The organism is Arenibacter sp. F20364, assembly GCF_023015905.1.
GTDB lineage: Bacteria > Bacteroidota > Bacteroidia > Flavobacteriales > Flavobacteriaceae > Arenibacter.
In genome coordinates this window covers 57,672-115,342 of sequence record NZ_JALKBD010000014.1, presented here as the reverse complement: position 1 = coordinate 115,342, position 57,671 = coordinate 57,672, and the positions used below count along the sequence as shown (strand labels likewise).

Sequence of the window (57,671 nt, the reverse complement as noted above, 5' to 3'; positions counted from 1 at the left end):
GGTACCCATGAAAAAAATCCCGATGTCGGGATCCGGGTTTCCAGAATGGTGGATGGTAAATGGACCTGGCCGAAAGAAGTTGTAAATGGGGTGCAAAACGACACTTTGCGTTACCCCCTATGGAATCCGGTGCTATTTCAGCCTAAGGAAGGACCACTCTTGTTGTTTTATAAGGAGGGACCGGACCCAAGGACTTGGTGGGGCATGTTAATGACCTCGTCAGATGACGGAAAAACGTGGTCCAAACCGGAAAAAATGGGAATGGACGAAAAAATTGGTCATTTGTTGGGCCCCGTCAAGAACAAGCCTATTCAATTGGAAGACGGCACTATCATTAGCCCTTCTAGTACAGAGATTAAATTGGAAGATGGCGATGTGGATTGGATGGTACATTTTGAAATAAGCAAGGACAATGGTAAAACCTGGGAAGTAGTAGGACCTATTAATGACGGGAAGGAGTTTGATGCAATTCAGCCCAGTATACTTACCTATCCCAATGGGAAAATGCAGGTATTGTGCAGAACAAGGCAAAATGTAATTTCCCAAAGCTGGTCAGAGGATCAAGGCAAGACCTGGAGCAAAATGACGGCTACCGAACTTCCCAATCCCAATTCGGGAACCGATGCCGTAACCCTGACAGATAACAGGCAATTACTTATATACAATCACACCACAAAGGAAGGGGAAGAGCCCAAAGGCAGAAATATGATAAATCTGGCCATTTCCGATGATGGCATCAATTGGGAACCCGTTATGACCTTGGAAAATGTACCGGCAGAGTCTGGCTATTCCTATCCGGCCATTATACAGACTTCGGATGGCTTGGTGCACATCACCTACACCTACCTAAGACAGTCCGTAAAACATGTGGTCATAGACCCTAAGCAGTTGTAGTTAGTAAAAGATAAAAAGAAGAATGGATAGTACGGGAACGCTTTTTATAACCAAGAAATGAAGATGAAAAATTTGAAGGGTTTAGTAAAATTGTATTTCACTACTGCTCTAATGCTGTTGTTTACAATTTCCATCATGTTCTTTGGTTGTAAAGGGAGTAAAACCATAGATTATCCAGATCCGGTTACCAATCCAAGTTCCAAACTGATGCTAGAAGGAGATTGGCTAAAGGACCCCCATCAAATTTATTTTGATGAACTTCCCAAGATCCCTCTGCAGCATGCTGTGGTAAGCGATGTTACCCCAGAGGGAGTTAACCAACACAATTATCTGGCCTACTATGACAATCGTTATTGGCTTATGTGGAGCGATGGCCCAGGGGTTGAGGACAGGGTGGGACAAGTTGTAAAATACTCCACCAGCACGGATGGCCTAAACTGGGAAAAACCAAAATTCCTTACCTCCTATCCTGAAGGTTCAGAGCCAGGATCTCCCCATTACAATACAAGAACGGATGAGGGCCTAAGGTGGATTTCAAGAGGATTTTGGGAATACAAGGGCGATTTTTTGGCCTTGGCCTCCTTGGACGAGGCCGCAGGTTTTTTTGGTCCCTCCCTAAGTCTACATGCCTTTAAGTGGAACAAAGAAAGCCAGAGCTGGGAACCCCATGGATTAGTTATGGAAAATGCAATCAATAATTTTCCGCCCAAGAAATTGCCATCGGGCGAGTGGCTAATGTCGCGCAGATCTTTTGATTATGTGGAAAGAGGGGTCGATTTTATGGTAGGGGCAGAAGAGCGTTTTAATCAGTGGGAAGTCTACCCAGTTTTTGGAACAAGTACACATCTGGAAGCGGAAGAACCTTACTGGTGGATCTTGCCCGACAATAAAAACCTAATGGCGCTTTTTAGGGACAATCGCAAAAGCGGGTACTTGTATCGCTCCTTTTCAACCGACAATGGCCGTACTTGGAGCTCACCTGTACAAACCAACTTTCCGGACGCAAGGTCCAAATTCCACGGCCTGCGGTTACAGGATGGGAGATATGTTCTTGTTTCCAATTCCAACTATAAAAAAAGGGACCCTTTAACCTTGGCCATCAGCGAAGATGGCATGGTATTTACAAAAATGGGGTATTTGGTTGGAGGAAGACACATAGATTACCCCCATGTGTTGGAACACAATGGATATCTATTGATAGCCTTTGCCGGAGATGCCAAACAGAAAATAGAAGTGGTAAAAGTGAAGGTCTCGGATTTGGATACGATCAAAATGAAATAGGTATTATAGTTGGCCTCCAAACTATGGGCCCATTTAAAATTAAAAATACCTTACCAAATAACATTATAAGCTTATTTATCATGAGGCACATTTTAAAAACAATTTCAGGTTCTCTGCTTATTCTATTTATCACCGCTCAGGCTTTGGCCCAAACGGAAACCGAAAAATTAAATGTGGTATTTATACTTGGGGACGACCTAGGTTGGTCAGACCTGAGTGGATACGGTAGCGATCTACATGAAACTCCTAATTTGGATCGTTTGGCCAAGCAGGGAATGAAATTTACAAATGCCTATGCCGCGGCTCCTATTTGCACTCCCAGCCGGGCATCCATAATGACGGGAAAATTTCCCGCGAGACTCCATATGACCACCTGGCATGAGAATTCAGGAACCCCAACCCCCAACAACAGGGATAAATTAGTACCTCCGGTTACCGTTGGTAATTTACCATTGGAAGAAACCACTATTGCCGAAGTCTTTCAAGAGGCCGGCTATTTCACGGCCCATGTTGGAAAGTGGCATTTAGGAGACGCCGCCCATTATCCACAAACACATGGATTTGAAGTTAATATTGGCGGAACAATGTGGGGAGCCCCGGACACCTATTGGTCGCCCTTTAGAGGGCAAAAATTTCAAAATGAGTATAGGTATATCCCAGATGTAGGGTCAGCGTCCACTGATGAAAAAAATAAGGCCCCCGCTTACCTCACCGATGCACTTACGGATAAGGCGGTACAGATCATAAAAGAAAACAGTAATACCCCATTTTTTCTAAACCTATGGTACCACACCGTGCATACCCCTATAGAGGGAAAGCCTAAATTGGTAGAGTACTATAAAAAAAAGGTTAAACCGGGCATGAAAGATCAGAATTATGAATATGCCGCCATGGTCTCCAGTTTGGATGAAAATGTCGGCCGGGTACTTAAAGCCATTACCGATGCCGGAATTGGTAATAATACTATTATTATCTTCTTTTCGGACAATGGTGGAAGAATTGGCAAATACAAGGACTGGGAGACAGTTGCCAACAACTCTCCTTTACGTTCAGGAAAAGGATCCTTATATGAAGGAGGAATACGGGAACCCCTAATTATAAAATGGCCAGGGATTACCAAGGCCGGAAGCCGCTGTGATTCCCCTGTAATTTCGAACGATTTCTTTCCCACTTTAATGGAAATTCCGGCATTGAAAAAGGCAAAAATAAAGCCCGACCAGAACGATGGAGTCTCGCTATTGCCCCTTTTGAAAAATCCAAAATCGCGCCTGGAAAGGCAGGCACTTTTTTGGCATTCTCCCCATTATTACACCACTACCTCCCCAGTTAGTGCCATTCGTGAACAGAATTGGAAACTGATACATTTCTTTGAGGACGACCATTTGGAACTTTTTGACCTGAACAAGGACTTGGGCGAAAAAAATAACCTTGCAGATACCTATCCTGAAAAGGCAAAAAAATTATATGAGGAGCTAAAAACCTGGCGTAAAGACATAGATGCCCAATTACCCAGTTTTAATCCTTTATATGTGCCAGGGAATTGGTAGGGCGAGGCTTAGCAGAAAATAATAATTTCAGATTTCGATAATTTCAAGATATAGCATCAAATAAAACCCTTTCCTGCTAGGGAATATGAAGATTGTTAAATTTAAACCACAATCAATAGGCTTCTTTCAAAATAAACCTACTTTCTTTTGAAATCAGGAAATAATTAATTATCATTGCTTAATCGATAAAGCAAAAATTAACAGTCTGAAAATCCATTTTTTTAATACGATTCATTAATCCTCTGTTTTGACATTATAGCAAATTGAGGAATTTACAATTAACCAACACTAAAGTAGCGCGAATATCCTACTTTTAAAGCTTATACCATATAAACCTAATTAGCCAACACCAATGAACAGTTTAGATTTAATCGTATTCTTCATTTACATAGGGGGCATAGCTCTTTTCGGAGGCTCATTTTTCAAAAAGAGCAGAACTTCCTCTTCCTACACCATGGGCAACAACGACATCCCGGGATGGGTTGTGACCATGTCCATTTTTGCCACCTTTGTAAGTAGCATAAGTTACCTTGCACTACCGGGAAACGCCTATCAATCCAATTGGAATGCTTTGGCATTTAGCCTGTCGCTTCCCATTGCCTCCTTGATTGCCGTAAAATATTTCGTTCCCCTATATAGAAAGATCAACAGTCCCTCAGCCTACACCTATATGGAGCAACGCTTTGGGGCTTGGGCCCGAATCTATGTATCCTTGTGCTATCTATTGACCCAATTGATGAGGATAGGAACCATTTTGTACCTATTGGCCCTTACCCTGAATGCAATTGTAGGTTGGGATATGGTTACCATAATTATTTTTACCGGCCTGGTTGTATCCATTTACTCCATGTTGGGCGGAATTACGGCCGTATTATGGACCGATGCCATCCAAGGTATTATTTTAATAGTTGGTGCTCTGGTCTGTGTTGGTTTTATTCTCTTTAATATGCCGGAAGGTCCAGGACAGGTATTTAGCATAGCAGCTGAAAACGATAAGTTAGGACTGGGAAGTTTCAGTCTTAGCCTCACCGAACCCACTTTCTGGGTGGTACTCGTTTACGGTGTATTCATCAATTTACAAAATTATGGTATAGATCAGAATTATGTGCAGCGCTATATGGCCTCGAAATCGGATAAGGAAGCCCAAAAATCGGCACTGATAGGCGGTCTGATCTATCTGCCCATTTCCGCTGTATTCCTTTTTATAGGAACCTCGCTTTTTGCCTACTACCACTCTGCCGCCACTTTGCCACTAGAGTTGCAGGATATCAATAAAAGCGACAGTGTATTTCCTTATTTCATAGTAAATGCCTTGCCTGCTGGTATAACGGGCTTAATGATCGCCTCCATCTTTGCGGCAGGAATGAGTACCATATCAACAAGTTTTAATAGTTCGGCAACCGTTTTTCTAACGGATTATTACAATAAATACTTTAAGAAGACCGCATCGGACAAGGAAGGAATGCGAGTACTCTATATTTCATCAGCTATCATTAGCGTTATCGGGATTGTTATCGCCATAGCCATGATCAACGTAAAAAGTGCCTTGGATGCCTGGTGGAAACTCTCTTCCATTTTCAGTGGGGGCATGCTGGGGCTACTTCTGCTAGGCCTTTTTTCAAAAACGAAAAATGTAAAGGGAGCCCTTATAGGGGTATTGGCAGGTATAATGGTTATTATCTGGATGAGTCTTTCCGGCACCCTTTTTGGCGAGGATTCACTGGGAGCCTCCTTCCACACCTATTTAACCATAGTATTTGGGACAGCGGCCATCTTTATAGTAGGCTTCATAATATCTATAATCAACAAGAATACCGATGAAATCTATGAGAATTAAATAAGTAAGTAGTTATATGGGATTGAAAGGGCGCGACAATACGAATATGTAAACAAGTACCAAATAAGGTCGATTATCTCTATTCAGTATGAATTTCGTAATTTTAACATCTTAAAGATATTTAGCCCCAAACTTATAACTCACGTATTAACAACATATTACACAAAGAATTGGCGTCAACCCGCCAGTTTGAACCTAAGACGAAGATGAAACCTAAAACATCATTAAAGGATATCGCAAAAATTGTGGGTGTTTCCATACCCTTGGTTTCGTATGTTCTTAGCAATAAGGGGAAGGAAAATAGGGTATCCGAAAAGACCGCCAAAAGGATAAGACAGGTGGCCAAGGAACTGAACTATCATCCCAACTGGAATGCACGGAGCCTTAAAACCAATAAAACCAGGTCTATTGGAGTTATTGTGGCCGATATTTCCAACCCGTTTTTCTCCCATTTGGCCCGAACTATAGAGGACGAAGCATTTTCACAAGACTATACGGTGATATTTGGCTCATCGGACGAAAAGGTGGAAAAATTCAACAAGGTTTTGGATTTTCTTAAAATGAGGCAGGTCGATGGCTTTATCATCGCGGCCCCCGAGGGATCCAAAGATATTATTTCCGATTTGGCAAAAGCAGGGATTCCCTTTGTGCTTATAGATAGATTCTTCAATGACCTTAACACCAATTATGTCACCGTAGACAATTATAAGGCCTCTATGCAGGCCACCAATTATTTGCTTGGAAAGGGAAACAAGAAAATTGGAGCTGTACTTTATGACTCCACCTTGCACCACTACCAAGAAAGACATCAGGGCTACGCAGAAGCTCTTAAACAGGCTGGATTGCCCGTGGATACCGAATTGATAAAAAAAATTAATCACGGGTCCTTAAAAGCCGATATGAAAAATGTTGTAAAAGAATTGATACAGGATGCCGGAGTGGATGCCATCTATTTTCACACCAATACCTTGGCAGAGGAAGGACTGACCCAAATGCTGGGCTTGGACAGAAAGATACTTAAGAAGGTGGATGTGGTGGTATTCGACCAAAATTCGTCCTACAATTTCTTGGAAGACCCTATCCCATATCTTCATCAACCCATAAAGGAAATAGGGCAAAAAGCATTGCGTATCCTCATAGAACAGATCAAGGAGCCTACCCAAGAGCTACAACAGATATCTTTTGATACCAGATTGGAAAGTAGTAGTTCATTGGAACCCAAAAAGAATTAGGGTCCCAACGCCTACTAACCCATTAATCTCCTCAAAGAAAAGAACTCCTAAATAATGTGATTGGGGAAATCCTTTACCTCTTCACAGCAGATTTGCTCCATTACCTGTTGTAATTCTGTTTTTAAAAGTGAAATAGTATGGTCCCCACCTTTAGCACCCAATGCTGCCACGCCGTACATAAAGGAACGCCCCATAAAGGTAAATTCGGCACCACTTGCCATAGTTCTGGCAATATCCGGACCGCCCCTTAGGCCACTATCCATCATTACCTTAATTTGGTCTCCATATTTTGCCGCTATTCTAGTCAAAGGTTTTATAGTAGATTCGCCAGCATCCAATTGCCTACCCCCATGATTGGAAACAATTATACCATCCAATCCCAATTTGATAGCACTTTCCGCATCGGCCTCGTTGGCAACTCCCTTGATCACCAATTTACCCTTCCACATATCCCTAATAGGCTTTATTTTCTCCTCATTTAGCCTCCCTGAAAAGGTTTGATCCATAAATTTACCAAGCTGTGCCAAATCCAGTCCTTTAGGCATGTACGGTTTAAGGGTTTCAAAATTTGGTTGCCCGTGGATTAGGGTCCTCATAGCCCAATTTGGTTTGCCCAATATCTGAAGTATATTCTTCACTGACATTTTCGGAGGCATGGCTAATCCGTTCCTTATATCCCTGGGACGGAAACCAAAGGTGGGTACATCGGCCAAAATCACCAGTACCGGACATTCAGCAGCTTCGGCCCTTTTTATAATATCGTTTCTAACGCTATCTTCGGTAGGATGGTAAAGCTGAAACCAGGCCCTCCCCTCGGTTATCTCGCTTATACGTTCGATACTACTTGTAGTCACCGTACTTAAAATAAAGGGAATATTATGCTCAAAGGCCGATTTAGCCAATATTTCCGGGGCATTGGGCCACATTAATCCTTGGAGTCCCACTGGAGCAATTCCAAAAGGGGCGTCATACACATGTCCGAACAATTCGGTCTTCATACTGGATCCAGTATGTTTACTAAGGTAATAAGGCAGTAGCTCTATCTCTCTAATTTCAGAGGTATTCTTATGTAGGTTTACATCTTCATTACAGCCTCCATCCAAGTACTCAAAAGCGAACTTGGGAATCCTTTTTTGGGCTTTGTTCCTTAAATCGACAACAGATGGATATTTGCTGTTGATCTTTATTTCTTTTTTTTTCTCCATGGCATTTTAATCTGCAATTGTTCTTGAATGTTTTTCTTTTGTTTTCCTGCTCCCTAATTAATATTACATAATCTGAAGGGAGAAGATATTTATATTTACTATTCCCCGGATAATTCTCTAATGGATACTCCCAATATTCCTTTAGCCAGATTGTCCAGTTCACCTAGGTCACCCATAAAATGAAAAGTCTGGTGAATATGGCTACTGCTTTCATTGGATTTGAGGTCCATTGCCGGGGACGAACTTTCCAATTCATAGAATGGACCCAAAGCCCCTCCGTCATTATATGCATTTACAGCATCACCTGAAAACGGAAACTCCTGTATCTCCCAAAGGGAATTAACATAGTCTGTTGTACCCTCCCGAAGACTGAACCAAGCAATGGTAAGCACCTTGTTTTCGGCATCAAAACTGCCCAAAACCGGTAGTGCCCTTTGGGGAGAAATACCAATTTTCCCCCTTTCTTTTCCATCGGCTTTAAAGAATAGGACACTATCCTTTACCTGTAGACGCTCCTTGGGAATTTTTCCAAAATAATCGTCCGTAACCTTCTTGCCCAACATGTCCTCATCTCCTTTTTTAAATGGTACAATTATAGTGGTCTGGTCCGAAGCATTGAACATGCTCAATATCCAGATGGACATTAAGCCAGTTTTTTTGTCCCAATCTTCAGGCCCTATATTGATCAAGTTATTTTCCGAAGCAAATCCGACCATTTTTACGGTTTCAGGAATATTGACCCCTAGAATTTCACCGGCATCTTCCCTGTCCAAAAGTGTAATATTCCTTTGAACACGCAATTCGAATGTGGTTCCGGTATAATTCACCAATTTCATATCCCTTTCAAAGAAGGCGCTGTTTTCACTGCTCCGTACCAAATTAAAGGCTTCGGTATCCAATTCCTTAGGTACAAACCAATCGTCCAATTCAAACTTGGTGTCCTTTTCAAAGTAAAGGGCAAACTGCCCACCCTCAGGTCCCAACCAAAAACGCTCTTCACCGCCAGTAGGGTTAAATTGTTCGTTTATTTCCCCTGATGCGATCAGATCATGATTGATCCACCCAAAGCTTTTTCCTTCATCCCCATTGGCCGTACTCGTCATTACCCGACCCTGAAGCTCTGGAGAAATCAAGATGCTCGACTCCCCATTTTCCAGAACGACCAAGTGCTTATAGTGTTTTGACAAAAACTCCCTGTCATATCCAAAGGAGCCCTTCACTAAAGTCGCTTCATCTTTCACTAAAGTATTTACACTTTGGTCATTCTTAGTTTTACAACCTAATGAACACAGGAGAGTACAGAGCACTAATGATCTGAAAACGATTCTAAATTTGAAAAAATTAAATACACTTTCCAAGTTGGTATTTTTTAGTTTTTGCCTACGTTTTTGATTTCTATAATTGAAAAACCTTTTCCATAAGCATCCATTTTTCCCCAGGTTTAGCAAATGGTAGCGCCTGTTGATATTTCCACATCAACTCCTCCCACTTTTCATTCTCAGGATACTTGGCATCCACCTTTGCCTTTTTCTCAAAGGAAAAACTTTCATCTGCATCAATAATCATAAACATACGGTTCCTTACCCTATAGATTTCCATGTCCTTTATCCCCGATTCCCTAAGGCTTTGAAGGATCTCTGGCCAGACCGCCTTATGGTAATCGTCATACGCCTTGATCAACTCGGGATCATCCTTAAGATCCAACGCCAAACAATATCTTTTCATAACTTTAAATTTTTTAGTTAATAATTATTAATATCCTCTCTAAGTAGCAGAATTGTACCCTAAGCTGCTAGTTCATATTTTTTAAATACCCTTAATCCGTACCATGCGATATAGACAAAACACAAGGCTGGAAGGATAAAGGAAAAATTAACCTCGGTGGCCCCCATTATCTTTATATCATTTACTGCATTTCCCCCGGCATCAATAATCATTCCCTGCAGTTTAGGCATTAAAGCCCCCCCTACAATTGCCATCACCAGACCTGCAGCGCCAATTTTGGATTCTTCCTCATTGAGTCCGTTAAGCGCAATGCCATAAATGGTAGGGAACATTAGAGACATAAAAAAAGTTATACCGACCAAACAGTACAATCCTATCATTCCCTCAATATAAATGGTACCTATACAACACAGCGTTGCAAAAACGGCAAAGTACATCAACAGTTTACCCGGGCTCATAAATCGCAACATATAAGTTCCAATGGCCCTTCCCACCAAGAAAAGGATAAAGGCGGCAAATTGGTAATTGGCGGCATCCTCGCTAGAAATCCCTATGGCCTCCGCGTATTGATAAATATAGGTCCAGCACATGATCTGTGCCCCTACATAAAATATTTGTGCCAAAACACCCAGCACATATTTCTTGTTTTTGAACAGACCACTAAAGGTATCTCTCAAACTTGGGATACCTCCTTCATCTTTGGCCTGCGGCATTTTACTGATGACTATGAGGACAAAAACCGCCAAAATTACCAAGCCCAAAATAACATAAGGATCCCTAATGACCATTAGGTCCGTAGTCCTGATCAATGCTTTTTTGGCCTCATCAAGGGATGAATAATCCGCGATATCATCCGACTGCAATTTCTTAAGTACAAATTGCTGCGCCACCAATAAGCCCAACAATAATCCTACTGGATTAAAGGCTTGGGCCAAATTTAAACGCTGGGTAGCCGTTTCTGGGGCTCCCATGGCCAAAATATAGGGATTGGCAGTAGTTTCCAAAAATGCCAACCCAAAGGTAAGTACATAGAGCCCCAAGCAAAAAAACCAAAATTGTTCCGTAATGGCCGCGGGATAGAATAACAAAGCCCCTCCTGCGTATAAGGCCAAGCCAATTAATACCCCCACTTTATAGGAGTATTTGCGCACAAAAAGTGCTGCCGGTAGGGCCATACAAAAGTAACCGCCATAAAAGGCCATTTGCACCCAAGCAGCCTGCGAATTGGAGAGTTCCAAAACCTTTTTAAAGGCTTGCACCATTGGATCGGTAACTGCATTGGCAAAACCCCAAAGTGCGAATAGGGAAGTAATTAAAATAAAGGGAATTAGTACCTTTTTAGATACTACTACTGGTCTTTGGTCTTTCATTGGATTGTTGATTATTGTTATTGATTAATACCTTTAATATGATTGTTGTTATAATTTTATTCATGTGTCTAAGTGATCGACCTATCCAAATGGGTATATCCCCCGTCAACGAATAGTAGTTGCCCTGTGGTGTGACTGGATCTATTGGAAAGTAAAAAGGCCACCATACTTGCAATTTCCTCCGCCGTGGTCATTCTTTGTCCCAACGGAATTTTATCGGTTATACCCTTTAATTTTTCTTCTGGATTGTCAAAAGTCTTTATCCATCTATCATATAATGGGGTATAACATTCGGCCACAATAACCGCATTGACCCGTATATTGAACGGAAGCAGTTCCACGGCCCATTCCCTTGTAATGGCATTACGCCCACCATTGGCCGCTGCATAGCCCGAAGTACCCCCTTGCCCGGTCACCGAGGTCTTAGAACCAATATTGACAATAGACCCCTGAGTTTTCTTTAGTTCCGGCAAGGCATAATGCGCCATTAAATAATAGTGGGTAAGGTTGCGGTTGATAGACCTTATAAAATCTTCATAATTCCCATTCTCCAGTCCAACGCCGTCATTGACCCCAGCATTGTTTACCACACCATCAATCTTACCAAATTTTTCAACGGCGCTTTCAACGGCAAGTCTACATTGTTCCGGATCGGTAAGTTCTGCTGTAGCAAAAGAGGCTTTTCCACCACTTCTTTCGATATCCGCAACCACCTCCAACATACTTTTTCTGTCCCTTCCAACAATGACCGGAATAGCGCCTTCGGCAGCCAATAGCATGCTTATACCTTGACCAATTCCTTTGGAACCCCCTGTTACCAATATTACTTTATCCTTCAGTTGTAAATCCATGTTTTTATATTTTAACTTCCATTTTCAGCAACAAAATAGGCACTCATATTCTTAATTTGCGCCAAACCGTCCGAATCTATAATTTTTATTCGTAATCTACTTAATTTTATAGTGTCAAATTTCTCAATTCTTTTGTTTCCTATGCTCTCCCCATTGGCCAAAGTAATCCAGCGACCACCGGAGTAACCTTCAATTTGATATTTCCTTATACGTTCGCCCATGGCAATGTCTTCCTGAATTATTACATGGTTCACTGGCAGGGATTCCTTTAACTTTAATTCCAACACCTTACCCATGCCTTTTGTGGAAGCCAAAGGATTGGAAAACCTTCTATTTATCTCCTCTCCCCATTCCTTTAAGCGCTGCACATCTGGCTCTGGAAGCAATCCATCCGGGTCAGGGGTAAGCCCCATTATCAAAGTGGCATTTCTCCCTACCGATTTATAGTACATATCCATTAAATTTTCCAAAGGAAATATATGGGCCTCATCCCCAGGTTCCCAAAACCATTCATGCCGGCCATTATAACCCCTTAGCGGAGCATCTGCCATGGCAGGCACCCAGAATTTACCCTTGGCATCCCCTTCTTTCAGTAATTGAAAATTGTTATCTGCTATATTCTTTTTGGCAGTTTCACCTGCCCCTGTGGCCCTATATGGAAAAGTGGACCAATTGGGATAGGCAACCGTTCCAGATTCAGACCCTCCCCAACGGGCCTCTGCCAATTGCCCATTGTGGTAAAACAAACAATTGGGTTGGTACTGCCTTACTATGGGCAAAACATCAGGAGCCCCATTTTTTGGATGGTCCGCGCCCCCATCGAACCAAATTTCAAACAGTTCCCCATAATTCGTACATATTTCCTTGACCATTCCCTCTACCATCCTATTGTACCATTGCTGTCGGTTCTTCTTAAAATCGCCCTCCCCGTTTACTTTAAAATCGTGCACTCCCAAAAATGAATTCCACCTGATTCCCAGGTAAATCCCCGGCTTAATTCCATATTTCCTGCATGATGCTACAAAATCCGCCACTACATCCCCTTTTCCATCCTTCCATTTTAAGGCCTTTACACTGTATGGATTAACGTTCGATTGATACAAGGCGAATCCTGTCTCATGAGTGGCCGTCAAAATTGCAAAGGTAGCTCCAGCATCTTTGGCTGCCTTTACCCATTGGTCGGTATCCAGTTTTTCTGGATTAAAAATTTGATAGTCCTCAACAGGATCTATCCTATTGTTTCCCTGCCCATATTTTATTCCATCGAACACGTGAAGGTCATAATGAAACACCACCCCAAGCTCTGCTTCTTGCCATACCAATTGTCTTTTATTGGGAACGGGAAATTCATGTTTGTTTATGGGAATAAAAACGGTATAGGATTCGTCCCCCTTTTTTACCGCTACGGACAAAACTGTCGGCTGGCCATTCTCCTTATAAATAAAAGGTCGTTCCATCCTATCTGGCACTAGTGTAGTACCCTCTTCCAATAAAATTTCTTTATTTTTAACAACAAACTCATTGGCCTTTTCCCAATCGGTTCCGTCATTTGAGGTTACTAGTCCAATATAATTATGGGCATGGAAAACGCCATAGAACCTATCTCGATTTTCATCGTACCAAATAGACATATCCTCGGTATCCATATAATCTATTACCGGATTCCCTTGAATAGTAAAAGGCCCGTCAGGATGTTCCGCCACCGCCACCGCCTGGTTCCTAACAAAATTCTTTTCGTTGGGCTTATCGCCTTTTATTATTAAATAATACCTACCATCCTTGCCGCGATCAATAGCCGGATTAACCGTAAGGGTAGCTATGGGTCCAGAGGGCTCCACCAAGGGTTTGTCCATTCTGGACCAAGGTCCATTAAGCGAATTTGATACGGCCACCCCTGTCCTTTGATTGGGGCGTAGTAATTTCCAGTTGGGGTGACTATAACCGGTTTTAGCAGTTTGCACCAGATCATTATCAGTATAATCCTTGCCTCCCAAATTGGTCGCTATATAATACAAGTAGTACTTGCCCTCAAAATATTTGATTTTTGGATTGTGTGCAGTAATAGCATCCCAGTAGCCATTGCCCCTACCTTTAAGTACAGTTTCCTTAAATTTCCATGGCCCGGCTGGACTTTTACTAGTGGCATGGGCTATTTCCGAATGGGTAAGCCATCCATAAAACCCGTATTGTTTTTTCCAGCGGGAATAAAATAGATGATATTTTCCGTCCCTTTCCTTGATGATGGAACTTCCCCAATTATAATATCCTTCCGTTTTAAATATATTTTCTTCGGACACCGCCTTAAAATCGTCATATAGGTACAGATCATCCTCCCCATTTTGGGCATTGGCCAGCAGGAGACTGAAGCAGAAAATAAAGAGCAGTCTAAGTTTCATATCCATATTACATTTTCTGGGAATTCAAAACCTCATCAGGATAGGCAATCTGCTCCCCAGTATCTTTTCGTGAAGGTATTTGGGCCTCCACTTTTCTTAGGTAATTCGCTAATGTCTTTGCCAACTCCCGTGCTTTTTCCGGCTGCTCTTTTACCAAATTCTGCGTTTCCCCAATATCCTCCTTTAGGTTGAACAACTCCATACTACCGTCATTGTAGTAATAAATAAATTTCCAGTCGCCCACCCTGGTGCTACTGGAAGCCCCAATCCCGGGACCTGATGGCCCCCATTCATTGGGATAATGCCAAAATAAGGGTCGATTGCCGCTACTGCTGTTTCCAGAAAGTACCGGCACAAAACTAATTCCATCTACCTGCTGTATTGTTTCATAGTTTTCAACACCTGCCATTTCCAAAATGGTCGGGTAAAAATCTTCGATAATTACTTGTTGATCTGTAACGGTATTGGGAGCTATTTTTCCAGGCCATTTTACCAACATGGGCTCCCGGATCCCCCCTTCATGTGCCGAGCCTTTTCCACTGCTCAAGGGTTTGTTATGGCTGTGCTTTTCACCTCCCCTGGCCAGGGCACTAAGTCCGCCATTGTCCGACATGAAAAGTATAATGGTATTGTCCGAAATATTTTTGTTGTCCAGATAATCCATAATATCTCCCAAACTCTTATCCATTCCCTCTACCAAGGCAGCGTATTTGGCTTCGGTGGAATCTAGCCCTTTGTCATAATATTTCTGCACAAATCTGCTATCGGCCATTATGGGGGTATGTACGGCATAATGCGCCATATACAAAAAGAAAGGCTTGTTTCTTTCCAAGGCCGAATCCATGGCCAGTTGTGCCTCTTGGGTAATGGCCTCCGTTAAAAATATATCCTTGCCGTGATATTTATCCAATCCCGGTACCGCCCACACTTCCTTACCTTCAATTCCATTCCCAAAATTATCGGTCCCCAAGTAACTCCCAGGGGCCCCAGCCGCATGGCCAGCAATATTAATTTCAAATCCAAGTTTTAAGGGATCTTCCCCTGGTGTACCTATGGCTCCCAAATGGGCCTTTCCGGCATGTATGGTATGATAGCCTGCTTCCTTCAAAACCTGTGGCAAGGGAGTTGCATATACTGCCTTTTCTATCCCTGCAACCGGACTCAAACCATTTACGTTCCACTCTGGAAAATGAAGGGTCTTATGGTTGGTTTCCATGGGTTGTAGTTTATCCTTTTGCAAGGTCCAGTTGGTGACTCTATGCCTGGCCGCATTCATGCCCGTCATTAGACTTACCCTTGTAGGTGAACATACTGCTGTTGAATAGGCCTGGGTAAATTTCATTCCTTCCTTTGCCAATCGCTCCATATTTGGGGTTTGGTAGAGCTCATTATAAGCGGTTCTTCGACTCCAAAAGGGGACCGATGTATCCTGCCAACCCATATCATCCACGAAAAAAAGTATCATATTAGGTACTGAGGGTGCACTATCATCCTTAGGAATCACTTTCTCCTTACAGCCCAATATTAGAAGGCCAACACTAAAACACCACAATACGTATCTTTTCATCTTTGTACTTTTTCTTATGATGGCCTAATTACTTTCTATCACCGCACCATCTTCGCGATATAGATCTACCTCGCCATCCAACATTAAGGCTAGAACGGTCATGTTTTCATCCAGAACATGTTCCGGTAACTTTATATAATTAATACCTGGGTAATGGCTCCAATATACCTTACCAATTACCTGATGTGATAGCTTGGTACCCTCGCCCACCACATAAATGCGGTTTATCTTATTTTTAAGTCCTCGAATAACGACCTCACCATTGGGGTTGCCCTTTACAAATAAATAGAGAACTTTTCCGTCTTTGGACAAGGTAGTGGGGCCATAGAAGTGTTCTTTAGGAATCCCGGAGCGGGTACCGTAAATGGCTTCCTTGTGTTTGCTGGTCCACCTACCCAATCCTTCCAAGATGGCCACCTGCTCCTCCGGAATACTACCATCGCCTTTGGGACCTATATCCAGTAACATATTGCCCCCGTTACCAATGACATCTACAAAAATTCCAATTATTTGGTCAGTGGTTTTGTAGTTGTGATCGTTTTTTTGAAATCCCCATGAATCATTCATGGTAAGACATAGTTCCCAATACTTGTTTTTTGGCCGAGTGATCGGCATCCCCTGTTCCGGGGTAGCGTAATCCCCTTGCTCCCGCAATCTAGAATTTAAAATGGTATTGGGATTTTTATCAAAGAGCATTTGCCTCACCTTGGGCACTTGCCATTCCTCCGAATTGTGTTCCCAATCCCCATCAAACCAATACAGGTCAGGATTATAATTATTGGACAATTCCTTTAATTGGCCTTGATAATAGTTTAGGAACTTGTTCCATCGCTTAGGTTCTTCAGAAATTTGATATCGAATGGAATCCCGCGTAAAATGGGTATAATCATCGTATGACCAATCGGGTAAAGAATAATAGATCCCTACTTTTAAATTATTTTTTCGGAGTTCCGATACAAAGGGGGTAAGCACGTCTTGCTTGGAGGTGGCTCCTTCTACCGCATTAAAATCCCCAAACTTGGTATTCCAAAGGGCGAAGCCTTCATGGTGTTTGGCGGTAATGACCGAATATTTGGCGCCACTGCGCTTTATCAAATCCGCCCAAGCTTGTGGGTTGTATTTTTTGGCAGTGAACCCCTTGGTCTGTTTTAAATAATCCTTATGGGAAATATACCCATTGTAAAATGACCAGGATTCGTCTATTCCATTGACCGAATACAAGCCCCAATGGATAAAAATTCCCAATTTGGCATCCTTGAACCACTGCATTTTCTGTTCTTTTTGCAAAACGGTATCCGTAAGCTGTTCTTGGGCAGAAGTTGCCATGATCGTCAATAGTAAAATAGAGGTAATAAGTTTCTTCATGTATAAAAAGTAAGCAATTTAATTTATTTCAATTTCCACTTATCCGTTCTAAAAGCGGAGGCTGGTAGGCCCTCTGAATTGTATAGATTGGGCAATGCCCCATTGGTAAAAGCAAACCGCACCGCTGCTGGTTTTTTTACTTTTGAAGACGACACTTCTACAGTATTACCCTTAATTTTAGCCTTGGCGGGATAAAATATTTGGTCTTCACCTGCAATAAAAAATTCTCGTAAGTCTTTTCCTTTTTTCATTAAACCCTTCTCGGCATGATTAAAATTGAGGACAACTTTTTTATTCTTTATTTCCATGGATTTATAAACAGGTCCCGAATATTCCAGCCCATCCCTACCATAGGTTTTGCCCAAGGCCCAAAGTGCCAAACGATGTCCTACGTCCTGCTTATTGGTGGGGTGGATGTTCTCCAGGTTCCCGATATCGTTAGTAACCACCATGCCCGTATTGTCCAAATTTTGCATGGTATACAGTTGTGCATCCCTTACATGTGCCGCATCCGTAGCCATGGGGTCGTCATATTTATAAGGGGCTATTTGCACAAAATAAAATGGCAGATCCTTGCCCCATTCCTCCCTCCAGGATTCGATCATCAAAGGAAAGGATTTGTAATAGGAAACAGGATTTACCCTATTGGATTCCCCTTGGTACCAAATACACCCAGCTATATTGAATTTGGTAATCGGATGTATCATGGCATTGTAAGCAAAACCCGGATCGCTGGGCCACCAAGCCACTTCATTCAGTTTTTCCGCGGCTACTTTCAATTCGGCATCTTCCGATATCAACTCCTGTTTTAACCAAACTTCCACCGGTGTACCACCCCAACTAGAATTGATCATACCTACAGGTACTGCCAAATTCTGGTGCAGTTCCCTACCAAAAAAATAAGCTACAGAACTAAACTTCGACATAGTTTCCGGTGTACAAATCTCCCATTTACCCTTTAGTTGGTCTTGAGGATGGTCCGATATCTGCTGCGCTACCTGAAAAAAGCGTATCTCCGGATAGTTCGCATTTTTTATTTCTTCCTCGGCATTCTCCAAGCCGTTTTTTGGAGTCCATTGCATATTACTCTGTCCAGAGCCCAGCCATACTTCCCCTATCAATACATTCTTCAGCTCCAAGTTCTCGTGACCCTCCACCATAACGCTATAGGTGCCCCCTGCTTTGGGTGTTGGTAGCTGCAAAGACCAGACCCCTTGATATGCTTTGGCAGTCACTTTTTCATTGTTCCAAGTACCATATACCGTAATTTCCTCACTGGTAGCCGTGGTCCACCCCCAAATGGTAACATTCGATTCTTGTTGCAAAACCATATTGTCCGAAAGAATGGAAGGAAGCCAAATTTCTCCATAAGTATTGGCTGTAAAAAGCAAAAGCAGGAATCCTAATAACTTTTTCATCTGTTTATATTTAATTGTTTTTTATAGTTCTTGTCAATTCCCGGAATTCTATGGTTCTTTTAATCCTCCAAGATTCCATCCTATCCTTATTTAGTAATAGCATTATACTTATCCCTGATAAATCTTCCCCAAACTTTATAGCCCTCCGGCAATAAATGAATGCCATCCTGGGAATAAAGATCTGTCCTTAAAAATCCTTTTATATCTGAAAATTCCTTGATCGTATTGTAATAAAAAACATTCTTCTGGTCTCCAAATTCCTTTATAATAGAATGAATTTTATTGTATTTCTCCCTTCTTTCCGTGTTCAGATCAAGGCCTGTAGGCAAGGGCCCAAGAAATAATATTTTTGTGGAGGGTGTAAATTTCTCCTTGGCTACTTTCAATACCTCCCTAATACCCTCTACAATTTCCTCTGTTGTATTATCTTCAAAATTATTGACTCCTATGGCCAGCACTGCCACTTTTGGCCGTGAAGACTCATAGTTTCCCTTACTTAAGCGATATAAAATATGCTGGGTTCTGTCCCCTGAAATACCTGCACCGATCCATCTTAAATCCTTAAAATATAACTCAGCGGCCTCCGTTCCTGGTGCATGGGTGACATTGGGCCTATTTCCTCCCCACCCTTGGGTGATGGAATTCCCGATAAGGAGTAAATCAATTTCTTTGTAGTCAAGACATAAGGAATCAATATCATTGGCCTGTGCCCACCAATCCTTTCCTTCCTTCCAGCCTGCGGCAGATCTATATTCAGCGCTAGGTGCAGGTACAAGGGCGAAATTTACTTTTTTACCCGTTGCCCTTAGGATAAAATCCACAATAGGACTGGGATTCTCCAGGCTATGGGGGTGATGACCTACACCCTCCTTGTAAACAACATCGATAAGACCTCCGAATGCTTTGATTCCTGTTTCGAAAGGCTTTGTATTTTCATCTATGGGTACCACCCCATCGGCAGCGCCACATACGTGCATCATGGGATAACCCCCGTGGGCGATTGATTTTATTTTATGAATAGGATTTCCTTTAAATTTGGAAACATTCCCTTCAGTCTTTAAGTCATATACTTTTTTAAAGGTCTCCCAATCTGCAAAACTTCCCTTGCCATTACCCAATCCACCTGGCCAACTCTTTCCATCCAGTACAGGTGCATCGGCATAGACACAGGCAACCTTTTCAGGATTTTTTTCTGCCCAATTATAAACGATCAAACCTCCTCTACTCATTCCTTCCAACACTACTTTTTTGGAAAGTCCGGCCTGGGTCAATAACCTATAAAATCTATCCCAACGCTTTACCGCTTCGGGACCACCAAACAAATTTGCCACATCGCAATAAGCAATATGAAAACCTCTTTCCAATAAGGCAATATCCGTTTGTGGTTCATGACCCCAAAAGCGTGCCCTCAGTACCCATGGAGCTCCTGGAGCCCCTTTTTTGGGCTTGACAACCTTACATAGGATACCTTTATATTCAAAATCTGTGAGATCGTAACCATAAAAATTTTCGGTTTGCAAAACTTTTATCTCCTTGGATTTTAATATTTCCAAGGGTTGGATTTCTTTTTGGATTACCGTTTCATACAAGCGTTTAGCTATTACCGTTGCCCCCAAAGAAGACGGATGAACATTGTCTGGCAGTAAACCCGGTTGATCTATAAACAAATGGTATAGATCCAATACCTCCGATTTGGTCTTATTGGCAACCGACTGTGTTAAAGGGATAATTTTCTTTGTAATGACCTGGTTCCAAATCCCCGTAGTATCAGTTGTAAAGGCTGGAACCGGAAGCAAAAGAATTATCCGGGCATCTTTGTTTGTCTCGATAAAACTGTTGATCAGGTCTATATAGTCCGTCTCGAAATCGGCCATATGTACCCGATTTTGAAGTTTACTATCATTGGTGCCCAATTTAATGAATACCACATCAGGCTTAAACTGAAGGGCTTCTTCATAGGCTTTGGTTTCCCAGTAGGGCCTATCTCCCTTTTTCAACAGGGTACGTCCACTAATCCCAAAATTCCGTACTGTATACTGTTCACCCAACATAGCCTGAAGTTGCGCCGGGTAGGCATTTTTTTCTTTATTGGCCACTTGCGACCCGTAAGTGATGCTGTTCCCTACACAGGCAATCTTTATAGGTTCCTGAACGGTTGCACCTACGGATTCAGATATTATAAATAATCCTAAAAATACATATAGTAGCCTCTTACCTATCATATCTTTTTATCCAACCATTTTTTAAGAAGGATATTATTTTGTTTTAAATTCCCAAGTTACTTTCTTGTTATAACCATATGGCTTGCCTTTTTCTGGAGTGCCTATACTACCTCTTAGATTTCCTTTACGGTCTTTTTTTACCTTTATTTCGACCTCGGAAAATTGTCCTTTTTCAAAATCAAAGCTTAACCCATCATCATCATAAAGTGTATATTCCCCTTCCTTCGTCCCATAATGACGAATGATCAGGTCCACCTTTTCTCCTATTTTTGGAGCCTGTCTCTGTATGGGCCGCATGGGAACAATACCACCATCCCTAACAAATAATGGAATTTTTTCCAATCCTGGAGTTACGGAAATCACCTGGTTTTCCCCAACGAATTCCCCATTGTAGAAATCAAACCATTTTCCTTTGGGAAGAATAACCTTTCTTTCCTTTTTCCCTACAAACATTGGGGCTACCAAGATATTGTCGCCCATCATGTATTGATCCTTTATTTCACTCTTAACAGCTATTTTATAGGGATTGTCCGTAGAGTCCAGTTCACCTTCAGACACCTTTTGGTCATAGGAAAAACCATCCACCAAATTCATTGCCCTAAATGGAGGCAGGCCTTTAAAATGATACTGTGAAAAAGTAGAATAGATATAAGGCAATAACTGCATCCTTAAATTAGCGACATCCCTCACGGCCGATTCCACTTCGGGAAATGACCAAGGTTTGGTTCCATCTGCCCAAGCATTCAGCATGGCCATGGGTGAGAAACAAACGGATTGCATTCTTCGCAACCACTCCTCGGCAGTTTTTGAAGCACGTACCTCAGGCGTCCACAGCACGCCTATAAAACTACTGTTTACAAGGGCCGTTATAAAATCTTTATGACTGTAATAATCGTTGTAAATTACATAGGGCAAAGGACTGGCCCCAGCATTTGAAGCCCTGACCAAACCATAGGTCCTCTGATTTTTTTCCTTGAACCATTTTGCGGTCATATCCTGGATCAACAGACCGTAGACCTGTCGCATTTGTTCGCCACTATAGCCGGAGGGAAATGTAGCCACATCCGGCCATACCCAAAAGTCAAATCCGTCAACCTCATCTATCTTATAGCCACTGACACCAATACTTAAATGATTTTCAATAAAGTGATTCTTCAAAATATCCCGAGTTTCGGCTAGCATCAAATCGGGCACAATTCCATTCCAAACTGTATGCGAAGCAGAAAGACCTTTCAATTTAGGATATAGGGAACCCACCGGGGAAACATAGGGATTCAACCATAAATTGGTCCTTATCCCCTTGGCCAATAATTCATTATTAAATTTTTCAGGATCCGGAAAGCGTTTTTTGTCCCATTCAAAAGTACAGGGATAGGACATACTGTGCCAACCTGGTTCCACTCCAATAAAATCTAAGGGAAAATCGTGATCTTCAAACTCTTGGGCTTCCCTGGCTATATCATCTTGGCTATATAAGGTGGGTACTCTTTGGGTAAATCCCAAACCCCATTTCGGGGGAATATAACCCCCGCCGTTGTATAAATTATAGCGTTGTACCGCCTCCATAGGGGAAGAGCCCCCATAAACATAAACATCGGTTCCTTTAGCCGGTACCAAAATTTCGACAGCGTCGGAATAGGGTTGCGCCTGCCATTGCTTGTCAGTGTTCCTGTCTCTCAAAACCGGTTTATCATCGGCATCGACCCTAATACCTGTGCCGGCATACACGGTGATATACCTTGCAGCGTCTATCAAGACACCATAACCTTTGGAAGATACGTAGAACGGAACTGGGGCGTGGGTACGACCGTCATCACGGCCACCGTAGTGATCCACGTGCAATTGCATAATTCGACCTCTTTGATGTACTGTTTTAAAATTGAGTCCCAAGCCATAAATTTGTTCTTCCCTGGCTAAGGGAAACTGCAAATAGGTCTTTCCATCGATAATTTTGGTTTTGATCTTATCCTTTAAAAAAGGAAAAACTGCCGAGGGCAATTTGTCAAGGGCCTCCACCTTGGGCCTTACATCAGCAGCCGCAAGTAAACTTATATCCTCTGGCTCCCCAACACTGGTTTTCCAAATTCCATTTTCAATTTCGGCCCACTCCAACTCCTGTCCAAAGTTGGGAGAGACATACAAATTAGTTATAAGACACAAAATAATTACATGGAATTTGGAATTCATGCTACTTGGAATTATTAAATTAAGTCACCGTCACAAATTTAACCAGATCAACAAAACTTATGACCTCTATACTCCGGTCAAGGGGACACTATTATGATTAAACAAACATTATCCGGCCGAGCCTGCCTAGAGACAGGCGCAGTCGAGACCTCAATGATTCTAAAATTGAATTATCAGGATGGACCAGACCACAAAAATTGCGGTAGATCCAAAATTAGTCTAATCCTATTTCCCGCTATATGCCTTCGCAGTTTGCTTGGAAGTTCCAAGTCCCTCTATCCCCAACTCTACCACATCTCCTGCTTTCAAATATTTCGGTGGATTAAACCCAAGTCCCACTCCAAAAGGAGTTCCAGTTGAAATAATATCCCCCGGCAACAAGGTCATAAACTGACTGATATAGCTCACCACCTCTTGTACATTGAATATAAAATCGGAGGTAGAACTATCCTGAACCGTTTCCCCATTTAATTTTAACCATAAGTTCAGGTTATTGGGGTCTTTAATTTCATCCTTTGTAGCGATGAAAGGTCCAACAGGAGCAAAAGTATCACAACTTTTTCCCTTTACCCATTGTCCTTCCCTTTCAATCTGAAAGGCCCTTTCACTGTAATCGTTGTGCAATACGTATCCTGCAACATGATCTAAGGCATCTGCTTCAGACACATAGGATGCCTTCTTACCTATAACCACGGCCAGCTCTACTTCCCAATCGGTTTTTTCGCTTCCTTTTGGAATAATAACGTCATCATTGGGCCCAACGATTGCGGAAGTAGCCTTAAAGAACAATACAGGTTCCTTGGGTACTGCCATACCACTTTCAGCAGCATGTTTGGCGTAATTGAGACCTACACATACAATTTTTGAAGGTCTCACCAATGGAGCCCCCAAACGAATATTATTATCCACTTTAGGACAGCTACTTTCATTTTTGGCCAACCAGCTTTTTAGCTGGGCAACGCCATCGGTACCAAAAAAATCCTCGTTGTAATCCCTTCCAAAAGCAGATATGTCCAATCGGGTACCATTTTCCAATTGCACTCCCGGTTTTTCTTGACCTACTTCTCCAAATCTTATTAGTTTCATTTGTTCCTATTTATACAGTTAATATTTCTTTTATTGTTTATATAATATTCCGTTACTGGTTTCTAGTTTCTAGTTTCTAGTTTCTAAAAATCCTTTTTTTTTAATTTTCAAATCAATTATAGAATACCTCCAATTGCTTCCATTCCTTGCTGCCATAACCATCTGGGTCGTTTTTTTGCTTTTCTCCTGGATTACTTCTGCCATTTTCAATATAGGAGACCATTAGTCTGGTCAGTGCACTTTCCACATCATGAAACTGCCCATAAACATTATTCTTTTCCTGTGGATCCTTGCTTAGGTCGTACAACTGAAATTTAGGCAGATCGCCTATCCCTTCCGAGTTCGGTTTTGGCGCACTCCAACCCCCTGAACCTGGGCAAAATATCATTTTCCAATTATCCTTTCTTATTGCAAAACTTCCATTAATGGAATGATGTACCGTAGCTTCCCTTTTATAATCGGGCGAAGTAGGATTATTGAATAAGGGCAGCATGGAAAAACTATCCTCCCCTTCGGAATCCTTCAAATCAACACCCACTATTTCAGCACAGGTAGCCATCAGATCTGTTGTACATATGGTTTTATCCGATTGGGAATCTGGCTTAATCTTAGAGGGCCATTTAACCATAAACGGCACACGATGGCCTCCTTCAAAAATATCTGCCTTATGGCCTCTATAGATACCTGTTGGATTATGCCCTTTGGCCATCATTTCATCAATACCGGCAGCTGGGGAGCAGCCATTGTCACTTGTAAAGATCACTATGGTATTTTCTTCTATCCCAGCTTCCTTTATCACGGCCGTAAGTTGCCCCATATAGGCATCGATCATCATCATAAAATCCCCGTAAGGAAGTAAATCACTTTTTCCCTGCCATTCTTCTGTGGGAAGAATGGGGGTATGGGGAGAAGGCAGTGCCAAATACAAAAAGAATGGAGATTTCCCTTTTGCCTTTTCTTTGATGTAACCGAAGGATTTTCTAAAAAAGTTAGGAGTAACATCGTCAAAATCAAAATCCCGGGCGGTAGGCCCCTTGCGCCACCAACCATATTTTGTCTTACTTACCGTAACCGAATCGGGAACCATAGTTGGCATTCCGTTTTCCACGTACACATATGGGGCCATATCCAAAGATCCACAATGTCCGTAAGAATATGTAAAACCAAGTGTATTGGGAGAGTTACCCACCTTCTTGGAAAAATCTATATTATCGAAGTCGCCAGGATCCCAGCCCTCACCAGATTCCACTGTTGGATCCTTTAATGCCCAATCCCATCCCAAATGCCATTTGCCTATAAAAGCCGTTTCATAGCCTTCCTTTTTGAGCAGTGAAGCCACGGTAGTCCTTTTTTGAGGAATCAAGGCCTTGGAATTTCCTGTGAGGACCGAACTTTTTAAAGGACTTCTCCAATTATATCTTCCGGTAATAATCCCGTATCGGGTAGGAGTACATACCGCCGAAGAGGTATGGGCATCCGTAAATATCATTCCGGCTGCGCCCAAAGCATCCAAATTGGGGGTGCTTATTTTACCTTCTGGATAATAGATAGAAATATCACCATAACCCAGATCATCTGCCAAAACGTAAATAATATTGGGACGTGCTTCCTCTGTCTCCGTCGTTTTAACACTTTGGCAATTGACGGTTACAACAAATAATACAGCCACAAAAAAATACTTATACCAACCCTTCATAATTCTGTTCCTTTATTATTTTTTAGTTGTGAATGATACTTCCTTTTCTTTTTGATTTCTAAATATAGTTAGATTCAATTTCCCTTTCCAATTATTATTTTGATAAGATTTCATTAAATCTGCCACTGTATTTATTTCATCGCCTTCGGCGGATATAATAACATCCCCTACCTGAAGGGGAGAATTTCCTATAACGGTCTGTGGCTCTATTGAAAGCAGCAAGACACCTGCAGTCTTGTTTAAACCTGAAGCCGACCTTTCGGCCATAGTAGCAATACTTTTAATTTTTGAGCCCAGCCAATCGAACTCCACATCCTTTTCATTGTTATTGCCAAAAAACATTGTGGGAATAGTAGGGGATTTGGCCAAAGACTTTAGCCCACTATTGGTAACCCCAAAACTATCCATATCAAAGTTTTTAAACCCAACTTTATGAGCAGCTGATTCTTCTTTTACCGTATAGTTCCCCAATTTGGCATCCACAAATAATGCATCACCGAAAATGCTGTTTTCATCCACACCCTTATTTTGGGTTTGCAGCAAAGTTTCGGCATCAGGAAAAAGGTTATAATCCACTTCCTTACCCCATTCCTGCAATCTTATGTCCTTGTGCTCCGTAAAAACAATATTGTGTTTAAAAACATCTCCACTGTTCTTGAACCATACATGTGGATGGAAACCGTTATTTATCATGATGTTGTTTTCCACAGTGCGATAGAAGCCTTCGCGTAATTTAATACCACCATTTAAACACAGATTGTTATAAATGTGGTAATTGGACGAACCATCGTCTAGATCTATATCCCATCCATGATCGCAACGAAACCTATTATTTCTTATTACCGTGGTATGAATGGCATCCCATTTGGGCATCTCCGGGTTGGCGGCTACCATTTCATTCAAAGTTTCGCGGTTTGGATGCCAAAATCGGTCCCTCCCCCAAGAATTAAATGCGCCGTGATCCCCAGATTCCAGGACGGTATTAAAAACATCATTGTATTCAATAATATGTCCGCCCCAAGTACCATCACCAATATTAATCCCGGCCCTTGGAACATCATATATACTATTGTGACTTACTGTAATATCCATGGCCATGGCAATTTGTACTCCGGCCGTTTGCTTTTCCACCCTCCCTATGCGATAGATCAGATTGTTCTCCGCCACCGAATTACTGGGATATTTGTTGGATTTAGGACCTAGAACAGTATCCAGTTCCACCAAAGGAATAAATTCATCATATTGAAACGAAGGCGACCTTACCGCTTCGGGACTACCTACAAAACTGATCCCAGAAGCGCCACATTCGTGAATATGGTTATCCACAATGCGCACCTCCCTGTTAAAGTTACTTACCAATATGGCGTTGCCGCCCAAATTGGTAAATTCACAATTTTGGATATTTACTTTTTGTGCGCCTTCCATAAAAAGGGCTGCCCCCCTATATATGGTCCAATCGCTTCGCAGCAAGGGTTCATAATCCTCGATAAAAGTACGCTTGGCATGTTCAAACCTAATTCCACTTATATTAATATCCCGAACAGGGTCTTCCTCGGAGCCAACAACTTCTAACAAATGTTTTTGTTGAACCCCTTCTACCAAGACATTGGTAATATCCGTTCCCAGGGTAGGCCAATAATATAATTTATAGTCCTTGTCCAAGTACCACTCCCCTGCCGCATCCAATTCTTCGAATACATTTTCTACCATACGGTACTTGGCGTGCATCTTTGAAGGACGATTATTCTGATATCCCCCGGACAATATAAGTTCCCCATTTTCATCAACACCAGTAGCAAAGTAGTGAAATCCACCCCATTCTCCGCTGTGCATGGCATGCACTATGGCGCCTTTGGGGTTGGACCAAGTTTCCACCCTTTCCAGAGCAATAGCATCTGCGGCATGACCTTGCCAGTGCCCTCCGTTTTCGTCATAATTGGGATAACGCGCCAATATTTGTTTATTTCCGTCAATAAAAAGCTGGTCAAAATTATCCTCCTTTTGCAATTGTGCCACCCAAATATGGTCATTGTACTTTTCCCATTTAGGGTTGAGCACTTTGGATCCTTTGATTACCGATTTATCAGTGCCTTCTCCTTCAAGACTCAAAGGACCAAGTTCTGGTGTTATCCTTATGGGAGTGTTTATTCTATGTTCTCCCTTCATTATATGTAGGGTCAAGGTATTTTTAATTCCCTCTTTTCTGAGCTGGGCCACGGCATTTATTCCTTCTCCAATAGAAGAATAAACTAACTCCCCATTACTAAATTCCTCTTTATTGGCAGCAATGTAAACATCAGAAACGGTTGGTGCGCAACCAATTAAGGACAGGGCAATTACAAAATAATACAGTGCTTTTTGGTTCATTAAGTTTTAAAATGAAATGGTAATCATACTATTAATCCAATAAAAAATCCAATTCCGCAATGGCAGCAGTTTTGCCATTTCCGGCAATTACTTTGGATTCAATCCCGATATATCTGGCATTGATCTTGGACTGGAACATATGGGTTCTGGTAGTTGGGTCATTTATCAAGTTTCCGAACTGGAAATCCTCAACACTTTTCCAAGTTTTTCCATCGGTACTCATCCTGACTGTACCCTTTTCTATCATCCCGTCAGCGGAAAGAACTTGAGGGGTGTAGGTAAAGCCGGTTATGGAATATTCCTTACCAAGATCTATATTGATAAAGTGTTTTCCAGCTTTATCACTAGAGCTCCAATAGGTATTGGAATCACCATCAAAGGCATTTTGGGCAACATTTTCCCCCTCAAAACTATCTTCTCCGACTGACTTCCAATCCTTTTTTACAATTCCGAAAAGCTGCGAAGCAACACTCCCCAGTTTTCCATTTACCTCAGCTACCGCCTGAATCTCTCCTGAAGGTATTTTAAAAGGCCCAGTATAAATTTCCGAAGCTACAGTAGGTTCGCTTCCATCCGTAGTGTATCTAATGTTGTATCCGGAATTTATGTTTCCCGCAATATCTTCCCCATGGGGTTTCCAACCAAAGGTGTCTTTTTTGGGGGATATGGCTACGGATCCCTCAACCGATCTTTCAATACTGAGTTGGGGAGGTCTTGCCTTATAATAATAGGCCGAAACGTTTGCAATGGCAGGATAAAAACGGGACTCCAAAATTCTAATTCGCAATTTTTGGGTAGTAATTTCTGGGAATCGTAAAATTCTTTTATACCCAATATTGGTAGCTGTAGCAATTTCTTTCCAGGTATTGTCCACCCAAGCATCCACGGCATGTTTCTCTACCCTCTCACTATGGGTATCTATAGCTTCCTGAATAGCCAATCTGTTGACAGTGATCGGAGCATTGGTTTCAACAACCATCTCTTGGGCTCCCCCACCCAATAACTCGAAACTTGACGGGTCGTCATCCAAAACCCCTTGAGGTCCATTGGCCCCGGACAACAAGTTTTCTCCGTAGGTTTCTTTGATCCTTTCACCCACTTCTTCCAATACGGAGACATCCCGGGGAGAAAAATTACCCTCCCTATTGGGCGGAATGTTTAATAGGAAGGTGGAGTTTCCACCAACGGATCTTTCATACATATCGAACACATCGTCCGTACTTCGTACTTTCTGATCCGTGTCATCCCTATAGAACCAACCTTCCCGAATGGAGGTATTGGTCTCTGCCTGTTGATAATGAAGATATTTCCCCTTATATAGGTCCTCCCTGCTACCCAAGGATTCCTCGGTTAAATCTGCAAAGCTGTTCATCTGATCGGGATCTTCTTGATAGGGGATTACATTCCATTCCGTATCCCTGGTCTTCCCTGCTTCATTACCACACCAACGAATATCCTCTTTTCCAAAAATGACCGCTTTAGGCGCCAAAGCCCTAATCAATTCTTTCCATGCCAAATAGTTGTAGGTCTGCCCCCCTTTTCTTTTTGGGTGTGCACCATCAAACCAAACCTCATGTATAGGCCCGTATTCCGTAAGCAATTCAAAGAGTTGATTTAGAAAATACTCATTGTAGTCGTCCACTTCAAAAGTGAATTTGGTCTTGTTCTCAAAAGGCCTTCCTTCTACCTGTCTTGGGATGGTTCTTTCTGTATACTCACTTAAATTGCCATAAAGCCCTTCCTTGTTCTCTATTTGGAACAAATCTGCCGGAGATAGGTACACCCCTAATTTTAGCCCATATTTTTTACAGGACTCGGATAATTCCTTCAGGACATCCCCCTTTCCATCCTTAAATGGGGAAGACATTACACCGTGCTTGGTATAGCGGCTCTGCCACAGCACAAAACCATCGTGATGCTTGGCGGTAAAAATTACCATCTTCATCCCGGCATCCTTCATAGCCTTGCACCACTGATCCGTATCCAAATTCTGCAGGTCGAATATTTTGGGATCCTCCATCCCATTTCCCCACTCCATTCGGGTAAACGTATTGGGTCCAAAATGAATAAAAGCTATAAACTCGTTCTGCAAAGCATCAAACTGATTGGAAGTTGGCACTACATGGGCCGCCTTAAGCAAAATAGTATCCTTACTATCGCTCTCCTGTACTTTAATGGTATTGGAGACGGGCAGTACCAAGGCATTAGGCTCCGATTTTTGGGAACAGGCGGTCAAAAGAGCTATCAGAGCTAGGTATTGAAATAATTTAATCATTAATAGTACTTGTTTTATGTAAAATTCCTATTTGCTCCGCGAGGGGAGCAGATTCTAGTTTCTTAAAATGGAGCTGGAACATCAAAATTGATATCCAGCTCCATTTTCAAATCAGCCTATAAGCAGATTTTCAGTTTAAACCTATCCGTTCAATTTTATATAACCGCCGTCTATGGGGAAATCGGTACCGGTTATAAAGGAAGCCTCATCCGAGCAGAGATAAACCGCCAAATTGGCCACCTCTTCTGGTTTTCCCATCCTGCCGATAGGCTGGGATTTGGAAAGCTTTTCGAACATTTCCGCTTCTTTCCCTGGGTAATTTTTCTTAATAAATCCGTCTACAAATGGCGTATGAATCCGTGCTGGGGAAATGCTATTGCAGCGAATACCCTGTTCCAAATAATCCCTTGCTACCGAATAAGTCATAGTCAGTACGGCTCCTTTGGACATGGAATAAGCAAATCGATCAACAATACCGACAGAGGATGCAATAGAGGCCATATTTAATATAACTCCACCCTTCTCCTTCATCTTCGAGACAACCGCGTGCATACAATTATACACCCCTTTGATGTTTACATTATAAATGCGATCCATATCCTCTACGGCAGTACCTTCCAAGTTGCCCACATGGGCTATCCCGGCATTGTTCACCAAAATATTTATATACTTATTGGCACTAATAGCGGCAATTATTTCAGCGACTTGGGCATTGTTGGATACATCACAAGCGTGAAAAGTAGCCTTTCCGCCCTTTGCTTCTATTTCCCCAACAACCCGTTCTCCATTTTCCGCATTAAATTCCAAAATGTGTACATCGGCCCCTTGGCCGGCAAAAGCTTTGGAAATAGCTTCACCTATACCACTGGCGCCACCGGTTACGACCGCGGTTTTGTTTTCTAAACTAAAAAGTGACATATTATTCTTTAGATTATTTATCTTATTTACAATTTAATTTGATTGCCGTTATTTGGCCGTTACTTCTTCTTTCCAAATTACACCATCAGGGAAACTATAGTCCTCCAAAGATTGCTCTTTCATGGTAATACTATAACCCGCCATGGACGGTGGCATATAGGCCCCGTTTTTTATAACCACCGGGTCATAAAAATGTTCGTGTAAATGATCTACATATTCAATGATACGATTCTCCAAAGAACCGCTTATCGCTATATAATCGATCATGGAAAGATGCTGTACGTATTCGCAAAGTCCAACCCCTCCTGCATGTGGACAAACAGGAATATTGAATTTTGCGGCCATTAACAGGATTGCCAAAATTTCATTGACCCCTCCTACCCTGCAACTATCTATCTGACAGATCCCAATGGCATCGGCCTGCATTAATTGCTTAAATACAACCCTATTCTGACAGTGTTCTCCTGTGGCCACTTTAATAGGATGTACAGCCTTTGCTATTTTTGCATGGCCCAAAATATCATCCGGACTGGTAGGCTCCTCAATCCACCAAGGATCGAACTTCTTGAGCTCGGCCATATTCGCAATGGCCTCGTCCACATCCCATTTCTGATTGGCATCCATCATAAGTTTTAAATCGGTACCGATCTCTTCACGGATTATTGCGGCCCTGCGCATATCATCCTTTAAATCTGACCCCACCTTTATTTTCATATGCTTAAAGCCAGAAGCTTTCGCCTCCTTGCACAACCTCCTCATTTTATCATCAGGATACCCCAACCAACCGGCAGAAGTAGTATATGCAGGATACCCATCCTGCAGGAGTTTATCTATACGTTCCTGTTTACCGGACTCTTTAGCCTTAAGCAATTCCAATGCCTCCTTCGGTGTAACGGCATCTGTAATGTAGGTAAAATCTATACATGATACCAATTCTTCCGGAGTCATGTCCGCCAATAATTTCCATAGTGGCTTCTTTTCTACTTTGGCGTAAAGATCCCAAACGGCGTTGACCACGGCACCTGTAGCCAAATGAATCACACCTTTTTCAGGCCCCAACCATCGCAATTGACTGTCGCCGGTGATCATTTTCCAAAATGCACCCATATTTGCGGTAAAACTCCCTAAAGATTTTCCTTTCACCAAGGGCGCCAATGAATCGATGGCAGCCGCACATAACTCATTCCCCCTACCGATGGTAAAGGTTAAACCATGCCCCTCCAATTTATCCGGATGGTTGGTTTTTAAAATAACGTAAGCCGCGGAATAGTCAGGATCTGGATTCATGGCATCCGATCCATCCAAAGATTTGCTCGTAGGAAAACGGACGTCTTTCACCAAAACATCCGTAATTATAATTTTACTGTTCATTTGTATAATATTAATTGAACAAATCTAAATCCAAACCTGGTCCATTCCCACCACTAGAAGGACCAATTCCGATACTTTTTTGACCGAAATTAACATTTTTATCAATTTTGAGTATGAAGTTTAATGTAATCAGAGGGCGACATCCCAGTTATGGACTTAAAGTGTCGGTTAAAATTTGAAATATTGTTAAATCCGGATTCATAACATACCGGAGTAATGTTGTTCTTATTCTCGATCAACAATTTACAGGCGTACCCAATGCGTATTTCATTTAAATAACGGGTAAATGTCTTCCTATGAATACGTTTAAAAAATCTACTAAATGCAGAGGGATTCATTTTGGCAATTTCCGCCACATCTTTGGAACCAATTGGCTGATTGAAATTTTTAAAGACAAACTCATAAATTTCATCTAATCCTTTATTATCAGTTTTATTGAAGGAATTTAAAAATCCCGGACTTGACAATAATTGATACTCCTCATGATTTGCCAATTTGTGCAAAATTTCTATGAGTTTTATAGTTTTTTCAAAAGGCTCGTGGCTATGGAGTTTCTTAATTTTTTCAATAAGTTTAGCATCAATATTGGAAAATTTTATGCCTTGGCTTGCCCTTTTTATCAATTGCAATATTGGTTTCATCTCTATGGCATTTAGAAATTCCATCCCCAAAAAATCTTCCTTAAAGTGTATCGCAATTGCCTCAGAAATCAAGCCCGTATCATCTTCGAAATAAATTTCATCATTTAACCACATATGCGGCAGGTTTTTACCTATCAACACAAGATCTCCTTCCGAGAATTTCTCAATTCCGTCACCAATAAAACGGGTCCCCGTACTTTTGGCAATATAAACCAATTCCAATTCTGGGTGGTAATGCCAAATTTTCAGAAAATGGGAATACTTGTTTTGAGTAACTGTAAAGGAACTGTTCTGTAAACTGGCCCTATTAAGAAGGTGTAATTTCATAAAAAAAGTAAATAGCAAAAAGTATAATGAGATTTTAAATATACATCTTTTTTTAAACAGATAAAATTATGGCAAAAAAAGTATTGCTAAATGTGCAATTTTTAGTTGAAATGAAAGAAATTACATCTTATTTTCGGCTGTTACCTTTAGGTTGTTATTTTTTTCCAAGAAATAACTTACCTTAATTTTCTAAATAAAACTCAAATCATTTAATTGCTTTCTAAATGTCACGACAACCCTTAGACCAATTGATAGCTTCCTTGATAAAAGGAAATAGGGCGGCATTCAAGACCATATTTGAACTGTACGAAAAAAGGTTGTATTATTTCATACACTCAATAACGAAGTCGGATTATGCCTCCGAGGAAATTCTTCAAGAAGTATTTATAAAGATTTGGACAAAAAAAGAAACCATTAATGAAAAACATTCTTTTGATGCCTTTCTTTTTACTATTGCAAAAAATTCAACCTACAACTATTTAAGGAGTATTGCCTGTCAAGAATCCTTAAAAAAGGAATACTGGAAAAACATTAGTTTTTTAAACGAGGAAACCGAGAATACCATTCTTCTTGCCGAATATGAGGATATAGTAAACGACATCCTTGATAATATTCCCACTCAAAAGCGAAGTATATTCATTATGTCCAAACAACAGGGAAAAAGCAATGAAGAAATTGCCGATCTTTTGGGAATCACTCAAAAAACGGTTAAAAACCATCTGTGGAAAACCCTACAAACTATTAGAACAGAATTAAAACCTCATATGGCAGACACCATATATTTTTTTCTAATAAATCTCCTGATTTTTACATAATTTGACTATTTCGTAAAAAAACACTCCTAATTTGGGACTTTTGCATTTTTGAGGTGTATTACTTATACAGCCCATAATACAGCTATTTAAATATTCTAGATGCACAACGAGAACAAATTGGATAAGCTCTTCCAAAAATTGGTGGACAATACCATTTCCGAAAAGGAATTGGATTGTTTAATGGAGCTTATTGATAGTTCCGATCCTGATGATGTTAAGAATAACATATTGGCCAAGCATTGGGAAAATGTAAAAACAGGAAACTTGCCCATTAAACAAAGAATAAAAGGGGATTCTGAAGTTTTGTTACAGAATATACTATTCAAAATAGAGGACATTGAAAAGAAAAAAAAAGTTAGAACTTTTTTACCGCACCCTAATATTGGATTCTGGTCCGGAATTGCTGCTACCTTTTTATTGCTGGCGGGCGTTTACTTTTACAACCAAAATACAGTAGAAACATCGACCGTGCCAATTTCTATTGAAAACGACCTGAATTCCGGCGTTATTACATTGCAGTTGGACAATGGCACTATTGAAACCATTTCTGAAAATGGGGAGCGAAAAATTACCACTACCAACGGAAATTTAGTTGCCTCACAGCAGGGAAACACACTACAATATACAGCTGCCGAAGATCAAAACAAATTAGTTTACAACACCCTTAACATACCATTTGGGCGACAATTTGACCTTGTCCTGTCCGATGGCACCAAAGTAAAATTAAATTCCGGAAGCTCCATTAAGTATCCGGTCCGTTTCCTAAAGGGTCAAGACCGAAAAGTTTATTTAACAGGTGAAGCTTATTTTGATGTAACCACAGATAGGGCACATCCATTTATTGTAAATGCGGACGAAATGAACATAAGGGTATTGGGCACCCAATTTAACCTTTCCTTCTATCCGGAAGATGAGGACATCAGCACCGTTCTGGTAGAAGGGGCCGTAGTACTTTACAAGGAAGGGGCCAACATAAATACAAATTCCTCATCCCAATTGGCACCTGGACAAAGAGCGGCATGGAACAAGGCCAACAATACGATGACTATAAAAGAGGTAGACACCAACATCTATACCGCTTGGAAAGACGGCTATCTTTTATTTAAGGCAGCCCCCTTTTACAACATTAGATCCAAACTGGAACGTCATTTCAACATTACCATCGAAGATAAAAGCGGCCGACTGGACAACCAAATATACACGGCTACATTTAGAAATGAGACGATTGAAGAAATCTTGGAAGCTTTCAAAGAGGACACCTACTTTGAATATAAACACGATGGTTCCAAAATTATAATACTCGCAACTAATATTAACTAAAAAAAGATGCCAATGAAAATGAATTAAAAACATGAGCACTAGACATATCACTTTTACAAAAAAAAACCGGAAAATGTTGGCGCATTCCCCGGCATAAGAAAGTGATATAAACAAACGAAATGTTTAATCACCAAACCTTTACAAAAGTATGAAAAAATTAAATTTAGTAGGGCCTTTCCATTCGGATTGGCTAAGCAAACATCATTTAAAGATGAAACTAACGACCTTATTACTAATAGTTTCTCTATTTAAAATTCAGGCCAACACCTATGGACAGAATACTAAAATCACATTAAACCTAAATAACGTAAGCGTTCAACAGGTTTTTGAGGAAATAGAATCCCTTTCGGATTTTAGATTTTTGTACAACCATGAAAAGGTGAATTTAAAGAGAACCGTTTCTGTAAATGCGAAGAAAGAACCTATTTCCAATATCTTGGACAGGATATTTGAAGCAACGGATGTTTATTTCACCGTTAAGAACAAGCAGATTATCTTAAATACGGGAAAATTGGATAAATCCGTTTCCCCAATAAAAACTGTCATTGACCAACATTCAGTAAGCGGAACTATTACCGATACCGACGGCAACCCCTTACCTGGGGCAAACATTGTGGAAAAAGGAACCACCAATGGGGTTACTGCAGATTTTGACGGTAACTTTACACTTGATGTAGCCAATGAAAATGCAACCTTGGTGGTAAGCTATATTGGATTTGCATCAAAAGAAGTACCTCTTAATGGACAATCCTCTGTTTCCGTTAGTTTGGAAGAAAGTGCTGCAGGGCTGGATGAGGTAGTATTGATCGGATATGGTACACAGAAAAAAAGTGACCTTACCGGTGCCGTAGGTTCCATTAAGTCGGAAGAATTGGCTGAAAGACCGGCTGCCTCATTGAACCAGGCCATGGCCGGTAAAGTAGCAGGTGTAAACATCACTTCCGGTTCTGGACGACCAGGAGGAAGAACCGTGGTAAGAATCCGTGGTAATACCTCGGTAAGTATTGCCAATACACCACTATACGTAATAGATGGTGTAATCCTAAATGCGGCCAATTTACCTAACGGTAGTACCCCTATAGATTACCTGAACCCTAATGACATACAATCTATTGAAGTTTTAAAGGATGCTTCCGCGACAGCCATATATGGTGCAAGGGGCGCCAATGGTGTAATTCTTGTATCTACGAAAAAAGGTACAACAACTGGTGAAACCCGGCTTAATTACGATGTGGATTTCAGTTTAGGAACCTTACCCAAAAAGCTTGATCTTTTAAATTCTGAAGAGTTTCTTCTTGTTGAGGAAATAGCATATGCCAATGCTGAAAAATTTGACCCTGAGGGATGGGCCGGTGGAAGATATACCGACCCAAGATTAAAGAGAACCGACCCAAGACTTTTTGATGCCAGCGGCAATCCACTTTATGATACCGATTGGCAAGATGAAGCTATTAGGGACGCAATTACCCAAAATCACCAACTCTCTTTTACCGGTGGTAACCAAAAATCCAATTTCGGCCTATTTATGGGCTTTAGGGATGAAGAGGGACTTATCGTAGAATCATGGTTGAAACGTTATTCAGGTAGATTTACTTTGGATACCGAGGTCACCGACTGGTTAAGAGTTGGAGGTAGCCTTAGCTACAACGACCAAAACGAAAAGCAAATAGACCAACTAGGTGGTGGTGGTATCACTACAATGCGTCAAGTATATGAAGCCCTACCTATTATACCAGTCCGTTACGAAGATGGCACTTGGGGCTCCAACATACACTATCCAGGAATGGAAGGTGGTGGTAGCCCAGTGGCAGTTGCGAACGATCGTAGATATTTCCTTAAGACCCAGACCGTTTTGGGTAGCTTCTACGGAAATATTGAATTCAATAAAAACCTGGTATTACGCACTACAATAGGAACCAATATCATTAATCAAAGAAATGATTATTACGGAGGTAAGGACTTAAGATATATAGCCATGCCAGATGGTGCCGCCTATGTAGATAACTCCCGTTATAATTCATGGCAATTTGAAAACTATTTGACCTATAACAAAGATTTTGACAGCAATAATTCATTAACAGCTATGGCAGGACTTTCCTGGCAACATGTTGATCAGTTTGGCTCAAGGGCATCTACACGAGGGTTTGCCGATGACTTTTACGGTTTTAACAATCTAGGTGCAGGGTCTAACCCACAGACACCAACCTCGAGCAAAACTGCTTACGGACTAAACTCTTATTTTGGGCGTGTCAACTATAACTACATGAACAAATACTTGTTGACCCTTACAGGAAGGGCTGACGGATCTTCTAAGTTTGGACCGGAAAATCAGTTTGCCTTTTTCCCATCGGCCGCATTGGCCTGGAGGGCTTCCGAAGAGGATTTTCTCTCAGAGAACGAAACCATTTCCAATCTTAAAATTAGAGCCAGTTACGGTGCAACAGGTAACTCTGAATTACCAGCTTACCAAGCATTGGCCGGCTTGTCCAACGGTTCTGTAATTTTTAATGGAGCCCGCTCCGCCTATACTGTACCAGGTCGTATGGCCAATCCCGATTTGAAATGGGAAAAAACGGAACAGGTAGATGCCGGTGTTGAATTGGGTCTTTTTAATAATCGTATCGGGTTAGAGCTTGATGTGTACCGAAAGTTGACATCCGATATGCTTCTTAATGCTCCAGTTCCCTCTTCAAGCGGTTTTACCAATGTATTTAGAAATGTTGGAAGTTTGGAAAACAAGGGTATTGAAGTTAATTTGAATACTGTCAATTTTGATAATGAATTATTTGGATGGAGCAGTAACTTCAATATTTCAATCAACAAAAACGAAGTAACTGCTCTTTCAGGTGGTTCCGATATTTTCTTGGGGTCTACATTGATCCGTGTTGGCGAACCGGTAGGTACATTCTTCGGATATATTGATGAGGGTACCTGGAACACCGATGAAGCCGCACAGGCAGCCATCTATGACAGATTGCCAGGTGATATCAAATACCGTGACCTGAACAATGATGGGGCCATCAATAGCGATGACCGTGCCATCATCGGAAAGGGTATTGCCGACGGTTTCGGAACCTTTTCAAACACCTTCAGATATGGTAATTTTGAACTACTGGTAGACCTGCAGTTTCAATACGGCAATAGTGTAATGTACCGTGACGAACACTCTGCAGAAGACCGTCAGACAATTGCCAACAGCTTCAAGACCGTTCTAAATGCGTGGACTCCGGACAATCAAGATACCGATATTGCCCAGATAAGACCTATTGCCGCTGGATACGATACCAATAACGATTCAGGAAAATTAAAGGACGCTTCCTTTTTAAGGGGAAGAAACCTGATGCTTTCCTATGTCTTCAAACCTGAATTGGTGGAGCGTTTACACTTAAATCGTCTTAGAGTATATACCTCTGTGCAGAACTTTTTTGTAGCAACGAAATATCCAGGGTATGACCCTGAAAGTTCGAATGGTGGCGGAGCTTTCGATCAAGGATACTCTCTTTATGATTATCCGAGACCTCGAACCTTTATGATAGGATTAAATGTTGGACTATAACCATATAAAAGATAAAAAAATGAAAATCTATAGAAACTTTATAAGAGCTATAGCCGTCGTAACCGCAATTTCAAGTATAACGGCATGTAGTAATTTTTTGGATGAAGAAGATGAGTCCAACTTCACAACGGACACCTACTTTACCACGGCTGCGCATGCCGAGAGTGCCGTTAATGGGGCATATGAACCATTGGTTTCGATTACCAATAGTGGTTTTGGCGGAGGCACATGGATGATGCTCGAGTTCGCTACGGGCTTGGCCAATACCTCCCTAGGGCAAGCTACCAATATTTATTTGGTAAAGGATTTAATTAATAACTCGGACAATGGATATGGCAACAGTTTCTGGACCGAATATTACTTAGGCATCTCAAGGGCCAACTTGGCAATTGAAAAAATCCCTGAAATAAATATGGACGAAACTCTCAAGCAAAATTATTTGGCGGAAGCTAAATTCTTTAGAGCCTACTATTATTTTGGCTTGGTACGCATGTTCGGAAATATTCCTATCATTACCAATTCGGTAGATTTGGGCTCTGAGCAATTATACCCTGAACAATCTTCGCCAGAAGCTGTCTATGACCTAATTGTCAATGATCTTATAGAAGCTGAAAGCGCTGGCCTAGCTTGGAGAGTTCCATCGGGCAGAGTTTCTTTGGGCGCAGTTAAAACCTTATTGGCAGACGTATATTTGACCATGGCTGGCTACCCGCTCCAAAAAACAGAAAATTACGCGCTTGCCGCTGCCAAGGCAAAAGAGGTCATGGATTCGGACCAGTTTTCTCTTTTTGATACTTATGACGAGTTGCACGACCCTGCTACCAAAAACACTGGCGAATACATCTTTATGACGCAATTTTCGGCAGGTATTCAATCAGGTAACTGGCAGCCGGGAATTTTACCATATAACTTGGGAATTTCGGCCTATTCGGCCCAAACTGGAGGTATCTTTTCAACAAATGCCTTTGTAGACTCCTATGAGGTAGGCGACAAAAGAACAGAAGAAAAACAGTTCTATTTTACCAGCTATTCATTGGAGGCCGATCGCAACAGCAGTGTTAACCTGGGAGCGCCATATATCTTTAAACATTTTGATATTGAAGCGAACGAAGGAAGCGCCCAATCAGATTTAAACTGGTGCCTATATCGCTATGCCGATGTATTGCTTATGTATGCGGAAGCAGCAAACGAAGCGGAAAGCGGACCTTCAACCGAGGCATATAACGCCGTAAACTTGGTCAGAGATCGTGCCGAACTTGCGGGCTTGACCGGTCTTTCGCAAGATGCTTTCAGGGATGCGGTAAGAATAGAGCGTATTCATGAACTGAGTTTTGAAAACAAGACATGGTACGACATGGTAAGATGGAGAAAAGCATATAACACTGAAACCAATGTATTGGAAGATTTTGTTGGCCATAACTTTTCTTACTTACCAAATAAGGCACTAACGGCAAGGGAACTTTTGTTTCCGATACCAACATCTGAAATGCAGAACAATCCTAATCTAGTACAAAATACAGGATACTAATAAATAGGCTTTTTTGAAAACCCAAAAGGTTCATTAAAAAAGTAACTAAACAAGACACGGGCAGGAAATTTCCACCCGTGTCTTTGTTTATAATACTTTGATGCCGTTTCAATAATTATGGCCTTACAACAAATAATTTAAATCACCCTCCAGCACAAAAAATAATAAGGTCAAAACCAATTTAATTGCCATTGATCCTTCCATTCCTAGGTGTATTCCAAAATGCTATTAACCTCAATTACTTTTCAATTTCATGTATTATAGCATTTAGACCTATAAAAATACAACTTACACCATGCCGAAGTGCCCATAAAAACACAGATTGCATACAACAGACGTCAAAATAGTTTACCCTTCTTTTATGAGGTTCATATTCAAAATATATACCGCAAACTATACTATAAAGCCATAAGTGCAAAAAAGATATCGGTGATTGTCAGGAAATTGGTAGCTTTTAAGGTACTAAGCTCTTATCTTGCATAAGATTTTAGTTACGAGATTAATTGCTAAAATATTAGAGTTTTAAAATTTTTCAGGTTCACTTCATGTTCCTCTAGGTGGACCTGATAAAAGTTGAGTTGAGTTAGTTTTGAAAAATCCGGACACCTGTAAGGTTCCGGATTTTTTTTGAAGTAGCTTGAAGATTAAATCAATGCTCCATTATTCCCTTTGCAAACTTTTATAGAATCTGGGTGTAGTACCCGTAAACCTCTTAAATGTAGTGGCAAAATATTGGGAGGACCCAAAACCCAGACCAAATGCCACTTCAGTTACCGTTTTACGAGCCAACAAATCAATTTTCGCCTGTTCTATCTTTAGCCGGTTCACATACTCCTTGGGCGGCATCCCCGATTTCGATTTAAACCATGCCTTAAAATACCCCTCGGACATGCCCACTAAATTGGCCATTTCATCTACATAAATCACTCTATGTAAATTTTTATGAATATAGTTGTCCAATTCATAAAGCTTAACGGACGGCGTGCTTTCTTGGGGCTTATTGGAAAGTATAACGGTTTCCAGCAACAATTGGGCAATCAATTGATCAATCATTATTCCGGATAACATGGAACGGGAATTCTCCAACTGACCGACCAATTTCTCCAGAATAAACTTTAATTGAAACGCACCCTTAAATATATATTGGGATTTATCCAGAAGTGCAGCGAGCAAAAAATCCGATTGTTTCTTAGCCATATTGCAAAGTTGACCCTTTGAGCTGTCCATAAGCAATTGAATCCAAAACAATTCTCCCTTATCTTCGGGAAATTCTCCCGTACTATGCATGGTACTTGGTGGCACCACAAAAATATCGTTCCCGGTCAGTTCATATAATTGCTCACCAACTTTATAATGCTGCTGGCCCTTCATACAAAAACAAATTTCCAAAGCCCCTTCATGCTGATGCTTCTCAAGACCCGGTTTTACTTGTTTGTACCTATAATGACCAAAGGACAATCCCCTTTTAACTCCATAGTTCTGTAAATTGAACACTCTTCTTTCATTTGTTCCCAAGTCCATGACAAAAATGTATAAAAAAGTAATATAGTACAAAATTGATAGATATTTATGTTTTTTAATTACATCTTTGAAGCCTATAAAATACCACAATGGAAACCAAAAGATCAAAGTTCATTAATGATGGTTTTATTAAAATAGACCAATTAATCACCGCGAAGGAAGTGGACACCCTTAGGACCATTTATGACGAATTGTTACAGGACAAAGTTAAAACCGCCCACCTAAGAAGTGACCTTGCCGGAGCGGATAATGGTGAAGACAGAAAGATGGAGCGTATTACCCAAATTATGAGACCCAGCACCATAGCAAAGGAACTTATTAAAAATAGTGCCTATAAAAAAGCGGAACAATGGGCAAAAGCTCTACTTGGCGAGGATATGGAACTGGATTTTGACATGATGATCAACAAGGCCCCCAACACCAATACACCCACGCCATGGCATCAAGACGCCGCCTATTGGATTGCCATGCCCGACAAAAGATCGGCTAGTTGTTGGATTGCGTTGGACAAGGTATTTGAGGAAAATGGATGTATGTGGTTTATCCCCAAAACAAAGGGCAAACCCATTCTACCCCACAAAAATCTGCCCAATGGGGGAGCACTATATTGCGAAACCGACAGCTCAAAGGCATTAAGTATTCCCTTAAATCCTGGTGGATGTACTTTTCATGATGGTTTTACGCTTCATTTTAGCCAGGGCAACACTACCGATACCCAAAGAAGAGCTTTAATTTTAAACTTTAGACCCAAAAAAATGATCGAATTTGAAATGGAACAAGGGGTAGATCATACCGGGGAAAGAAAACAGAGAAATTAAAACAATACAATGCGTGCAAATTAAATTTATATATCCACGTTGGGGAAGTTCTGAAATACCTTGGCCCGTTTTTTTAAACAATATAAAAAAAGCCGGCTATCAAGGTGTAGAAATAGACCTTCCCCTAGAAAGCATTAAAAAGAACGAAATATGTTCCATGCTGAAGGATTTGGAACTGGATTTTGTAGCCCAACATTGGGAAACCAAGGAGGTAGATTTTACCAAGCATCAAGAACAGTACAAAAGGTATTTGTACAACCTTGTGGAAGCCAGCCCCCTATTCGTGAATTCGCATACTGGCATGGACTTCTTTACCCGCCGCCAAAACTCCGCCCTAATTGAAACGGCCCATGAAATAGAATTGGAATCCGGAGTTACCATTACCCACGAAACCCACCGCTCCAGGTTTTCCTTTGCTGCCCATGTCTGTTTATCGTATTTGGAGGAATATCCTTTTCTGAAACTCACTTCGGATCTATCCCACTGGTGTTGCGTTGCCGAATCCTTATTGGAAAATCAGGCCTATACGGTTGAAAAAGCCATTGAGCACACTTATCACATTCACGCAAGGGTAGGGTCGGCCCAGAGTCCACAGGTCATAGATCCTAGGGACGGAAATTATAAAACTGAGCTACAACGCTTTACCGAATGGTGGGGTTTAATGATCACAAAGGCATTGGAAAAAAAACGCTCCTATTTAACCATTACCCCTGAATATGGTCCACACCCCTATTCCATATACAAGGCCAATACTAAAATACCACTGGGAGATCAATGGGAAATTAATAATTTTATCAAGAATCATCTTGCCCAATCCGTTAAGCATATTCCTAAGATTATATGCCCATAGTAATTCCAAACATTCTTTAAAATTCTCGTTTACCCTAACGAAAAAAAACTACCCCAAACCAACCTATAAAGGCGAAAACAGTAACATACCTCGTTAACCCTCTACTAGCCCAAATTTCATAATCCAAGAACAATTGCCAATATTCCGTTACTAAGCCATTTGAAATCGTTATTGGTCGATATATTTATAGTGACTTAACAAATAGCTAATATTTTTAATAATGTATACAATGGAATTTTCACCATAATACAAATAGTTACTAAATTTAAAAACCTATAAGTCGGCAATTGCCAACCAACTGCTAGGAGATCTCTGTTATTAAAAATACATTTTTATTGTACCATAAGAACCTAAAAACACCATAATTAAGATATAAATCCCAATGCAATTCCTAAAAATATATTTCACACTTTTCTTGTTATTCTCCATAACTACCCATGCCCAGCATTCCGAAAAAGGGACTTTGAGCCTATCCGACTTGGATGTTGATAAACAGGAACAGGCCTGGTGGCCGGCCCAAAAAGACAAGGCCATAAACGGACTGCCTATACAAATAGGGGGTGAAACTTTTAAAAAGGGAATTGGTACCCTGTCCGGAAGTAAGTTATTTTTTTTCTTGGGCGGCAAGAGCCAAAGGTTTCGCACTCGGGTAGGAATACAGGATAAGCAGGACTTTCCACAGGATGTTGAATTCAATACCCTAAGTGATGGCAACAAACTTTTCTACACCCTAAATAATGATGTCAAGACCTTTGTAGGGGTAGCCAATTCATCGGATACCATGGACAAAGGCAGTGTGAGATTCATAATAAAGGGAGATGGCAAAGTATTGTGGCAAAGTAAAAGAATAAGCGGTGGCAGCAAGGCTATAGCAGCTGATCTTGAACTCACAGGAATTCAGGTCTTGGAGCTCTCCGTGGAGGATGTGGGCGATGGTATCTCTGGCGATCATGCCGTTTGGGCCGAGCCCACTATACATTACGGCACCTTTAAACCCCAATTGGTAGATGCCGATTATTTCAATAAATTAAAAACCGTTGATACCTCTTTTAACAAGCACATAAAACCTCTCATTCAAAAAATGCCCCTCGGCCAAGACGTATATAAGCAAGGGGTAAAGACAGACTGGCTGATAGAGAAGGTAAATCTCCCGTCCGTAATTTATCAACAGGCCAATGGAATGGAAATTGTTATTTCCAACGGCTTGATCAGTAGAACTTTCCGTCTTACCCCTAATTGTGCCACCGTTGGACTCATCAACCTGGTGACGGGAGAATCCCTGCTTCGCGGGGTTAGTCCGGAGGCCATGCTTACCATAGACGGCCAGGAATATCCCGTTGGTGGTTTGGACGGACAAATTGAATACGGCTATTTAAAGGAGGAGTGGTTGGACCAAATGTGGAGCCCGGCAGGTTCCTTTCAGCTAAGCGATTTTAAAATTGATGAAATACAGGAACGTATAAACTGGCCCAACAATAGATGGTCCTCCAAACCAAAAAGTACTACCAAAGGAAAGCGCCTTAGTTTTTCCTATTCACATCCGGAATTTCAAGATCTACTGGTGAAGGTACACTATGAAATCTATGACGGTATTCCTTTGATCAGCAAATGGTTCACCATTGATAACCATGGAAACAAGTCCGTTGTTCTGAATAATTTTAAGAGCGAAATCCTTGCCATGGTGGAGGCGGAAAGTGCAGTAGAAAAACAAAGAGGATGGGAAACTCCCAACATACATGTGGAAAGCGATTTTGAGTTTCATTCCATGTCCATGAAAAATGCAAATAAAGTTGTGCACTGGGAAAAAGATCCACGTTATACTTCACAGGCCAGTTATTTATTATCCACTCCCTGTTTATTGGAATGTAAATTACCGATCGGACCCAATGAGACTATTGCCCCAAGCACCAATTTTGAATCCTTCAGAATCTGGGAAATGCCTTTTGAAAGTCACGACAAGCAGCGTAAAGGTCTATATACCAATGCCATGTATTCCAAAATTGCGCCATGGACAACAGAAAATCCCTTGTTTTTACATTTGACCACCACCGACGATAATAAAGTAAAGGCAGCTATTGATCAATGCGCCGAAACAGGTTATGAAATGGTCATTTTAAGTTTTGGCAGCGGCCTGAATATGGAAGACCTGTCCGATACCAATATTGCCAAATTCAAGACCTTGGCAGATTACGCCCATTCCAAGGGCATAGAATTAGGTGGATATTCCCTGTTGTCCAGTAGGTGGATCAGTGAGGAAGTAGATGTTATTAATCCAGAAACTGGTATAAGAGGTGGCGTAATTCACGGTAGTTCTCCCTGCCTAAACAGCCAGTGGGGAATAGACTATTTTGAAAAATTGAGGACTTTCTTCGAAAAAACAGGCTTTGACCTATTGGAACACGATGGTTCCTACCCAGGTCAATTATGTGCCTCCACAGCCCATGTAGGCCACAAAGGGGTAGAAGATTCCCAATGGAAATCTTGGAAACGAATTACCGATTTCTACAAATGGTGCAATGAAAATGGCATCTCTTTAAATATACCAGATTGGTATTATCTTAGTGGCAGCACCAAAAACGGTATTGGATATAGGGAAGTCAATTGGTCCCTACCCCGAGAACGCCAGTTGGTGCTCGGGAGACAAAATATGTACGATGGTACTTATGACCGACTTCCGAGTATGAGCTGGACCTTTGTGCCCCTTACTGAATATCATGGCGGGGGAGCGGAGGCTACCATTGAGCCTTTGGACACCCATTTAAACGCATATAAGGCACATATGGTGCAGAATTACGGGATGGGAGTACAAGCCTGCTATAGGGGACCGCGATTATATGACACCCCAAAAACGAAGGAAACGGTAATTGAAGTCGTAGATTGGTACAAGAAATACCGGAACATCCTCAATGCGTCCATAGTCCACATAAAAAGAGCCAACGGAAGGGAAATAGATGGAATTATGCACGTTGACCCGGAATTGAATGAAAAAGGGATGGCCTTGTTCTTTAACCCAACCAACGAGACCTTGACCCAAACCATAAAACTCCCCCTATATTATACTGGACATACCGATACGGTAAGTATTCAGGAAAAGGAAGGAAAAAGAATAGAATATAAATTGGCAAGGGATTATTCCGTGGAATTAAAAGTGGAAATTCCCGCCAACGATAATACTTGGTTTGTAATATATTAAACACTAAAACAAAACACATGAAAGCTAAAACAATATGCCTCCTGGCCATAGTTATCAGCTTATGGAGTTGCGAATCTGAACCAAACGAACTGGAACTCGACCGACTTCCTAAATACCAACTAGAGTTCGATAAGTTGGCCACTAGTTGGGACGAAGCTATTCCCTTGGGAAATGGAACTGTGGGAGCCTTGGTTTGGGAAAATGACGGAAAGCTGCGATTATCCTTGGACAGAGCGGATCTTTGGGACCTACGGCCCATGGAAAATCTAGATTTCGCGAACTACGGTTTTGATTGGGTAAAGGAGCAATGGGAAAAAGACACCTATAAAAATGTACAGGATCGTTATGATGTGCCCTATGATCAATTACCTGCCCCTTCCAAAATTCCTGGCGGTGCTTTGGAATTTGATGTTGAGGCCCTTGGAGAAGTGGAATCCGTAAAATTAAATTTGGCTTCAGCAATATGCGAAGTAAAATGGAAGAATGGCGCCATCCTTAAAACCTTTGTCCATGCCACGGAACCCTTAGGCTGGTATACCTTTGAGAATGTAGGCGGGGATTTAAATCCAAGCCTAATTCCCCCGGCCTATGTCTCTGTAAAACCTGCAGGTGCAGACGATCCTGTAACCGGGCAAGACCTCCGAAGGTTAAATTATGATGGAGGTAGGGTGACCCAAAAAGATCATGTTATAACCTATGACCAACAGGGATGGTCCAATTTTAAATTTCAGGTACACACCCAGTGGGAGCCAACACCAACTGGATTACAAGGCAGTTGGAGCATAAGCTCCCAAACCTCCAAGAAAGAGTCCAAAGATACGGCTGAGAAAGTGGTGACAAATTCGCTTCAGCAAGGAATAGCATCGTCCATGGCAAGTCACCTTGCTTGGTGGAATTCCTTTTGGAACCAATCTACTGTAAAAGTTCCCGATCCTGTATTGCAGAATCAATGGTATATGGAAATGTACAAGTTGGGATCGGCAGCCAGACAAGGGGCTCCACCCATATCCCTGCAAAGTGTATGGACAGCAGATAATGGCAAATTACCACCCTGGAAAGGCGATTACCATCATGATCTTAATACACAATTAAGTTATTGGCCCACCTATTCTGGAAATCATCTGGATCTGGAAAAAGGTTTTATTGACTGGCTTACCCAATACAAGCCTACTTTTAAAAAATATACCAAAGATTTCTACGGCACTAACGGACTTAATGTACCCGGGGTAACCACTCTAACGGGCGACCCTATGGGAGGGTGGATCCAGTATTCCTTCGGCCTCACTGTAGGGGCTTGGTTGGGACAACATTTTTATTTGCATTGGCGCTATACCATGGATCGTGATTTCCTAAAGAACGAGGCTTATCCGTGGATCAAGGAAGTCGCTATTCATTTTAATGAATTGTCGGTTTTGGGTGAGGATGGAAAAAGAAAACTACCTCTAAGTTCCAGCCCCGAAATCCACAATAATTCCCGTGAAGCCTGGTTTGGGGAAATAACGAATTTCGACCTTGCTCTGATCAAATGGACCTATTCCCATGCCGCTGAACTTGCCCTTGAATTGGGACTAGAAAAGGAAGCAGAAAAATGGAAGGCCGCATTAAATGAATGGCCGGATTATGCTGTGAACGAACATGGACTTATGTTTTCCCCTAGCCTACCTTTCAACGAATCGCACCGGCACTTCTCCCATTTAATGGCTATTCATCCCCTAGGGCTTATAGACCCTTCAAACGGCTCAAAGGATATGGAGATCATTGAAAAAACCATAGCCAACTTGGATGCCACTGGTTCCAGTCAATGGGTAGGCTATTCCTTTAGCTGGCTGGGAAATCTAAAAGCACGGGCTTTTAATGGGGAAGGAGCTGCAAAAGCACTGAAAGATTTTGCCACCTCTTTTGTTCTGCCCAATAGTTTTCATGTCAATGGTGATCAATCGGGTACCGGAAAATCAAATTTTACCTATAGGCCATTTACCTTAGAGGGCAACTTTGCCTATGCTGCTGGCCTACAAGAGATGCTGATCCAGAGTCACACCGGAACGGTACGGCTTTTTCCCGCCATTCCCGCTGATTGGAAAAACGTTGGATTTAGCAAATTGCGAACAGAGGGTGCTTTTTTGATCTCCGCTCAAAAACAGGACGGGAAGCTAAAATGGGTAAAGATCGTTTCTGAAAAAGGCGGGGAGATCCGACTTCACAATCCCTTTACGAATAAAGAATTTTCAAATAAAGATGAAGTTAACTCCCATTGGGATGGCGATATATTGATAATTGAAACCCAACCTGGTCAAGAAATATGGCTAAAGCCATGATGCAATAAGCCATTTTGCACCAAATGCGGTGCTCAGAATTATCCAAAAGGTCTACACCAGTAGTCAAGGTCCAACATGGAATAAAATTCCCAATAGAGAACCTAAAGTAAGGCACCTTCCCCTAGGTAGGGAAAGTGGATCTTCACCCATAGGCTGAGGGGACGGAAGAGGTACATTATATTGGCACGGAAATAGTTCCATTTAAAGAAATAAATTGTCCTTTTACAACTCTCGACAACCATAGAGAAAGAAGTCGCACCTGCAGTCGGGAGCTAGATATGCGATTTAGCCAATGACATTTTTATTTTAGGGGTATTCGTGAACCTTCGGTTTCTCCCTCTGGGCGAAATGACTGCTGTAGTCACTTCGACAGAGTCCCTTTTTCGGGACAACGAGAAGTCGCACATATTGGTTTTGAGTGGGAGTAGTCGGTAGTTAGATGTTGTGTGCTAATTTTAAGTGCACGCTTGGCTACTTGTGAGATTTAACCCTTTTTTTTTATTTCTGGGATATTTCTGAAACTTCGGTTTCTTCCATAAGGTAGAAATGATTGAGGTGACCACAGCAACATTGAACTTTCCCAAAAAACCCATTACCTTCATCACGCCAAAACACCACACAATTTCAATACCCTTATTATCAATATTTTAAAAATCAACAAATTACTAATATGCATCAACTTTTAACCATTAATAATTATTAGGTATTAAAAATAAGGCTTAAAACGGCAAAAATAACTTTTAAGAACCCATTTTTTGGACGTGGAGTAGCTTGAAAAACATTAAACCTAGGTGTTCCACGATATTTTCTATCTTTAACCGTATCAACCTATTCAAAAATTTAGATGAAATCATTTATTTTCCTTATCACCCTATTCCTCTCTATGAACACTTACGCCCAAAACACCATACTTCCACTTTGGCCCAACGACATTCCCAACTCCATCAAAACCGACGAAAAGGAAGAGATGGTTAGTGCTGACATTGTTAGGATTGCCAAGGTTCAAATACCCCAAATAGAGGTTTATCTGCCGGCCAAGAAAATAGCAACGGGACAGGCGGTGTTGATTTTTCCCGGAGGCGGTTATGGCATACTGGCCTACGATTGGGAAGGGACCGACTTTGCAAAATTCCTAAACGCCAAGGGTATTGCCGGAATAGTAGTTAAATACAGATTGCCCGGTTCCAAATCGGTCACAGAAAAACATAAGGTTCCCCTTCAAGATGCCCAGCGGGCCTTGCGGCTGGTTAGATCAAGTGCAACCGAATGGAATATAGATCCAAGCAATATTGGCATCCTAGGTTTTTCCGCAGGAGGACATCTGGCCTCTACCCTGGGTACCCATTATAACGAAGAGGTGTATGCCAAACAGGATGACATTGACCAACTTAGTGCACGCCCAGACTTTATGACCTTGGCCTATCCTGTAATCACCTTTGGGGAATTGAACACCCATGGCGGCTCCAGAAAAAACTTATTGGGCGAAGACCCAACACAACAAATGGTAGAACATTTTTCCAACGAATTACAGGTTACTGCCGATACCCCTCCAACATTTTTGCTGCACGCCACGGATGATACCGCAGTTCCTGTAGAAAACAGCCTTTTGTTTTATAAAGCACTTCTAAAGCACAAGGTTCCTGCCGAAATGCATATCTATCCCACAGGGGGCCATGGTTTTGCCCTTGGATTACAGGATTCACATTTGGCAACCTGGACCGACCAATGGATCGGTTGGCTTAATAGCTTAACACAATAATTCTGTAGGCCATTACTGAATATCCTTTTAATAATTATTGAAAAATAGTGCCGATAAGAATGTAAGGAAAAAATATATCCCCGACAATAACAACATGATAGTTATCATGTTTTGAGATAAACAAAGGCTTTAGTTTTACCATTAAATATTCTGGAATGAAGAAGTGGATTTTAATTATGGGGTTGTTGTTTTCTAGTCTTATAACTGCCCAAAAATGGGAAAGCGATTGGTCGGCCGCGGCTGCACTGGCCAAACAAAACCACCACAATGTAGTGTTGGTCTTTTCAGGGTCGGATTGGTGCGCCCCTTGCATAAAATTGGACAAGAGTATTTGGCAGTCCACAGAATTTCAAGAGTATGCCAAAGACCATTGGACCATGCTAAGGGCAGATTTTCCCAGAAAGAAAGCCAATCAATTGGCAGAAGCTCAAAAGACTAAAAACGCCCAACTGGCTGAAAAATATAATAAAAATGGCTACTTTCCATTGGTTCTGGTTTTAGACCCCAATGGCAATATTTTGGGCCAAACTGGATTCAAAAATGTATCCGTTAAGGAATATATTGCACTCTTAAAATCGTTCGAAGGTTGAAAAACCCATTGTTTATAGGGATTGCTCTTATGATTCATTGTTTCGTTTTTTCGCAGGAATTGGCACAAAGACGAACCACGAAACTAATGGGGAGCAGGTTCGATATTACTTTAGTTGCAAAAGACGAAGCTACCGCCAACCATTATATAGACAAAGCCATTGAAGAAATCACCAGAATAGAGAACTTGATTTCCTCATGGAACCCTTCCTCACAAACTTCCAAAATCAATAATAATGCAGGTGTGAATCCAGTAAAAGTTGATCAGGAATTAATAGATCTTATTGAGCGATGCATCACCGTCTCCAAAATTACTGATGGTGCCTTCGATATTAGCTATGCCTCAATTGACAAGGTATGGAAATATGATGGCAGCATGAAGAAGATGCCGTCCAAAGAGGCCATAGAAAATTCTGTTGCCAAGATAGGTTACCAGAACATTATACTCGATAAAAAGGCACAAACGGTATTCCTAAAATTGGAAGGTATGAAAATAGGTTTTGGAGCCATTGGAAAAGGCTATGCCGCCGATAAGGTGAGGAGCATGCTAAAAGCAGAAGGGGTCACCTCTGGAATTATAAATGCTTCAGGAGATTTAACCACCTGGGGGAAACAGCCCGATGGTTCGGATTGGATGGTAGGCATTACCAACCCTCTTAACAAGGACAACATATTTTCATGGTTCCCAGTGGTCAATGCGGCAGTTGCCACTTCCGGAAATTATGAGAAATATGTAATCTTAGATGAAAAAAAATACAGCCACATCATAGATCCCAGAACAGGATACCCATCCACAGGGATCCTTAGCGTCACCATTTTTGCCCCTAGTGCTGAATTATGCGATGCCATGGCCACCTCCGTTTTCATAACAGGGGTGCAAACCGGTCTCAATATGATAAATCAGATTAAAGGGGTGGAATGCATCATTATTGACGATGAGGACAACATTCACACTTCCAAAAATATAGAACTTAACAAAACCCAATAACATTATGCGATGTTTACTCATACCCATTATTGGCATATTATCACTCTCCTCATGTGTTGCCGTAAAAGAATACGACAAGGTATATCTCAATGACGAAGAAATGACCTTGTCGACCAAAAGCTTGGAGCGTTTTGAAACTAATTTTCACATTTATCGGGAAGCTGCTGCGGGCGCCAATGGAGGCAAAACAGGTGGTGGATGTGGATGCAATTAAAATGATAATGAAAAGAATAGGACTTATATTATTTTTTGGGCTGATTTCATGGACAGGAATTTCCCAGGGCAACAACCAAGAATATATAAAAAAAGTCTTGGAAACTACCGAGGTGGAACTCCTTTACAGCTATTACTCCCAAGATGGGGATAATGCGGCGGTTACCGGTGGGGAGGGAACAGAAAAATTGACGGACATGACCCCTACCATTATTGTTAGCATCCCAATAGGTGAGGACAATGTGCTTACTTTGGATGCGGGATTATCGGCATATACTTCCGCCTCGTCGAGCAATATTAACCCTTTTGACGGTAACAAAACAGCCAGCCCATGGGTGGAATCCTCGGGGGCCTCAAGAAGTGATGCCCTAACTTATTTTCACCCTACCTTTACCCATAGTTCCAAAGACAGAAATAATATTGTTAGCGGCAACATTGCAGTATCTTCTGAATACGATTACTTTTCAGTGGGTTTTGGAGGTGGTTACACCCATCTGATGAACGAAAAAAATACCGAATTGGGCATAAGTGGACAGGTGTATTTGGACACCTATAAACCACAATACCCCATTGAATTGCGCAACGGCTTTTTTGATAGCCGAATTACAGGGACAGGGACTTATTCGCCACTGTTTAACGAATTTAAGGACTTAAATAGAAATTCATATTCCCTTTCCCTCAATTTTTCCCAAATCATTAGCAAGCGCTTCCAAGCATCCCTTTCGCTGGATTTTGTTCTTCAAGACGGACTCCTTTCCACCCCACACCAAAGAGTCTATTTGCAGGATAGGAACGACTTTTTTATAGAGGAATTTCAATTGGCGGACAACGTTGAATTATTGCCCTCTTCCAGGTTCAAATTACCCGTTGGAGGGAGATTTTCGTACTACCTCAACGAACTGTTAAGCCTACGTGCCTATTTTAGATATTATTATGACGACTGGGGAGTTACCGCTTATACAGGAAGTTTGGAAATACCTATAAAAATATCGGAAAAATTTACGGTATTTCCAATGTATCGTTATTACACCCAAACAGCCTCCGATTATTTTTACGCCAAGGAAACGGCATTATCAACCTACCAGTACTATACCTCTGATTATGACCTTTCCGAATTTGATAGTAATCAATACGGCTTTGGTATTACCTACAAGGATATTTTTACCCAGTCCAAAGTATGGAAATTTGGTTTAAAGAGCATTAGTTTCAGATTTAACCAATACGAAAGATCTACTGGACTTAGCGCCAGCATATTTGAATTGGGAGCCAAGTTTATAATGGACTAATTTTTATAGTTACCAAGGGTTTCAATTCTGAATCTCTGCAATAACCCTATGGCACTGTTTCCTAGAGCCTGCCTGCGTAAGGCAGGCGCAGTGGGGAGATTTTAGGCAATTGAGGTCACTCCCGATAACCATCGGGATCCGCTTGACCTGACAGACAAACCCCGACTGTGCTATGCCTAACAATAACGATGTTTATTTAGTTAATTAGATAAAATCACTTACAATTGCATAAAATCTTCGGCCATAATCTTCTTGAGGTAAAAAACTAGTTCCTTTGCATTTTCCTGGGAAAAGACCATAGGAGGCTTAATTTTCAATACGTTGTGGTCCGGTCCATCAGTACTCATAAGGATCCCATGATCCTTCATACGGTTGGCCAAATAATCGGTCTGGGCCCCCAAAGGTTCCATTTTACCGTTTACCAATTCAATCCCCAAGAAAAGTCCCTGTCCCCTTACATCTCCGACGATTGGAAAGTCCAATGCCAAAGCCATAAGTTCCTTTTTCAAATAGGTTCCAATCCCCAGGGCATGTGCCTGTAGTTTTTCACGTTTTACAACTCTCAAGACCTCTGTCCCTATGGCACAGGAAACCGGGTTACCACCAAAAGTGTTGAAATACTCCATTCCATTGGCAAATTTTTCGGCGACCTCACGCGTACATACCACCGCCGCCAAAGGGTGACCATTGCCCAAGGGTTTGCCTATGGTAACAATATCAGGAACTACCCCATGTAGTTGAAAGCCCCAAAAGGTTTTGCCCATACGACCGCAACCTACCTGAACCTCATCGGAAATGCACAAACCGCCCGCATCCCGCACATATTGGTATGCCCTTGACAAGAATTCTTCCGGCAACTCTATCTGTCCCCCACAGCTAATGATGGGCTCAATAATAAACCCTCCTACTCCCCTGCCTTGGGCCTCTACATTGTCTATTTGTTCTTTAACCTCCTTGGCATATTCCTCTCCGGTATTTTTTCCTCTGTATTTCCCCCTAAAGGCATCGGGAAGAGGGAAAATATGGGTATGTTCAGGGGCACCTTGCCCACCCTTGCCATCAAACTTATAAGAACTGATATCAATGCACATATTGGTATTTCCGTGGTAGCCGACTTCGGAGGCTATAATATCGCGCTCCCCGGTAACCGCCTTTACCATACGGATAGCCAACTCATTGGCCTCACTTCCCGAATTCACAAAATGGAGTACACTAAGTTCAGGCGGTAAAGTCTCCAACAGCTCCCTGGCCAATTCATTGATATTTTCATGCAGATAGCGACTATTGGTATTGATCAAGGCCATTTGTTCCTGCCCTGCCTTCACTACTTCCGGATGCTCATGGCCAACATGAGCCACATTGTTTACGGTATCCAAATATTTTCTTCCGTATTGATCCATTAGGTAGGCACCTGCTCCACGCACCATTTTAATGGGCACTTTGTATTGCAGGCTCAAACTTTTTCCCAAATGTTCTTTTCTATAGGCGATAATATCCGCGTTGGCAACCTCCCGAGCCAAAGCCAAAGCCGTAGTTTTGAATAACAAATTGGGATCTGGACAAAGACTTTTCCACACTTCAATTTGATTGTGATAGCCCACTCCTGGAAAATCGATTTTATAATCGAGCATGGAAAGCATGATCTGAAAATGCAGATGCGGGGTCCAATTGCCATTCTCTGGCCAATTCCCCAAAACCCCAATAGAATCGCCCGACTTTAATTTGGCTCCTACCTCATACCTTGTAGCACTGGCCACGGACAAATGTCCGTAAAGTGTATAAAACTCCAAGCCTTCTTCCCGATGTTTTAAAATGACCAATCCACCGTATTCCTTATCCCCTTCATCATTGACAGCGGTAACCACTTCCCCATCAAAAAGGGCATGTACAGGAGTATCCGCGGGCAACCAAAAATCGACCCCCAAATGAACGGACCTACTTTCACGCCCCTTATTCCCTATTTTATCGTAGGATGAAGTAGTGTAGATAGGACGGGGCTCCAAATATCCCCCTGCCAAAATTTTGGAAGGGTGCTGCCGCTGTAGTTTATTGAGTTTGTATTGAAAAAAGGGCAAATCGTTAAAATCCTTTTCATGCCCTATCCATTTGCTGGACACACTTAAATCCAAAGCGTGTGTTTCGTCTGCCCCAACAGTCGGAAACAATTGCCTCAAAGAGAGGTTTTGTTTCTTGACCCAAGCTCCAAATTTTTTTTCATGGGGATGGGCAGAATACCCACAGGCTTCCCTAAAACTAAAATGGGCGAAATCGGGATTAATGGTTCTCCATTTTCGAAGCAGCATCCAAGCCGGCTTTTCACTGATCAAAAGATAGGTATTGTCCGGCTCCACCTTTTTGTTGATTGCCGATTTGGTTACGGATATTACCAAACGCATAGCGATGGCCATATACAAATGTTCCAATTCGCTTTCTAACAAGGGAAAGGCATCGTTATAGCCCCGAACAATAGGCAACGCCGCCTCCAAGGGATCATTATGGTGCATTATGGCATAGGCACAGGCAATACCCACATCATTGATAATTTGGGTGTAAACCGAATCCCCAAAATCTATGGCCGAAACCACGACGGGCTTTATCGGATTCTGGGAAACTATAACATTATTGTCGTTGGCGTCATTGTGCACCACAGCTTTGCGAAGTAGTGAATAACTACGTTGAGCACTCGTAAATTTGTTTTGAAAAAAGGCTATTATCCCTTTTTCCTCCCCTTCAAATAGATGAAGATGAGCAGTGGTCCATTCGCCTTGTGCCACATCCCATAGAAATTCCCTATGGGCTTGGGGGTGATCAAAACCTTGAAGGGCCTGGGTTAATCTTCCACAATAATTCCCCAAACTATAGCGCAGATCGTCCAATTGAGGATTTACGGCACTCCATACCCTGCCAGATATCCAAGACAATAGTCTAACCTTCCTGATTTGACCAAAATCGTCCTTGATTTCAGAAATTGGATTCCCAAATGCATCTGGAATCACTATGGGAGAGGTTAAATCCTTACCGTATTCCGAAGCATACTGCAACAATTTCTGCTGAAAATCCAAATACTCAGCGTTCTCATCGGGCCGGGATATTTTTAAAACATATTCCGTCCCGTCCGTAGCATCGATCTTAAAGTTAAAATC

At 41.6% G+C, this 57,671-nt stretch carries 38 protein-coding genes (2 of these 38 cut by a window edge); 18 read left to right on the top strand and 20 right to left on the bottom strand.

Annotated features, from left to right (window positions below):
- From MWU84_RS13160 to MWU84_RS13140, 5 genes are all read left to right on the top strand, one after another.
- A protein-coding gene (locus tag MWU84_RS13160) for a sialidase family protein (protein WP_246901991.1) crosses the window boundary here: on the top strand, positions 1-894 show its 3' portion. Its footprint begins 267 nt before the window's first position; 894 of the gene's 1,161 nt are visible here — the last part of the coding sequence; its start codon lies beyond the left edge, outside the window; the stop codon is at positions 892-894.
- Between the two features lie 63 nt (positions 895-957).
- Positions 958-2,175, top strand: coding sequence for an exo-alpha-sialidase (locus MWU84_RS13155; protein WP_246901989.1), 1,218 nt, complete (start codon positions 958-960; stop codon positions 2,173-2,175).
- An 80-nt stretch (positions 2,176-2,255) separates the two neighbouring features.
- Positions 2,256-3,722 carry a sulfatase gene (locus MWU84_RS13150; protein ID WP_246901986.1) on the top strand — a complete coding sequence of 489 codons (1,467 nt, stop codon included), beginning with the start codon at positions 2,256-2,258 and terminating at the stop codon, positions 3,720-3,722.
- 352 nt (positions 3,723-4,074) lie between these two features.
- The gene (locus MWU84_RS13145; protein ID WP_246901984.1) at positions 4,075-5,559 is read left to right on the top strand and encodes a sodium:solute symporter; all 1,485 of its coding nucleotides are present in this window, start codon (positions 4,075-4,077) and stop codon (positions 5,557-5,559) included.
- A 206-nt stretch (positions 5,560-5,765) separates the two neighbouring features.
- The gene (locus tag MWU84_RS13140; RefSeq protein ID WP_246901981.1) at positions 5,766-6,791 is read left to right on the top strand and encodes a LacI family DNA-binding transcriptional regulator; all 1,026 of its coding nucleotides are present in this window, start codon (positions 5,766-5,768) and stop codon (positions 6,789-6,791) included.
- Between the two features lie 47 nt (positions 6,792-6,838).
- Here the strand turns inward: MWU84_RS13140 and MWU84_RS13135 are convergent, their stop codons facing one another.
- The 18 genes from MWU84_RS13135 to MWU84_RS13050 form a co-directional block, all read right to left on the bottom strand.
- The gene (locus tag MWU84_RS13135; protein WP_246901979.1) at positions 6,839-7,996 is read right to left on the bottom strand and encodes an alpha-hydroxy acid oxidase; all 1,158 of its coding nucleotides are present in this window, start codon (positions 7,994-7,996) and stop codon (positions 6,839-6,841) included.
- Positions 7,997-8,094: 98 nt separating this feature from the next.
- Entirely contained in the window at positions 8,095-9,237 is a 1,143-nt protein-coding gene (locus tag MWU84_RS13130) for a DUF6786 family protein (protein ID WP_246901976.1), read from the bottom strand.
- Positions 9,238-9,391: 154 nt separating this feature from the next.
- Complete coding sequence (locus MWU84_RS13125) at positions 9,392-9,721, bottom strand: L-rhamnose mutarotase (protein ID WP_246901974.1); 330 nt, start codon at positions 9,719-9,721, stop codon at positions 9,392-9,394.
- 59 nt (positions 9,722-9,780) lie between these two features.
- Positions 9,781-11,091 (bottom strand): L-fucose:H+ symporter permease, encoded by a 1,311-nt coding sequence (gene fucP, locus MWU84_RS13120; RefSeq protein ID WP_246901972.1) that lies wholly within the window; start codon positions 11,089-11,091, stop codon positions 9,781-9,783.
- Between the two features lie 68 nt (positions 11,092-11,159).
- Positions 11,160-11,942, bottom strand: a complete 783-nt coding sequence (locus tag MWU84_RS13115; RefSeq protein ID WP_246901964.1) for an SDR family oxidoreductase — start codon at positions 11,940-11,942, stop codon at positions 11,160-11,162.
- Positions 11,943-11,953: 11 nt separating this feature from the next.
- Complete coding sequence (locus tag MWU84_RS13110; protein ID WP_246901962.1) at positions 11,954-14,338, bottom strand: alpha-L-fucosidase; 2,385 nt, start codon at positions 14,336-14,338, stop codon at positions 11,954-11,956.
- Positions 14,339-14,345: 7 nt separating this feature from the next.
- On the bottom strand, positions 14,346-15,905 hold the full coding sequence (locus MWU84_RS13105; protein ID WP_246901960.1) for a sulfatase: 1,560 nt from the start codon (positions 15,903-15,905) through the stop codon (positions 14,346-14,348).
- Between the two features lie 24 nt (positions 15,906-15,929).
- Positions 15,930-17,270, bottom strand: a complete 1,341-nt coding sequence (locus MWU84_RS13100) for an alpha-L-fucosidase (RefSeq protein ID WP_246901958.1) — start codon at positions 17,268-17,270, stop codon at positions 15,930-15,932.
- 23 nt (positions 17,271-17,293) lie between these two features.
- Positions 17,294-18,688, bottom strand: a complete 1,395-nt coding sequence (locus MWU84_RS13095) for a sialate O-acetylesterase (RefSeq protein ID WP_246901950.1) — start codon at positions 18,686-18,688, stop codon at positions 17,294-17,296.
- 86 nt (positions 18,689-18,774) lie between these two features.
- Positions 18,775-20,910, bottom strand: a complete 2,136-nt coding sequence (locus tag MWU84_RS13090) for a GDSL-type esterase/lipase family protein (protein ID WP_246901948.1) — start codon at positions 20,908-20,910, stop codon at positions 18,775-18,777.
- Between the two features lie 33 nt (positions 20,911-20,943).
- Complete coding sequence (locus MWU84_RS13085) at positions 20,944-23,097, bottom strand: TIM-barrel domain-containing protein (protein WP_246901946.1); 2,154 nt, start codon at positions 23,095-23,097, stop codon at positions 20,944-20,946.
- Positions 23,098-23,322: 225 nt separating this feature from the next.
- Positions 23,323-24,183: a fumarylacetoacetate hydrolase family protein gene (locus MWU84_RS13080; RefSeq protein ID WP_246901944.1), complete on the bottom strand. Its 861-nt coding sequence runs from the start codon at positions 24,181-24,183 to the stop codon at positions 23,323-23,325.
- Positions 24,184-24,295: 112 nt separating this feature from the next.
- Positions 24,296-25,879 (bottom strand): arylsulfatase, encoded by a 1,584-nt coding sequence (locus MWU84_RS13075; RefSeq protein WP_246901942.1) that lies wholly within the window; start codon positions 25,877-25,879, stop codon positions 24,296-24,298.
- Between the two features lie 15 nt (positions 25,880-25,894).
- Positions 25,895-28,246 carry a PDZ domain-containing protein gene (locus tag MWU84_RS13070; protein WP_246901940.1) on the bottom strand — a complete coding sequence of 784 codons (2,352 nt, stop codon included), beginning with the start codon at positions 28,244-28,246 and terminating at the stop codon, positions 25,895-25,897.
- 31 nt (positions 28,247-28,277) lie between these two features.
- Positions 28,278-30,521 carry an alpha-L-fucosidase gene (locus tag MWU84_RS13065; protein ID WP_246901938.1) on the bottom strand — a complete coding sequence of 748 codons (2,244 nt, stop codon included), beginning with the start codon at positions 30,519-30,521 and terminating at the stop codon, positions 28,278-28,280.
- A gap of 141 nt (positions 30,522-30,662) precedes the next feature.
- Positions 30,663-31,439 (bottom strand): SDR family oxidoreductase, encoded by a 777-nt coding sequence (locus tag MWU84_RS13060; protein WP_246901936.1) that lies wholly within the window; start codon positions 31,437-31,439, stop codon positions 30,663-30,665.
- A 48-nt stretch (positions 31,440-31,487) separates the two neighbouring features.
- Positions 31,488-32,810, bottom strand: coding sequence for an L-fuconate dehydratase (locus tag MWU84_RS13055; RefSeq protein WP_246901934.1), 1,323 nt, complete (start codon positions 32,808-32,810; stop codon positions 31,488-31,490).
- A 101-nt stretch (positions 32,811-32,911) separates the two neighbouring features.
- Positions 32,912-33,778: an AraC family transcriptional regulator gene (locus MWU84_RS13050; RefSeq protein ID WP_246901932.1), complete on the bottom strand. Its 867-nt coding sequence runs from the start codon at positions 33,776-33,778 to the stop codon at positions 32,912-32,914.
- Between the two features lie 224 nt (positions 33,779-34,002).
- On the opposite strand from MWU84_RS13050, the gene MWU84_RS13045 reads away from it, so the two are divergent.
- The 4 genes from MWU84_RS13045 (at position 34,003) to MWU84_RS13030 (ending at position 40,997) form a co-directional block, all read left to right on the top strand.
- Positions 34,003-34,593: an RNA polymerase sigma-70 factor gene (locus MWU84_RS13045; protein ID WP_246901930.1), complete on the top strand. Its 591-nt coding sequence runs from the start codon at positions 34,003-34,005 to the stop codon at positions 34,591-34,593.
- A 99-nt stretch (positions 34,594-34,692) separates the two neighbouring features.
- A complete protein-coding gene (locus MWU84_RS13040) occupies positions 34,693-35,913 on the top strand; it encodes a FecR domain-containing protein (RefSeq protein ID WP_246901928.1) in 1,221 nt (406 codons plus the stop codon).
- Between the two features lie 148 nt (positions 35,914-36,061).
- The gene (locus MWU84_RS13035; RefSeq protein ID WP_246901920.1) at positions 36,062-39,469 is read left to right on the top strand and encodes a TonB-dependent receptor; all 3,408 of its coding nucleotides are present in this window, start codon (positions 36,062-36,064) and stop codon (positions 39,467-39,469) included.
- A gap of 19 nt (positions 39,470-39,488) precedes the next feature.
- Positions 39,489-40,997 (top strand): RagB/SusD family nutrient uptake outer membrane protein, encoded by a 1,509-nt coding sequence (locus MWU84_RS13030; protein ID WP_246901918.1) that lies wholly within the window; start codon positions 39,489-39,491, stop codon positions 40,995-40,997.
- A gap of 660 nt (positions 40,998-41,657) precedes the next feature.
- On the opposite strand, the gene MWU84_RS13025 is transcribed toward MWU84_RS13030, so the two are convergent.
- Positions 41,658-42,518: an AraC family transcriptional regulator gene (locus MWU84_RS13025; RefSeq protein WP_246901917.1), complete on the bottom strand. Its 861-nt coding sequence runs from the start codon at positions 42,516-42,518 to the stop codon at positions 41,658-41,660.
- Positions 42,519-42,607: 89 nt separating this feature from the next.
- On the opposite strand from MWU84_RS13025, the gene MWU84_RS13020 reads away from it, so the two are divergent.
- From MWU84_RS13020 to MWU84_RS12980, 9 genes are all read left to right on the top strand, one after another.
- On the top strand, positions 42,608-43,336 hold the full coding sequence (locus tag MWU84_RS13020) for a phytanoyl-CoA dioxygenase family protein (protein WP_246901916.1): 729 nt from the start codon (positions 42,608-42,610) through the stop codon (positions 43,334-43,336).
- A gap of 13 nt (positions 43,337-43,349) precedes the next feature.
- On the top strand, positions 43,350-44,186 hold the full coding sequence (locus MWU84_RS13015) for a sugar phosphate isomerase/epimerase (RefSeq protein WP_246901915.1): 837 nt from the start codon (positions 43,350-43,352) through the stop codon (positions 44,184-44,186).
- A 382-nt stretch (positions 44,187-44,568) separates the two neighbouring features.
- Positions 44,569-47,379 (top strand): NPCBM/NEW2 domain-containing protein, encoded by a 2,811-nt coding sequence (locus tag MWU84_RS13010; RefSeq protein ID WP_246901914.1) that lies wholly within the window; start codon positions 44,569-44,571, stop codon positions 47,377-47,379.
- Between the two features lie 17 nt (positions 47,380-47,396).
- A complete protein-coding gene (locus MWU84_RS13005) occupies positions 47,397-49,694 on the top strand; it encodes a glycoside hydrolase family 95-like protein (protein ID WP_246901913.1) in 2,298 nt (765 codons plus the stop codon).
- Between the two features lie 844 nt (positions 49,695-50,538).
- Positions 50,539-51,453 carry an alpha/beta hydrolase gene (locus MWU84_RS13000; protein ID WP_246901912.1) on the top strand — a complete coding sequence of 305 codons (915 nt, stop codon included), beginning with the start codon at positions 50,539-50,541 and terminating at the stop codon, positions 51,451-51,453.
- Positions 51,454-51,608: 155 nt separating this feature from the next.
- Positions 51,609-52,043, top strand: a complete 435-nt coding sequence (locus MWU84_RS12995; RefSeq protein WP_246901911.1) for a thioredoxin family protein — start codon at positions 51,609-51,611, stop codon at positions 52,041-52,043.
- A 29-nt stretch (positions 52,044-52,072) separates the two neighbouring features.
- Positions 52,073-53,029, top strand: coding sequence for an FAD:protein FMN transferase (locus tag MWU84_RS12990; RefSeq protein ID WP_246902064.1), 957 nt, complete (start codon positions 52,073-52,075; stop codon positions 53,027-53,029).
- Between the two features lies 1 nt (position 53,030).
- Positions 53,031-53,243: a DUF4266 domain-containing protein gene (locus MWU84_RS12985; RefSeq protein ID WP_348647871.1), complete on the top strand. Its 213-nt coding sequence runs from the start codon at positions 53,031-53,033 to the stop codon at positions 53,241-53,243.
- A gap of 7 nt (positions 53,244-53,250) precedes the next feature.
- Positions 53,251-54,528, top strand: a complete 1,278-nt coding sequence (locus MWU84_RS12980; protein ID WP_246901909.1) for a DUF3570 domain-containing protein — start codon at positions 53,251-53,253, stop codon at positions 54,526-54,528.
- Between the two features lie 218 nt (positions 54,529-54,746).
- On the opposite strand, the gene MWU84_RS12975 is transcribed toward MWU84_RS12980, so the two are convergent.
- Positions 54,747-57,671 carry the 3' portion of an aminotransferase class III-fold pyridoxal phosphate-dependent enzyme gene (locus MWU84_RS12975; protein ID WP_246901908.1) on the bottom strand. It continues 102 nt past the right edge of the window, so 2,925 of the gene's 3,027 nt are visible here — the last part of the coding sequence; the start codon falls outside the window, past its right edge — the gene reads right to left on this strand; its stop codon occupies positions 54,747-54,749.

Excerpts from the sequence above, each read along its gene's own strand:
- MWU84_RS13040 (WP_246901928.1), top strand. The coding sequence starts at position 34,693 with ATGCACAACGAGAACAAATTGGATAAGCTCTTCCAAAAATTGGTGGAC.
- MWU84_RS13030 (WP_246901918.1), top strand. The coding sequence starts at position 39,489 with ATGAAAATCTATAGAAACTTTATAAGAGCTATAGCCGTCGTAACCGCA.
- MWU84_RS13095 (WP_246901950.1), bottom strand. The coding sequence starts at position 18,688 with ATGAAAAAGTTATTAGGATTCCTGCTTTTGCTTTTTACAGCCAATACT.
- MWU84_RS12995 (WP_246901911.1), top strand. The coding sequence starts at position 51,609 with ATGAAGAAGTGGATTTTAATTATGGGGTTGTTGTTTTCTAGTCTTATA.
- MWU84_RS12990 (WP_246902064.1), top strand. The coding sequence starts at position 52,073 with ATGATTCATTGTTTCGTTTTTTCGCAGGAATTGGCACAAAGACGAACC.
- MWU84_RS13085 (WP_246901946.1), bottom strand. The coding sequence starts at position 23,097 with ATGAATTCCAAATTCCATGTAATTATTTTGTGTCTTATAACTAATTTG.
- MWU84_RS13100 (WP_246901958.1), bottom strand. The coding sequence starts at position 17,270 with ATGAAGAAACTTATTACCTCTATTTTACTATTGACGATCATGGCAACT.
- MWU84_RS13140 (WP_246901981.1), top strand. The coding sequence starts at position 5,766 with ATGAAACCTAAAACATCATTAAAGGATATCGCAAAAATTGTGGGTGTT.
- MWU84_RS13025 (WP_246901917.1), bottom strand. The coding sequence starts at position 42,518 with ATGGACTTGGGAACAAATGAAAGAAGAGTGTTCAATTTACAGAACTAT.
- MWU84_RS13035 (WP_246901920.1), top strand. The coding sequence starts at position 36,062 with ATGAAAAAATTAAATTTAGTAGGGCCTTTCCATTCGGATTGGCTAAGC.
- MWU84_RS13065 (WP_246901938.1), bottom strand. The coding sequence starts at position 30,521 with ATGATTAAATTATTTCAATACCTAGCTCTGATAGCTCTTTTGACCGCC.
- MWU84_RS13055 (WP_246901934.1), bottom strand. The coding sequence starts at position 32,810 with ATGAACAGTAAAATTATAATTACGGATGTTTTGGTGAAAGACGTCCGT.
- MWU84_RS13105 (WP_246901960.1), bottom strand. The coding sequence starts at position 15,905 with ATGAAAAGATACGTATTGTGGTGTTTTAGTGTTGGCCTTCTAATATTG.
- MWU84_RS13135 (WP_246901979.1), bottom strand. The coding sequence starts at position 7,996 with ATGGAGAAAAAAAAAGAAATAAAGATCAACAGCAAATATCCATCTGTT.
- MWU84_RS13060 (WP_246901936.1), bottom strand. The coding sequence starts at position 31,439 with ATGTCACTTTTTAGTTTAGAAAACAAAACCGCGGTCGTAACCGGTGGC.
- MWU84_RS13150 (WP_246901986.1), top strand. The coding sequence starts at position 2,256 with ATGAGGCACATTTTAAAAACAATTTCAGGTTCTCTGCTTATTCTATTT.
- MWU84_RS13000 (WP_246901912.1), top strand. The coding sequence starts at position 50,539 with ATGAAATCATTTATTTTCCTTATCACCCTATTCCTCTCTATGAACACT.
- MWU84_RS13005 (WP_246901913.1), top strand. The coding sequence starts at position 47,397 with ATGAAAGCTAAAACAATATGCCTCCTGGCCATAGTTATCAGCTTATGG.
- MWU84_RS13090 (WP_246901948.1), bottom strand. The coding sequence starts at position 20,910 with ATGATAGGTAAGAGGCTACTATATGTATTTTTAGGATTATTTATAATA.
- MWU84_RS13145 (WP_246901984.1), top strand. The coding sequence starts at position 4,075 with ATGAACAGTTTAGATTTAATCGTATTCTTCATTTACATAGGGGGCATA.
- MWU84_RS13020 (WP_246901916.1), top strand. The coding sequence starts at position 42,608 with ATGGAAACCAAAAGATCAAAGTTCATTAATGATGGTTTTATTAAAATA.
- MWU84_RS13125 (WP_246901974.1), bottom strand. The coding sequence starts at position 9,721 with ATGAAAAGATATTGTTTGGCGTTGGATCTTAAGGATGATCCCGAGTTG.
- MWU84_RS13080 (WP_246901944.1), bottom strand. The coding sequence starts at position 24,183 with ATGAAACTAATAAGATTTGGAGAAGTAGGTCAAGAAAAACCGGGAGTG.
- MWU84_RS13075 (WP_246901942.1), bottom strand. The coding sequence starts at position 25,879 with ATGAAGGGTTGGTATAAGTATTTTTTTGTGGCTGTATTATTTGTTGTA.
- MWU84_RS13070 (WP_246901940.1), bottom strand. The coding sequence starts at position 28,246 with ATGAACCAAAAAGCACTGTATTATTTTGTAATTGCCCTGTCCTTAATT.
- MWU84_RS13110 (WP_246901962.1), bottom strand. The coding sequence starts at position 14,338 with ATGAAACTTAGACTGCTCTTTATTTTCTGCTTCAGTCTCCTGCTGGCC.
- MWU84_RS13155 (WP_246901989.1), top strand. The coding sequence starts at position 958 with ATGAAAAATTTGAAGGGTTTAGTAAAATTGTATTTCACTACTGCTCTA.
- MWU84_RS12980 (WP_246901909.1), top strand. The coding sequence starts at position 53,251 with ATGAAAAGAATAGGACTTATATTATTTTTTGGGCTGATTTCATGGACA.
- MWU84_RS13115 (WP_246901964.1), bottom strand. The coding sequence starts at position 11,942 with ATGGATTTACAACTGAAGGATAAAGTAATATTGGTAACAGGGGGTTCC.
- fucP (WP_246901972.1), bottom strand. The coding sequence starts at position 11,091 with ATGAAAGACCAAAGACCAGTAGTAGTATCTAAAAAGGTACTAATTCCC.
- MWU84_RS13010 (WP_246901914.1), top strand. The coding sequence starts at position 44,569 with ATGCAATTCCTAAAAATATATTTCACACTTTTCTTGTTATTCTCCATA.
- MWU84_RS13045 (WP_246901930.1), top strand. The coding sequence starts at position 34,003 with ATGTCACGACAACCCTTAGACCAATTGATAGCTTCCTTGATAAAAGGA.
- MWU84_RS13050 (WP_246901932.1), bottom strand. The coding sequence starts at position 33,778 with ATGAAATTACACCTTCTTAATAGGGCCAGTTTACAGAACAGTTCCTTT.